Here is a 56,700-nt window from a genome sequence, read left to right on the forward strand (position 1 = left end):
CAATTGCAGAGCCAATTGATCGGTCTTGATCCGTTCAACCTCAATCAGTTGCGCGCGATCGTGCAGGCCACCGTGGCGGCGAATAAACCCGCCAGCGTCGCTGGCGCCGAACTGGCCCCCGGTTCCCACGCCAGCAAAGCGGTGAGCAATGCCTACTCGGCATTCGAAGTAGCGTTTCTTGATTTGCAGGCGCACTACCTGAACGTGCCGCTGGTGGACCTGCTCGGCGGGGCGATCCGCGATGAAGTGCCGTTCAGCGCTTACCTGTTTTTCAAGTACGCCGAGCATATCGACTCGCCCTACAAGCCGGACAACTGGGGCGAGGCGCTGAGCGAGCAGCAGATCGTCGCGCAGGCAGGACGAATGATCGAAGCGTACGGATTCAAGAGCATCAAGCTCAAGGCCGGCACCTTGCCGCCGGAGCATGAAGTGGCTTGCATCAAGGCACTGAAAAAAGCCTTTCCGGGATTGCCGCTGCGCATCGACCCGAACGGCAACTGGTCGCTGGAGACGGCGATTCGCATGGCCGAACTGCTCGGCGATGACCTGCAGTATTACGAAGACCCAACGCCGGGCCTTGATGGCATGGCTGAACTGCACAAACGCACCGGTCTGCCCTTGGCGACCAATATGGTCGTCACTGATTTCGACGAGTTCCGCCGCAGCGTTGCGTTGAACAGCGTGCAGATCGTCCTCGCCGACCACCATTACTGGGGTGGCCTGCGGGATACGCAGACGCTGGCGAAAATGTGCGACGTGTTCGGCCTCGGCGTGTCGATGCATTCCAACTCGCACCTGGGCATCAGCCTGATGGCCATGGCGCACGTTGCGGCGGCAGTGCCGAATCTGGATTACGCCTGCGACACCCACTACCCGTGGCAGGAGCCGGACGAGGAAGTGATCAAGGGCGGCAAGCTGCCGATTGTCGATGGCTGCGTGAAGATCACCCGTGCGCCGGGGTTGGGTTTGGAACTGGATCACGAGCAACTGGCCAAGCTGCATGACCAGTACCTGACGTGCGGGATTCGCCAGAGGGATGATGTGCGGCAGATGCAGCGGTACAAGGCGGATTGGCGGGCGGTCAAGCCGAGGTTTTAAGGTCGTTGCGACTGGCCTCTTCGCGAGCAGGCTCGCTCCCACACTTGGCATACATTTCCCTGTGGGAGCGAGCCTGCTCGCGAATGGCCGCGACGCGATCCTTCAGAGGGTATCAATCAGCCAATCCCTGAACGCCTTCAACGAAGGCAAATTCTCATTGCGCGGCGGATACACCAGGTAATAGCTGCGTCGGCTGGTAATCGGCTCGCCCAGTTGCAGCAAATCGCCCTTGAGCAATTCCTCCTCGACCAGAATACGCGGCACCAGGCCGACGCCGATATTGGCGCGTACTGCCTGAATCAAGTGCGAGGTCATTTCGAAGCTCGGCCCGATCCGCATGCTGCGATGCGGCAGCTGGTGATGGCTGAACCATTCCGCCCATGCCTGGGCATTGCTGCTGACGTTGAGCAGCAACTGCCCGGCCATGTGCCGCTCGGCCTCGTCGCGTTCATTCGCCGACAGCTGCGCGCTGGCAATCGCCACCAATTCTTCGGTGTGCAGGGGCAGGGCGGTCAGGCCTGACCACTCACCGCCGCCGACGCAGATGGCGGCGTCGATTTCGCTGGTGTCGAAATCGATGGTTTCGATCCGCGAATGCAGGTGCACGGTCATGCCCGGGTGCGCCGTGTAGAAATCCTTCAACCGTGGCAGCAGCCATTTCGAACCGAAGGTTGGCAGCGTCGCCAGGCGCAGGCTATGGATGCCCGAACCAAACGCCATCGCCTGCAAGGTTGCGCTGCGAATCTGTCCGAGGGCTTCGCTGAGCTCGCGCTGATACATGCGCCCGACATCCGTCAGCACCACCTGCCGGCCTTCGCGGCTGAACAAGCGCATGCCCAGCATCTTCTCGAGAATCTGTACCTGGCGACTGACCGCGCTCTGTGTCAGTGACAGCTCATGGGCGGCGCGGGTGTAGCTTTCGTGGCGAGCGGCGGCCTCGAAAGCCAGCAGCAGCGACATGGACGGTGTGAGGGTGCGCGGATTCATTCGTAAAACTCATCGATAGCGGGTCGAAATTACGCTTGTTCCATGGCTGGCAAGCAATGAACATGGGCGCAATCAGATGGCGGATCCTGAAGCAATCATTCATTGCGCACAACTGTTCACCGCCACACAGCCCGATTTGACCGAGATGACCCGACCGATGATTGCCCAGCTGTCGCCTGCCAAAGCCCTGACCGGCGATTACCAACAATTCCTCGTCGCCCTGAAGGACAGCGGCTTTCGCGGTGAAATCAGCGCTGATTACGCCAGCCGCGTGGTGCTCGCGACCGACAACTCGATCTATCAGCGCTTGCCGCAAGCGGCGGTGTTTCCGCTGGACGCCGAAGACGTTGCACGTGTGGCGCGGCTGATTGCCGAACCGGCGTACGAGAAAGTGGTGATCTCCCCGCGTGGCGGTGGCACCGGCACCAACGGTCAATCGCTGACGGACGGCATCGTCGTCGACCTGTCGCGGCACATGAATCGCATTCTGGAAATCAATGTTGAACAACGCTGGGTGCGGGTGCAGGCCGGGGTGGTCAAGGACCAGCTCAACGCCGCGCTGAAATCCGCCGGGCTGTTTTTTGCTCCGGAACTGTCGACCTCGAACCGCGCCACGGTCGGCGGCATGATCAACACCGACGCCAGCGGCCAGGGCAGTTGCACCTACGGCAAAACCCGCGACCATGTGCTGGAACTGGAGATGATCCTGCGCGGCGGCGAGCGTCTGCACGGCCTGCCGCTGGCCGAGGATGAGCTTGCAGCGCAGTGCGCCCGCGATGATCGCGTCGGCGAAGTCTATCGTTGTGCGCGGCAGATCATTGATGAACAGGGCGAGCTGATCAAGGCACGCTTTCCGGATCTCAACCGCTGCCTGACCGGTTATGACCTGGCGCATCTGCGCGAGGCCGATCAGCGCTTCAACCTCAACAGCGTGCTGTGTGGCGCTGAGGGCTCGCTGGGCTTCGTCGTCGAAGCGCGGTTGAACGTGCTGCCGATTCCCAAGCACACCATGCTGGTCAACATCCGCTACGCCGGGTTCATGGATGCCTTGCGCGATGCGCGGGCGTTGATGGCGCTCAAGCCGTTGTCGATCGAAACCGTCGATTCCAAGGTGTTGCTGCTGGCGATGCAGGACATCGTCTGGCACGGCGTTGCCGAATATTTTCCCGAAAACCCTGAGCGACCGACTCTGGGCATCAATCTGGTCGAGTTCTGCGGTGACGATCCCGAAGACCTGCAGCGCCGCGTCGAAGCGTTCCTCGAACATCTGCAAAACGACCGCACGGTGGAGCGCCTGGGGCATACGCTGGCGATCGGTCAGGCAGCGGTGAACAAGGTCTATGGCATGCGCAAACGGGCGGTGGGCCTGCTCGGCAACGTCGCCGGTGAAGCCCGCCCGCAGCCTTTCGTTGAAGACACCGCCGTGCCGCCGCAGCATTTGGCCGAATACATCGCCGAACTGCGCGACCTGCTCGACAGCCACGGTTTGCAGTACGGCATGTTCGGCCATGTCGACGCCGGCGTACTGCACGTGCGGCCGATCCTCGACATGAAAGACCCGCAGCAAGCGGCCCTGGTACGCCCGGTGTCCGATGGCGTAGCGGCGCTGACCCAGCGCTACGGCGGTCTGCTCTGGGGCGAGCATGGCAAGGGCCTGCGTTCGGAGTACGCGCCGGCATTCTTCGGCGAGTTGTACCCGGCGCTGCAAGCCTTGAAAGCCGCGTTCGACCCATTCAACCAGTTCAACCCGGGCAAAATCGCTACGCCGGCCAACAGCGGCGCAGCACTGCTGAAGATCGACGAAGTGACCCTGCGCGGCGAGCTGGATCGGCAGATCGACGAAAAAGTCTGGCAAAGCTACGGCGCCGCCATGCACTGCAATGGCAACGGCGCCTGCTACAACTTCGATCCTGATGACGCCATGTGCCCGTCGTGGAAAGCCACCCGCGAACGCGCGCAATCGCCCAAGGGCCGCGCTTCGCTGATTCGGGAATGGCTGCGGTTGCAGGGCGAGGCGGGCGTCGATGTGCTCTCGGACGCAATCCGTAAACCGGCGTTTTTCAGCACGCTGTGGCGGCGCTGGCGCAACGGTCGCGATCCATCGGCGGATTTTTCCCATGAGGTGTACGACGCCATGGCCGGTTGTCTGGCCTGCAAATCCTGCGCGGGGCAGTGCCCGGTGAAGGTCAACGTGCCGGAATTCCGCTCGCGTTTTCTCGAGCTGTATCACAGTCGTTATCTGCGTCCGGCGCGGGACTATCTGATTGCCTCGCTGGAATACACCATTCCCTACATGGCGCGGATTCCGGCGCTGTACAACGGTTTGATGGGCGCGGGCTGGGTGCGCAGTGCGCTGTCGCGGATCGGTGGCATGGTCGATGTGCCGTTGCTCAGCCGTTTCGATTTCCAAGCGGCGATGCGCCGTTGGCAGGTGCAGCCAGCAACGGTTGCAACGCTGTCGTCACTGACCTCAGAGCAACGCGAACGCAGCGTGGTCATCGTGCAGGACGCCTTCACCCGCTACTTCGAAGCGCCGCTGCTGGCTGATCTGGTCGAGCTGATTTCGCGTCTGGGTTATCAGGTCTATCTCGCGCCGTTCAGCGCCAACGGCAAACCGCTGCATGTGCAGGGCTTTCTCTCGGCGTTCAATCGCGCGGCGTTGCGCAACGCTGGGCAATTGCAGGCGCTGGCGCAGACCGGCGTGCCGTTGCTGGGGCTGGATCCGGCGATGACTCTGGTCTATCGCCAGGAATACCTGAAAGTACCGGGCCTGAATGAATGTCCTGAAGTGGCCCTGGTGCAGGAGTGGTTACTCAAGGTCATGCCGGAGCGGACGCCTGAGGCTCAGCCCAAAGCATTCCGTCTGCTCGCCCATTGCACGGAGAAAACCAACGCGCCGGCCGCGACCCGCCAGTGGGAAGAGGTCTTCGAACGTGCCGGTCTGAAGCTGGCCACGCAGGCTACCGGTTGCTGCGGCATGTCCGGCACCTACGGCCACGAAGCACGCAATCGCCAGACCTCGGCAATCATTTACGAGCAATCGTGGGCGCGTCAGGTGCAGGCTCCGGCGGAGCAGGGCGAGGCGTTGGCGACCGGCTACTCCTGCCGCAGCCAGGTCAAGCGCCAGTCGGATCAGGCGCTGCGCCATCCGTTGCAGGTGCTGCTCCAGACGCTGCGTCGCTGACCGTGTCGCTGGTGTCCCTGTCCCAGATCAGGCGTGGGTCGAAACTCATCGCCGCGAGCATGGTGAACACCACGACCAGGCCGAAGAACAGGATGCCCGGTCGTGGCTCGATATCGCCCAGCGCCTGGAACTTCACCAGCGCCGCGACCAGCGCGACCACCAGCACATCGAGCATCGACCAGTAGCCGATCAGTTCGACGAAGCGGTACAGCTTCGAACGCTCCCTGCGCGCCCAATCGCTGTTGCGCTGCACGGTGACCAGCAGCAAAGTCAGGGCGACGAACTTGACCCCCGGCACCGCGATGCTGGCGATGAAAATGATCAGGGCGATGTCCCACGCTCCGGCCTCCCAGAACTCCAGCACGCCACTCATGATCGTGCTGTCGGCGCCGTTGCCGAGCATCACCGTATTCATCACCGGCAGCAGATTGGCGGGAACATAAAACGCCAGCGCGGCGAGCATGTACGCCCAGGTGCGCGTCAGCGAATTGGTCTTGCGCCGATGCAACGGCGCATCACAGCGCGGGCATTCGTGGGGCTCGTCGGTCATGTCACAGGCCAAACCACAGCTGTGGCACAGGCACAGGTTGAGTTCGCTGGCGGTCGGTGGACGCTTCATAAAATGTCCCAGAGTTCACGGATGTCACGGCCGGCAATGCGGATCATCATCAGGCTCAGCACCGCCAGGGCGAACAGGCCGATCCCCGGCAGCACATCGAGCAAGCCGGCGAGTTTGAACACCGCGACCATCGCCCCCAGCAGACACACCTCGAGCATGCTCCACGGGCGCAGGGTTTCCAGCCAGCGCATGCACAGATTGAACCCCGGTGCGCGACGCAGGCCGAGGGCAAAACTCAACACCCAGACCAGCAACACCAACTGAAATGCCGGGGCGATGATGATTGCGATCGCCGCGACCATGGCGATAAAGGTGATCGGCCCCTGGCTCAGCGCGAGCACCGAATCCCATAGGGTTGCGCTGTTTTTCATGCCTTTGAGGCTGATGCTCATCACCGGATAGAAATTGGCGAACAGCCACAGCATCGCGGCCGTGAACGTCAGGGCCAGACGCTGCTCGATGGTCAGGCCATTGAAGCGCTGCAGCACGCCACCGCAGCGCACGCACAGGGTTTTCTGGTGTTTGGCGAGCACGACTTTCTCGTACACGCAATCACAGTGCTCGCAGATGATCAGGTGTTCGGTGTTGACCATGGACAGCGCTCAAGGACAGGGCAGACCTGTTCACTATAGAAGGCTGGCGCTGAGGGGCAACCTCGATGGTGGATGTTTGGGTTTTGTTTTTTTGATGTTATAAGGTAACGCAAAATTCGAGGGCGGCGTTGTGGCTGTCCGGTGTTATTCCTCTCGATTGCGAAAGCCCCATGACTCCTGTGCTTCCCCGTTCTGCCCCATTGACGACTGGCCGGCTGCTATCCATTGATGCGCTCAGAGGCCTGGTGATCCTGTTCATGCTGCTCGATCACGTACGTGAAACCTTCCTGTTGCACCGACAGGTCTCCGATCCGATGGACATCGCCAGCACCGAGCCGGCGCTGTTTTTCAGCCGCACATTGGCGCATTTATGTGCGCCGGTATTTGTCTTGCTGACCGGCCTGTCGGCATGGCTGTACGGCGAAAAATACGCCGGCAAAGCCGATGTCAGCGCGTTTCTGTTCAAGCGCGGATTGTTCCTGGTGGCGCTGGAATTCACTTTGGTCAACTTCGCCTGGACCTTCCAGTTGCCGCCGAGCGTGATTTACCTGCAAGTGATCTGGGCGATCGGCCTGAGCATGATCGCTCTGGCATTACTGGTCTGGTTGCCACGTGCGCTGCTGCTGACGCTGAGCGTGGCGATCATCGCCGGGCACAACCTGCTCGACGCGGTGCATTTCCCGGTTGAGTCGGCGATGCATGTGCCTTGGGCGATTCTGCATGATCGAGGCTGGATCGAGATCAGCGAAACCCTGCGCCTGCGCACCTCGTACCCGCTGCTGCCGTGGATTGGTGTAATCGGTCTGGGCTATGCGCTGGGGCCGTGGTTTGCTCGGGGCATGGACGCGGCGGTGCGTCAGCGTCGTTTGCTGATTGCCGGGGTCGCTGGTTTGCTGGGATTTGTGGTGCTGCGCTTGATTAACGGCTACGGCGAAAAACCGTGGGCGATCAGCGATTCGCTGGTACAGACGCTGATGAGTTTTTTCAACATCACCAAATACCCGCCGTCGCTGCTGTTTCTCGCGCTGACTGTGAGTACGGGTCTGTTGCTGTTGCTCGCCTTTGAGCGCGTGCAGAGTCGCCGCTGGATTGGCTGGCTGACGGTGTTCGGCTCGGCACCGATGTTTTTCTATCTGCTGCACTTGTATGTGTTGAAGGTGTTGTACCTGATCGGTGTAGCGCTGTTGGGGCTGAATCAGGGCAACTATTTCGGCTTTTCGACGGTGACGGCGGTGTGGTTGGCAGCGGTGGTTCTTGCCGTGGTGCTGTTCCCGGCGGTGCGCTGGTTTTCTGCATTGAAAGCGCGGCGGCGAGACATCAACTGGCTGAAGTATCTGTAAATCGAAGCAGAGCTTGTGGGAGTCGTGCCCCAAACCATTTGCGCAGCCGTGCCCCTGTGGGAGCGAGCCTGCTCGCGAAGAGGTGTGTCAGTCGATGCATCGGTGACTGACAGGACGCTTTCGCGAGCAGCCTCGCTCCCAGGGGTTTTTAGGCACCCGGCTTATTTACGATCCAGCCACACAGTCTGCGCGTTGCAGAATTCCCGTACGCCAAAGTGCGACAGCTCACGACCGAAGCCGCTCTTCTTCACGCCGCCGAAGGTTACACGAGGATCGCTCGCCGAGTAGCCGTTGATGAACACGCCACCGGTTTCCAGTTCACTGGTCAGTTGCTCAGCCAGCGCCACGTTCGCGGTGTAGATAGTCGCGGTCAGGCCGAAATCGCTGTCGTTGGCCAAGGCTACGGCGTGTGCGCAATCGCGGGCGGTGATGATCGAAGCGACCGGGCCGAACAGCTCTTGCTTGAACGACGTCATGCGGTCGGTGACATCGGCCAGTACCGTCGGCTCATAGTAGTTGCCCGAACCCTCAACCTTGCTGCCGCCGAGCAGCAGCGTCGCGCCTTCCTCCAGCGTGTCACGCACTTGCTGATCAAGTTCATCACGCAGATCGAAGCGCGCCATCGGCCCGACGTAAGTGTCAGCGTTGAGCGGGTCGCCCATCTTCAACTGGCGTGTCGCTTCAACGAACTTGCGGGTGAATTCCTCGACCACACCTTGTTCGATGATCAGACGTTTGGCAGCCGCGCAGACCTGGCCGGAATTCTGATAGCGACCGACCACCGCCGCGTGCACCGCCTCATCCAGATCAGCATCGTTGAGCACGATGAACGGATCGGAACCGCCGAGTTCCAGCACACACTTCTTCAATGCCGCACCGGCCTGAGCACCGATGGCCATGCCGGCGCGGACGCTGCCGGTCAGGGTCACGGCGGCGATGCGCGAATCGGCGATGGCGCTGGAAACGCCTTCCGGGGTGACGTTGATCACCTCAAACACGCCATCGGGAAAACCGGCGCGGACGAACGCATCGCGCAGCAGGTAAGCGCTGCCCATCACGTTAGGCGCATGCTTGAGCACGTAAGTGTTGCCAGCGATCAGCGTCGGCACTGCGCCGCGCAGCACTTGCCAGATCGGGAAGTTCCACGGCATCACCGCCAGAATCGGCCCCAACGGACGATACTCGATACGCGCCTTGCCGCCTTCAACCTGGGTGGCTTCGGCGTCGAGCATGGCCGGGCCGTGTTCGGCGTACCACTCGCAGAGCTTGGCGCATTTCTCGATTTCGCCACGGGCCTGGGCGATCGGCTTGCCCATTTCCCGGGTGATCATGGTTGCCATGGCTTCTGAGGTTTCACGCAGCGCGCCGGCGAGTGCGGTCAAAAGACGCGAACGGTCCTGCAGCGGCTTGCGCTTCCACTTGCCGAAAGCGAAGGCAGCGCGAGTCAGTGCCGCATCAAGGGCAGCGGCGGATTCAAACGCGTATTGCCCGATCTGCTCGCCGGTGGCGGGGTTGATCGAGATGGCGTGGGTCTGGCTGGAAATCTGGCTCATTGACGTTGTCCTGTAGGTTCGTCGGATGGGCTTAGAGTAGGGTGGCGTTGGTTTTCTGGAAACTGAATAATAGAGAGCGTTTCTTTCACGATTGGAGAATGACTGTGGATCTGGTGCAACTGGAAATCTTCAAGGCCGTGGCCGAGCACGGCAGCATCAGCGCTGCCGCCACGCAGATTCATCGCGTGCCGTCGAACCTGACTACGCGGATCAAACAGTTGGAGCAGGACCTCGGCGTCGATCTGTTTATCCGTGAGAAAAGCCGTCTGCGCCTGTCGCCGGCCGGGTGGAGTTTTCTCGAGTACACGCGGCGCATTCTCGATCTGGTGCAGGAAGCCCGCGCTACGGTGGCAGGCGAAGAACCCCAGGGCGCGTTCCCCTTGGGCTCGCTGGAAAGTACCGCAGCGGTGCGTATTCCCGAACTCCTGGCGGCGTACAACCAGCAGCACCCGAAGGTCGACCTCGACCTCTCGACCGGGCCATCGGGGACAATGATCGACGGCGTGCTGTCCGGGCGTCTGGCTGCCGCATTCGTCGACGGCACGGTGCTGCATCCGGCCCTGGAAGGTGTGCCGGCGTTCGAGGAGGAAATGGTCATCATCGCGCCGCTCAATCATTCACCGGTCGAACGTGCGGCGGACGTTAACGGCGAGAATATCTATGCCTTCCGTTCCAACTGTTCCTACCGTCACCATTTTGAAAAATGGTTCAGCACCGACGCTGCCGTACCCGGCAAGATCTTCGAAATGGAGTCCTACCACGGCATGCTCGCCTGCGTCAGCGCCGGTGCCGGCCTGGCACTGATGCCGCGAAAAATGCTGCAGAGCATGCCCGGCAGCGCGACGGTCAGCGTCTGGCCGCTGACGGCGGACTTCCGCTATCTGACCACTTGGCTGGTGTGGCGCCGGGGCACGGTGTCGCGCAGTCTGAGCATGTTCGTGCGTTTGCTTGAAGAGCGTGGCGTGGTGCGTGAGCAAGCTTGATCGAACGCATCTTTACGGCGTGCCATTGCGCCCGTACAAACGATAACCGTCGCGCTGATTCAAGCGATCGTAATAGGCGCGCACCGCAGCCAGATTCCCGTGATCGAGCGGCGTTTCAAACCAGCGATTGACCGACAGCCCGATCGGAATGTCCGCCAGGGAAAACTGCTCGCCACTGACGTAAGCGCCAGTCTTCTCCAGTTGGCGGTCGAGGATTTGCATGTTGCGCATCCAGTCCCGGCAGCCGGCGGCCAGGGCATCGCCGTCCTGATAATCCGGCGACTTGCGCACCAGCGCCATCAGCGGGTACGACCACGAGCGATTCAGCTCCGAGGCCTGCCAATCGATCCACTGATCGACCCGCGCGCGGGCGATGGGCTCAACCGGATATAAATGCGCACCGCCGTAACGCGTCGCCAGATAACGAATGATGGTGTTGGATTCCCAGAGAGTGAAATCGCCGTCCTGGATCACCGGCACCATGGCGCAGGGATTGAGCGCGAGAAACTCCGGCGTGTTCGGCGACTGGAAGCCCGAACCCCAGTCTTCGCGCTCGAACGGGATGCCCAGTTCGGCACAGGTCCACAGCACTTTGCGCACGTTGATCGATGAGGCTTTGCCGAGTATTCGCAGCATGGGATTTCCTTTTCCGGGTAGTGGACGCAGAAAAAATACCATAGCGCAAAACACAAGGCCCGCATCGCGCGGGCCTTGGTTCATCAGCATCTGACTACGGCGTGTGCCGGGCGGGATTACCGATTGAGGAACGCCAGCAGATCCTCATTCAACGCCTGCGCGTGGGTCACGGCGAACCCGTGCGGCGCGCCGGCGTAAACCTTCAACTCGGCGCCTTTGATTTGCGCGGCCGCCTGCTTGCCGGTGGTTTCGAAGGGCACGATCTGGTCGCCGTCGCCATGGATCACCAGGGTCGGCACGTCGATCTTGGCCATGTCCGGGCGGAAGTCGGTTTCCGAGAACGCGGTCACGCAGTCGACGGTGCCCTTGAGCGATGCCATCAACGCGATGTTCAGGGTTTGCGTGAGCACGCCGTCAGAGACTTTCTGGCCCTGATTGGTGCCGTAGAACGGGGCGTTGAAGTCGGCGATGAACTGCGCGCGATCTTTCAGCAGGCCAGCCTTGATGCCGTCGAACACCGATTTGTCGACGCCGTCGGCAAAATCGGCTTTCTTGCCGAACAGCGGCGTGACCGCACCGAGCAATACCAGACCGGCAACACGCTCGCTGCCGTGGCGGGCGATGTAGCGGCTGACGTCGCCGCCACCCATCGAGAAGCCGACCAGGGTCACGTCACGCAGGTCCAGATGATTGATCAGGCCGGCGATGTCATCGGCGAAAGTGTCGTAGTCGTAGCCGGTCCATGGTTGATCGGAGCGACCGAAACCACGGCGGTCGAAGGCGATGGTGCGGTAGCCGCGACTGCTCAGGTATTCCATCTGGTATTCCCACATGTCGGCATCCAGCGGCCAGCCGTGGCTGAACAGCACGGGCTTGCCGCTGCCCCAGTCCTTGTAATAGATCTCGGTGCCGTCTTGGGTCTTGAAGGTGCTCATGCAAACTCCTTGTGATCGTGTGTGGCAAGAATAGATGCCGAATGGGCAACGGCCACTATCCGCGCAAAATGCGAAAGGCACTTGTACGCAAGTGCTGGTTTGGTGGGAGGAAAGAGTCGTACGTTGCGCGATGAGTATTTCACTTCGACATTACAGAATTGAAAAAGGGCGAACTCCGGTCGGAGTCGCCCTTTTTTCAATGCTGAGAGATGGACAGGCTCCTAGCGAAACGCCGGCACCACATGCTTGATAAACAACTCCAGCGATTTCTTCTTCTCTTCATGCGGCAGGCTGTTATCACACCAGAAGCTGAACTCATCCACCCCCAGTTCCTGGTAGTACTTGATCCGCGGAATGATTTCTTCCGGCGTACCAATCATCGCCGTCTTGTGCAGACTCTCCAGTTCAAACTCCGGACGTCCGGCAAACTTCTCTTCCGGACTCGGCGCAAGGAAGCCGTTGACTGGTGTTTGCTTGTTGCCAAACCACGCATCGAAAGTGCGGTAGAAACGTGAGATGGCTTTGGCGCCGACTTTCCAGCCGTCCGGGTTATCAGCGGTGTGCACGTGGGTGTGGCGCAGCACCATCAGTTGTGGGCGCGGCATGTCAGGGTTGTTGTCCAGCGCGGTCTGGAATTTGTTTTTCAGGTCGAGGACTTCTTCGTCGCCTTTCATCAGTGGCGTGACCATGACGTTGCAGCCGTTGGCCACGGCGAAGTTGTGCGAGTCGGGGTCGCGGGCGGCGATCCACATGGGTGGGTTCGGCTTCTGGATCGGCTTCGGCACGCTGGTGGAGGTGGGGAATTTCCAGATGTCACCGTCGTGGGCGTAGTCGCCTTGCCACAGGGCGCGGACCACCGGGACCATTTCGCGCAGGGCCTGGCCACCGCTCGAGGCGGGCATGCCGCCGGCCATGCGGTCGAATTCAACTTGATAGGCGCCGCGCGCGAGACCGACTTCCATGCGGCCGTTGCTGATCACGTCGAGCAGGGCGCATTCGCCGGCGACGCGCAGCGGGTGCCAGAACGGCGCGATGATGGTGCCGGCGCCGAGGTGGATGGTCGTGGTTTTCGCTGCGAGGTAGGCCAGCAGCGGCATCGGGCTTGGGGAGATGGTGTATTCCATGGCGTGGTGTTCGCCGATCCACACGGTGCTGAAACCGCCAGCCTCGGCCATCAGGGTCAGTTCGGTCAGGTCTTCGAACAGTTGGCGGTGGCTGACGCTTTCGTCCCAGCGTTCCATGTGTACGAACAGGGAAAATTTCATGACGCTACCTCGAGTCTTTTGTAATTGGCCGGTCGTGTGCGGGCCTGTCGAACTGACGTGAACGCGTTGCGCTCGCGAGTCTTCTCACCATTCAAGCACGCCTTCGAGGACGGCTGTTCGGTTGATTGAATATTGGTATACCATAATACGGAATATCCGCAAAATATTTCTGACCGACACTTCGAACAAGGAAGGCGCAAGCAATGAACATAAAACAAAAACTGACTCTGGCGTTTGCGGTAATCGCCAGCCTGCCGGTGTTACTGGTGGCAGCGCTGATCATCCTCAATGTTCGCGAGGGCGCGCGCGACACCTTTACCGATAGCACCGGGCGCGAAGTGCGTCAGGTGGAAAACGCGATGCAGCTGTTTTTCGAGGGCATCAGCCAGAACGTTGCTTATTTGGCCGAGCATCCGCAACTGCAGAGCATCGACACCAGCCTTAAACGCTACCTGAGCAGCGACGCTGCGCAAGTGCCGATGGGGCCGCAGGATCAACAGCTGTTCAAACTGTTCGACGGTCTGGCTAAGGCGCATCCGGCCTACACCTATCTGTCCGTCGGCACCGAGCAGGGCGGTTACCTGTTCTGGCCGGGCGATGCGAAGTTGGCGAACTACGATCCGCGCACCCGCCCCTGGTACACCACCGCGATGGCCAATCCCGGCAAAACCCTACGCACCGAGGCCTATTATTGGGCGGCGGATGACGTGGTGCTGGTGAGCACTGTGCGCAGTTTCAACAACCAGTTGGGCAGCAATGCTGGCGTGGTCAATATCGATGTGTCGCTCAAGCAATTGACCGATCTGGTCAAGCAGATCCGCCTCGGCGAGAGCGGTTATCTGATGTTGATGGAAGCCAACAACACCGTGCTGGTCGACCCGAGCGATCCGGCGCACAACTTCAAGAAACTCAGCGATCTCGGCGACGGTTATCAGCAACTGGCCGAGGCGGGCAAAGGCCTGGTCGAGGTGCAACTGGCCGGGGAGGATTACATGGCGCTGGTCTGGCCCTCGCAGGCGTTGGGCTGGCGGTTTGTCGGGCTGGTGAAGGCCAGCGAAGTGATGGCCGGGGCGACTCGTTTGACTTGGCTGATCGGCGCGATCGCTGTGGTTTGCGCATTGTTGTTTGCAATGGCCGGCGCGTGGTTTGCCGGGTTGATGGTCAAGCCGATTCGTGGTGTCGCCAGCGGACTCGAAGGCATTGCCCAGGGCGAGGGCGATCTGACTGCGCGACTGGAAGTACGTGGGCAGGATGAAACCGCGCAACTGGCGGGCTGGTTCAACCAGTTTCTTGAAGCGATTCGTACGTTGATTCAGCGCATCGGCCAGGCAGCGGGGCAGATTCACAGCAGCTCTGGCAGCGCCACCGAAGTCTCGGCGGAAATGGCCGACGTCGCTTCGCGTCAGCGTGAGGCGGTGGACATGGTGTCGACCGCATTCCACGAAATGGTCGCCACCTCCAACGAGGTCGCCCGCTCGTGCAGCCAAGCGGCCGACTCAGCAGACAACGGTCAGCGTCAGGCACACACCGGGCAGCAGCAGATCGACGCAGCGGTGAGTAACGTCGGGCGTTTGAGCCAGGAGATCGGCCACAGTGCCGAGTCGATGCAGCAACTGGAGCAGGACAGCAACGACATCCAGTCGATCCTCGGCACCATCCGCTCGATTGCCGAGCAGACCAATCTGCTCGCGCTCAACGCCGCCATCGAAGCCGCGCGCGCCGGTGAACAGGGCAGGGGCTTTGCCGTGGTCGCCGATGAAGTCCGGGCGCTGGCCAAACGCACCTCGGATTCCACCGGTGAGATTGACGCACTGCTCGGCAATCTGGCGCGGCGCACCCACCAGATGGGCAAGCAGATGCACGCCAGCCTTGAGGTATCGCAGGAAACCGTGGTGTCGATCAACGAGGCGCGGGCGAGTTTTGAAATGATCCGTGAATCGGTCGACGTGATCCGCGACATGAACACGCAGATCGCCACAGCGGCGGAAGAACAGCATCAAGTGGCGGAGGACATCAATCGGCACATCAGCCAGATTCATGGCGATGCGCAGTTGGTGGCGAGCCTGGCGGATTCGACTCGGCAGGATGCGCAGAATCTGACGGCGTTGTCGCAGACGTTGAATCAGTTGGTGAGCCGGTTTAGGACCTGACACGGTCGCCCAGGCAACACCAAAACCTGTGGGAGCGAGCCTGCTCGCGAAGGCGTCGGGTCAGTCAAAAATGTAACAACTGACCCATCGCTTTCGCGAGCAGGCTCGCTCCCAAATGGGATATCCGAGATCTGGTGAAATCACGCCACAACCGGTAACGCACCCATCTTGCCGTGGCAATACACCAGCGGTCCGGCGACTTGCTCGGGGACGATCAGGTTCTTCACCGCGCCGACCATGATCGCGTGGTCGCCACCTTCGTATTCACGCCACAACTCGCACTCGATCACCGCCGTGGCATTGGCGAGGATTGGGTTGCCCAGTTCGCTCAATGTCCACTCGATGCCCTGCGCCTTGTCCTTGCCTTTGCGGGCGAAGGCATAGGCTTCGCTTTGCTGCACGCTGGACAACAGATGAATCGCAAAGCGTTTGTTCTTGATCAGCACTGGGTAAGAGTCGGAGCTGTAATTGGGGCAGAACAGCACCAGCGCCGGATCCATCGACAGCGAGCTGAACGCGCTGGCGGTCAGGCCGACGATCTGACCGTCGTCGTCCAGCGTGGTGATGACGGTGACGCCGGACGGGAACGAGCCCATGACTTGTTTGTAAATGGCAGCATCGATCATTGGGTGGTCCTCGGGTGGTGTGACGCGGTTTTTATGATTTGTAGGTCTGATGGTATACCGTAATACATATCTTGCAAGAGCTTTTCTGGTGAACCGATAAACGTGCCACTTTCGTCGGAAAGGCAATGTTTACGGGGCGTTCAGCTAGCCGTGCAGGGGTGGGATCAGCGAGGATAGCGGATCAGACAGCGACAGAATCAGCGGATCAGGCTTGTGCAAAGTTTGGAATACCATAATATGGTCTGCATCTGAGGGGCGACCCAAGAGTCCTCCCGGTTTGGCTTCATACAAAGATAAAAACAGACAAACTCGAGTTCATGCATATGTCCCAGATGTCCCGGCAAGATCCGTTGATCGAGAATCATACGGTCGATTACGTCCCACTCGCGGAACGCCACGGGAAGGCCCGCGATCTGTTCACTCTTTGGTTCAGCACCAACATCGCGCCACTGCCCATCGTCACCGGCGCCATGGTGGTCCAAGTGTTCCATCTGAATCTGTTCTGGGGGCTGCTGGCGATTGCGCTGGGGCACATGATCGGCGGCGTGGTGATCGCGCTGGCCTCGGCGCAGGGTCCGCGCATGGGCATTCCGCAAATGGTCCAGAGTCGCGGTCAGTTCGGTCGTTATGGAGCTCTGCTGATCGTGTTCTTCGCGGCGCTCATCTACATCGGTTTCTTCATTTCCAACATCGTGCTGGCCGGCAAATCCATCGTCGGCATTGCGCCGTCTGTGCCAGCGCCGCTGAGCATTCTGATCGGCGCGCTGGCTGCTACGGCGATCGGTGTGATCGGCTACAACTTCATCCACACCCTCAACCGCATCGGCACCTGGGTGATGGGCGGCGCATTGCTCACAGGCTTCATCTACATCTTCGCCCATGACTTGCCAGCGGACTTCCTGACGCGCGGCAGTTTCAATCTCTCCGGCTGGCTGGCGACGGTGTCGCTGGGGATCATCTGGCAGATCAGCTTCTCGCCGTACGTCTCCGACTATTCGCGTTATCTGCCAGCAGACATCGGTATCGCCAAACCCTTCTGGGCGACGTATTTGGGCGCGACGCTGGGCACGATTCTCTCGTTCAGTTTTGGCGCGGTGGCGGTACTGGCGACGCCGGAAGGCACTGAAGCGATGGCTGCGGTCAAGCAGTCCACCGGTTGGCTGGGGCCGATTCTGATGGTGCTGTTTCTGCTCAACATCATCAGCCACAACGCGCTCAATCTGTATGGCGCGGTGTTGTCGATCATCACCTCGATCCAGACTTTCGCCAGCCAATGGACGCCGAGCATCAAAGTGCGCGTGGTGCTGTCGAGCGTGATCCTGGCCGGATGCTGCGTGGTCGCCCTCGGTGCTTCGGCGGATTTCATTTCCGAATTCATCGGCCTGATTCTGGCGCTGTTGCTGGTGCTGGTGCCGTGGGCGTCGATCAACCTGATCGACTTCTACCTGATCAAGCGCGGCAACTACGACATCGTCTCGATCTTCCGCGCCGACGGTGGCATCTACGGGCGCTTCAACCTGCACGCGATCATTGCCTACTTCATCGGCATCATCGTGCAGCTGCCGTTTGCCAACACCTCGCTGTACGTCGGGCCATACGCCAATCTGGTGGAAGGTGCCGACCTGTCGTGGCTGGTTGGCCTGGTGGTAACGGTGCCGCTGTATTACTGCCTCGCGACTCGCGGGCAGGCGCAGCAGAGCAGGGCGGCGAGACTCGGCTATACCGACTGATCCCAACGGCAACACAGCAATGCCCGGCCCAGCGCCGGGCATTTTTGTTTGCGCATTTCAGCGGTCAAGCAAATTGGCCATATCGATCCCCTTTTGGCCTGCCGCCTACTGTCATCGCGCTACGCTGTCAGCAAGAATCGAAACCATAACAACAGGCTCGACCTTTTTTGCCCTTGGCTATCGTTACAGCCACTGCCGTGTACAGAACATAAAAACCATCGATCTCACGTCGCATTCGGGGAAACAACCATGGTCACGATCAAACGCATTCTGGGCGCCACCGTGTGTGGCCTGACGCTGCTGGCCAGCGCCGTCCAGGCCGAGCAGCGCGAACTGCGGGTGTACAACTGGGCGGATTACATTCTGCCGTCAGTGCCCAAGGACTTCGCCGAGCAAAGCAAGATCAAAGTGACCTGGGACACCTTCGACACCAACGAATCCCTGGAAGCGAAACTGCTCACCGGCAACTCCGGTTACGACCTGGTGGTGCCGTCCAATCAGTTCATCGAAACCCAGATCAAGGCCGGCGTGTTCCAGAAACTCGACAAGTCAAAATTGCCGAACTGGCAGCACCAGGATCCGGCCCTGCTCAAATTGCTCGACGCCAACGACCCCGGCAACCAGTACGGCGTGCCGTACATGTACGGCACCGTGCTGATCGGCTTCAACCCGGCCAAGGTCAAGGCCGCCCTGGGCGAAAATGCGCCGGTGGACAGTTGGGATCTGGTGTTCAAGCCCGAGAACATGGAAAAGCTCAAGGCCTGCGGCGTGGCGATGCTCGATTCGCCGTCGGAAATCCTGCCGCTTGCCCTGCATTACCTCGGCCTCGACCCGAACAGCCAGAACCCGGCGGACTATGAAAAGGCCAAGGCCTTGATGATGAAGATTCGCCCGTACGTGACCTATTTCAACTCGGCCAAATACATGACCGACATCGCCAACGGCGACATCTGCGTGGCGATCGGTTATTCCGGCAGCTTCTACCAGTTCGGCAATCGCGCCAAAGAGGCGGGCAACGGTGTGGTGGTCGACTGGCGTTTGCCGAAGGAGGGCGCGCCGATCTGGTTCGACACCTTCGCTATTCCAAAAAGCGCGAAGAATGTCGCCGAGGCCCACGAATTCCTCAACCACTTGCTTGATCCGAAAGTGATCGCACCGATCAGTGATTTCCTCGGTTACCCGAATGCCAACAAGGACTCGATGCCGCTGGTCAACAAGGACATCACCGACAACCCCAACTTGACCCCGACCAGCGAAGCGCTGAAAACCCTGTATGTGGTACAGCCGTTGCCGCAGAAAATGGAACGGGTGCGGACGCGGGTGTGGACCAGTATCAAATCCGATAAATAAGAGCACCGCACTTCAAATGTGGGAGCGAGCCCGCTCGCGAAAGCGGGGTGTCATTCAACTCCTATGTTGAATGATCCGGCGTATTCGCGAGCAGGCTCGCTCCCACAGGTGGGGGTGGGTTGTGTCATTCGGTGCGGCGTTCTGCCTCGCGGCTAGTCACCAGGCTCAACAGCACCGACCCGAGAATCACCGTCCCGACGATTGCCAGCGACCATTCCACCGGCATGTGGAACCACGGCATCAGCACCATCTTGCCGCCGATGAACACCAGTACGATCGCCAGCCCGTATTTGAGCAGGTGAAAGCGGTCAGCCATGTCCGCCAGCAGGAAGTACAGCGCGCGCAGGCCCATGATTGCGAAGATGTTCGAGGTGAAGACAATGAACGGGTCGGTGGTCACGGCGAAGATCGCCGGAATGCTGTCGACGGCGAACATCAGGTCGCTGGCCTCGATCAGCACCAGCACCAGAAACATCGGTGTCGCCCAGCGCACGCCGTTCTGCAGGATGAAAAACTTCTCGCCATGAAAGCCACTGGTGATGCGCATATGCCCGCGCACCCAGCGCAATAACGGATTCTTTTCCAGATCCGGTTGATGATCAGCGAACACCAGCATCTTGATCCCGGTGATGATCAGGAATACACCGAAGGCATACAGCAGCCATTCGAACTGCGACACCAGCCACACCCCGGCAAAAATCATGATCGCGCGCATGACGATCGCGCCGAGCACGCCGTACAGCAGCACTCGTCGTTGCAATTCCGGTGGCACGGCGAAGTAGCTGAAGATCATCACGAAGACGAACATGTTGTCGATCGACAGCGACTGCTCGATCAGATAGCCGGTGAGGAATTCCAGGGTTTTCTGCCGGGCGATTTCACCGCCGAATTCACCGTGCAGATACCACCAGAGCAACCCGGCGAAGCTCAGCGCCAACAGGCACCAGGCAATCACCCAGGCCGACGCTTCCCGCACCGACACCCGGTGCGCCTTGCGCCCGCCGAAGACAAACAGGTCCAGGGCCAGCATGGCCAGAACGAAGATGATGAAGGCACCCCACATCCAGGGTTCGCCGATATTGATGTTCGTGGCAGGCATGGCACGCTCCCTGTCTTTTTATTTGCAGCAAGCGCATCCCCTGTGGGAGCGAGCCTGCTCGCGAATGCGATGGAACAGTGAAGTTGAGGTTGCTGACCCACCGCGTTCGCGAGCAGGCTCGCTCCCACAGGGATCATCTTCTCTTCTCGATCAAAGTCAGACGGGGCCATGCTAGCGACGGATCTGGGGCAAAGAAAAATCGTTTATTTCTGACTGACAGTTCGGCAAAAACGAAGTGTCAGCGGAAAAACTCTCCCGGCGTTTCGCCGAACTGCTGACGAAACGCGGCAATGAACGCCGAGGTCGAGTCGTATCCGCAGGCCAGCGCAACATCCGTCACACGCTCACCTTTCTCAAGCGGCGTCAGTGCCCCGAGCAGGCGCAGGCGTTGACGCCAGGCGCGGAAGGTCAGGCCGGTGTCGCGCAAAAACAGGCGGGTCAGAGTCTTTTCGGTGACACCGAATTTTTCGCTCCAGTGGCTCAGGGTGGTCTGCTGTTCCGGGTGTTGCTCCAGGCTCTGGTAGATCTGCTTCAGGCGCGGGTCTTGCGGCAGCGGCAGCATCAAGTCGATGGTCGGCGCGTCGGCCAATTGATCAAGGATCACCTGGGCCAAGCGTCCGTCAGGGCCGCTTTCGTCGTATTCCACTGGCACCTGACTGAAGGCGCGAATCAACTCCCTGAGCAAATCGCTGACGCCGAGCACATGGCAATGTTCAGCCGCCCAACCGGTGACGCTGCTATCGATGTACAGGCTGCGCATTTCCGTATGCGGTGCGCTGAACACCCGGTGCGGCACGCCCGCCGGAATCCACACCGCACGCTCCGGCGGCGCGACGAATCGGCCGGCGCTGGTCTGCACTTCGAGCACACCCTGAATCGCGTAGGACAACTGCACCCACGGATGACTGTGGCGGCGGGTGAGGGCGCGATTGGGCAGCGATTCGGTGCGTCCATACACCGGGCGCGGCAGGCTGGGCAGCCCGGGAACACTGCGGCGAACGCTTTTGCTATGTCCTTTAGGCGGCATCTTGCGGCTCTTCGGCGTTAGTCGGTAATTGCCAGTCACGTTAGAGTCGTCGGTACGCACTGGCAACCCCCGGATGAATCTCATGACGCGCCCACGTTTTCTGCCCGATAACTTCACGCTGACCTTGATCGGCGTCGTCCTGCTGGCCAGCTTCCTGCCGGCCAGCGGCCAGGTCGCGGTCGGCTTCGGCTGGCTGACCAACATCGCCATCGCCCTGCTGTTTTTCCTGCACGGCGCCAAGCTGTCGCGCGAATCGATCATCGCCGGCGCCGGCCACTGGCGTCTGCATCTGCTGGTGTTCGGCCTGACCTTCGTACTGTTCCCGATCCTCGGCCTGGCGCTGAAACCGCTGTTGTCACCACTGATCGGTGATCAGCTGTACATGGGCATGCTCTACCTCTGCGCGTTGCCCGCCACCGTGCAGTCGGCGATCGCGTTCACTTCGCTGGCGCGAGGCAATATTCCGGCGGCGATCTGCAGTGCGGCGGCGTCCAGCCTGTTCGGGATTTTCCTTACACCGCTGCTGGTGACGCTGCTGCTCAACGTGCACGGGGACGGCGGTTCGACCCTCGATGCGATCGTCAAAATCAGTGTGCAATTGCTCCTGCCATTCATTGCCGGGCAGATCGCCCGCCGCTGGATCGGCGCGTGGGTCGGGCGCAACAAGAACTGGCTGAAATTCGTTGATCAGGGCTCGATTCTGCTGGTGGTGTACGGCGCATTCAGCGAAGCCGTAAACGAAGGCATCTGGCAGCAGATTCCGTTGTTCGAATTGCTCGGCCTGGTGGTGGTCTGCTGCATTCTGCTGGCGCTGGTTTTACTGGCCTCGACCTTTTTGGGCAAAGCCTTCGGCTTCAATCAGGAAGACCGCATCACCATCCTGTTCTGCGGTTCGAAAAAGAGCCTGGCCACCGGCGTGCCGATGGCGCAGGTACTGTTTGCCGGCAGCACCATCGGCGTGCTGATTCTGCCGCTGATGTTGTTCCATCAGATTCAGCTGATGGTCTGCGCGGTATTGGCTCAGCGGTACGCGAAACGGCCGGAGTCGGTGCCGGATCTGATGGCGCAGGTTGACCCGTAAAAACGCTTCACAGCCCCGAGTACTTGACCGCCGCTGCTGCCCGCGTAGGAACGTCCAGCGTGCGCAGCAACGAAGACACATGGATGCGCACCGTGAACGGTGAAATATCCAGTTCACGGGCGATTTCCTTGTTGGTCTTGCCTTGCGCGATCAACCGCAGCACGTCCTGCTGACGCGGGGTCAGCGTCGTCGCGGTTTCCAGCGGCAAGAGGCCGGACGGCGCCGACTTCACCAACACCTCGCCTTCACGGATCGCCAGAATCGCCTGGCCGATTTCATCCGGCGCAATGTTCTTGCCGATAAAACCGTCAATGCCCGCCGCCATGACTTCACTGATCAGCGCTTGATCGTCGACCATCGACACCACAATCAGCGTGGTGCGTGGCAACTGTCGGCGCAAGTCGGCGAGTTGAGTGATGCAGGTCAGTCCGGGAAAGCGCAGATCGAGCATCAGCGTGTCGGGCTCGTTGCCCTCTGACAGTAGCTTGAGCACAGCGTCGAAGTCGCCGGCCTCGCAGGTATCCGCATCGGGCAGCAAGCGCTGCACGGTGCGCAGCATTGCCTCGCGAAACAGTGGGTGATCGTCGGCTATGATGATCCGGCACGTCATGATGCGACCCTCCCTGGGTCAGGCGTGATTCAAGGCCTGCACCTTAACACTGGACGCGAAGGTTGCCTGTAGGCTGCTTCCGAAACTGCAATCGCTGCACAAGGACGTTTCCCATGAAGTTCGAGAAAAACACCGAACTCGACCAAGCCAATCTGCGCATCATCATCGCCGCCATCGCGGTGGTTTACATGGTCGTACTGGTCTTTTTGCCGGGCCATCGCTTCGAGACCTACCTGCCGGTCATCACCTACATCAGCCTGTTCCTGCTGGCGTCGATCGTATTTCGCCAGGCCATTGCGCGTTGGCCGGGGCATTATCCAGCCCGGCGGATTTTTGCCATGGCCCACGATTACACCGGCACCTGTTTCGGGCTGGTGATCGGCGGCGAAGCGGCGTTGCCACTGTACGCGGTGATGGTCTGGGTCAATCTCGGCAATGGTATGCGCTACGGCTCGCGCTACTTGGCGATTGCCACCGGGCTGGCGCTGGTGGCGCTGCTGGTGGTCTATCGTCTGACCCCGTATTGGCAGGCGCAGCCGTTCATGGTGTTGATGCTGCTGATCACCAGCACGGTGATTCCGTTCTATGCACACTTGCTGTTGGAGCGCACACGCAAGGCGTCGGAAGAAGCGGTGGCGGCGAATCTGGAGAAATCGCGGTTTCTGGCGCAGGCCAGTCACGACTTGCGTCAGCCAATTCACTCCATCGGACTGTTTACCGCGTGCCTGCGGGAGTCGCGCTTGGGTGATGAGGAGCGGCGGTTGGTCGACAACATCGACCGCTCACTGCTCAACGTCTCGCAGTTGTTCCGCTCGATCCTCGACCTGTACACCCTCGATAACGGCCGGGTCGAAGCAAAAATGCAGACGCTGAACCTCGGAGAATGGCTCGCGGAACTGGTCCGCCAACACCAGGAGGCAGCCCGTTGGGCGGGTGTCGAGCTGCGGCTGCGACCGCGCAACCACTGGGTCAGAACCGACCCGGCGCTGCTGGCGACGATGGTGCAGAACGTGCTCTCCAATTGCTTCAAATACGGCGCGCAGCGGCCCGTGCTGATCGGCGTGCGTAAACGTGAGGCAGGGGTGGCCATCGTCATCTACGACTGCGGCAACGGCATTGCCGAAGAGCATTTGCACAAGGTCTTCGAGGAGTTTTATCGCGTGCGGCAAGTGCGCGACAAAGACGTCGAAGGCGTGGGGCTGGGCCTGTCGATCATCAAGCGTCTTGGTGAACTGATCGATGTGCACGTTGCTCTGCGTTCACAGTTGGGGCGCGGCACAGCTGTGACGCTTGCGGGGTTGCCGATCGTGGCGGCGCCGCAGTCACCGGTGGTTCGCAGTGAAGCGCGGCAGGTGGGTTTGTTGACCGGGCTGAAGGTGTGTCTGGTCGAGGATGACCGCAACGTGCTGCTGGCGACTTCGGCGTTGCTTGAACGCTGGGGCTGCGTGGTGCAGGGCGAGTGGTCGGCTGAAGATCTGGTCACCGACTGCGACATCATCGTCGCCGACTATGACCTCGGCACCCATGCCACGGGTATCGAATGCATTGATGAAGTGCGCAGGCGGCGCGGTTGGGCGGTGCCGGCAATGATCATCACCGGGCACGACGTCGAGAAGATTCAGGCTGCCTTGCACGATCGACAGATTGCGATTCTGTCGAAGCCTGTGCGGCCGGCCGAGTTACGCGCGACGTTGCGCACCCTGCGTGATCGACAAGGCGAAGCGGTTGAACAGATGCTGTAAAAGCCGATGTAAACGGGCGGCTCAGGAGCTCGCCCGTTATTTCGAGGCGATTATTGTGGGCTGTTGAACTGGTCGGAATAGCTGCCGGTCATCAGCGCCGATGCCACGCGATCAGAACCGACTCCGACCCGGGAGTAGGCCACTCGGTTGACGCCGGTGCGGTCGGCCCCATCCGCTGCCAATGCTCCGGCACCGACACGATCAGCTCCATCGGCAGCCACCGCGCCAGCACCGACACGATCAGCGCCATCTGCAGCCACCGCACCGGCACCGACACGATCAGCGCCATCGGCAGCCACAGCGCCTGCACCGACGCGATCAGCACCATCGGCAGCCACCGCGCCGGCACCGACGCGATCAGCACCATCGGCAGCCACCGCGCCGGCACCGACGCGATCAGCGCCATCGGCAGCCACCGCGCCGGCACCGACACGATCAGCGCCATCGGCAGCCACCGCGCCGGCACCGACACGATCAGCACCATCGGCAGCCACTGCCCCAGCACCAACACGATCACCCCCATCCGAAGCCAACGCCTGCGGTTCCGCCGCCAAGACATTCGGCACCACAGCGCTGGCCGCTACCGCAAGAAGCACGCCTGACAACAACTTGTATTTCATGGTTTTCTCCACGACCCAGCAGCCAGAATGCGATGAGATGTCGTCCGTTGCGTATGCCCGGCGCAGTTACTCATTGGCTTGGGTTTTACCTGGTTGGCGAAAGGCACGGGCACACCGAGCGGCGTGCGGGTGTCGAGATAATCCTGATCGAGCCGATTGAGTATAGGATCGGCCTCGGGAACTGCCACGGCGGGGAGATCGACGGACAAAAAAAGACGAAGCCCGCATTGCGCGGGCTTCTTGGTGTGGAGCTGTTTACATTCTTGCCAGTGCCTGAGCCAGATCGGCACGCAAGTCTTCAACGTCCTCAACCCCAACTGACAACCGCACTGATCAGAGCCTTCAGCCACGACGTAGTTGAGCAATTCGCCAATCAACCACAGGCGTTCGACTCACTGGCTCGGCTCAAGCTAATTGGTGAGCGCAGGCCGAAGGCCGGAAACGTTTGGGATTGAAGCCCGAAAGGGTGAAACGGGCCGGCTGTTTGGCCTGGCTCAACGCGCACCGCGAAAGTCCGGCCCGCAGGGAACGTCAGATGGCAGGATCGGCAGTAAGCCATCACTGATCGCATGCGACCATTGCAACGATGGCCTCAGCGACTTGAAGCACGAAGCTTGACACCTGTTTCCGGTCCCGCTGGCCGCTGAGATTAAACGCCTTCAATCCGGTGAGTGACCTTCCATTTTTCGGCAAAAGCTTTGCCTTGCTCGATTTGTTCGGGTGTCATTTTTTTAGAATATTCTTCTAATCTTTCCCGATTATACTCTTTATCAGACTCATCATTATCTAAGCCTGCTAAAAGCAACGTAAGGCCATAAGCCTTCACCATATCAAATGGAAAGCCATAGTAATTTGGATTACTTGCATACTCTCGAGCAAGCAAACCGACGCCGTTGCTGTCACCCGCCTTCGCAGACTCCTCTAGCCAATACCGGGAAATTGATAGGTCTCCGTTATCTTCATAAATGGAGGCTGCATAGGCAATCATTGCTTTTGGATAGCCATTTTCAGCCGCTCGCTTATACCACTTGTTGATTTCCTTGCGGCGCTGCCCAAACCACCAAAAAAATCCATCACCAGCTGAATAACTCTCGGCAAGCTGATATTGTGCGAATGAGTACCCTCCCTCTGCTGATTTAATCAGCATATTAAAGTCAGAATTGCCTACGTATAACAAATAGGCAGCTTCCATGTCACCGGAAGCAATTTTTTCTCGCGCAATCTTCTCAAATTCTGATTTCCACTCGCGCTGAGTTTTATCTCCCTTCGGGCAGTTCTCAACGATCGTGCATAATTTATCTCCATCATCAAGAGCCAGACGAAGTAGGGAGTTAAAATTTCCTTGATTAGCAGAATGTACTAGCCATTCGCGAGTATCTTCCACCCTGTGGTTTTTTGCATAACGAAGCTCATCCTGTAGATGAAACCACTCTCCTACAACATCCGACTTAGCTACCCAATCATTTAGTTCGCCTAGTTGTTGCAAATCATTTGAAGCAAATTTCTCCATTAAAGTTTTTCTGTACTCTTGATCCCATTCACCTCGGCTTTTTTCCCCTTTGGGACAAAATGAAGCAATAACACACAGCTTGACGTTGTGAGATAACTGATATAGGGAGAATAAATTGCCTTGATTGGCAGAGGCCACGAACCACTTTACAGATTCTTTCGAGTCTAGCGCTTTACTAAGTTCCATTTGGCGAAGTTGTTGCGCCAAATAAAATTGTGCTTCTGCATCGCCAGCCTCGGCGGCAATGCGCAATTCACGCTCTGCATTTTTCTCTTGTTTATATAGTGAAATGCCGCGTTCCTTGGCTGCCTGCTGCTCCTGTGAAAACACTGCCGATGCGGTGACTGAGTTAAATAAAAAAAGTAAACTTAAAATCGATTTAATTAGATTTTTATAATGATTCATTTTCTTCCCTGTGTAATTAACAAGCGAGCGCCGTATTCCATATGCTGTATGACACCAAGCTGCGAAATGAGGTGGGCGAATGTTGCGACACTTGTGTTGTCGAGTTTGCGCAGCAGCACGGAGCTCTTCATTCGGCAGACTTGATGCCATTTTCAAGAAGACTTGTATGACAATAAAAACGAAAGATCGAAAGGCCACGGGGGGGGGGCCGTGTGGCGAGGGTATTTATCCCCGTTGGGCTGCGATGCAGCCCCCTTCAAAGAGTCACATTTTAGCCAAAGCCTGCGTCAAATCTTCCCGCAAATCCTCAACATCCTCAACCCCCACCGACAACCGCACCAGCCCATCGCCAATCCCCAGTTTTGCGCGGGTTTCCGGCGGAATCGTCGCGTGGGTCATGATCGCCGGATGTTCGATCAGGCTCTCCACGCCACCCAGACTTTCCGCCAGTGCAAAGATCTGCACGTTCTCGAGAAAGCGCCGTGCGCCGGCCAGATCGCTGTTCAGATCAACAGAAATCATCCCGCCAAAACCGCGCATTTGCCGCTTGGCCAGTTCGTGCTGCGGGTGCGACTCAAGGCCCGGATAGTAGACGCGTTTGACCTGCGGTTGCTTTTCGAGCCACTGCGCCAGGTCCAGGGCGTTGCTGCAGTGACGTTCCATGCGCAGCGCCAAAGTCTTCACCCCGCGCAAGGTGAGGAATGCATCGAACGGCCCGGAAATTGCGCCGACGGCGTTTTGCAGGAAGCCGAGTTTTTCCGCCAGTTCGGCGTTCTGCCCGACCACGGCAATGCCGCCGATCACGTCGGAGTGGCCGTTGAGGTATTTGGTGGTCGAGTGCAGGACGATGTCGAAACCCAACTCCAGTGGGCGCTGGATGTAGGGGCTGGCGAAGGTGTTGTCGGCCACGCAGATGATCCCGCGCGCGCGGCAGATGCGCGCGATCGCGGCCAGATCCGACAGGCTCAGCAGCGGGTTGGTCGGGGTTTCGACCATGACCATGCGCGTGTCGTCCTGTAGCGACGCTTCGAACGCCGACAGGTCGGTCAGGTCGACGAAGCTGAAACGGTGCCCGGCACTGCGCTGGCGGACCTTGTCGAACAGGCGGAATGTGCCGCCGTACAAGTCATTGCCGGAGACGATGTGTGAGCCGGCGTCGAGCAGTTCCAATACCGTGGAAATCGCCGCCAGCCCTGAGGCGAAAGCGAATGCGCGGGTGCCGCCTTCGAGGTCGGCGACGCAGCGCTCCAGGGCGAAGCGCGTCGGGTTGTGCGAGCGGCCGTAGTCGAACCCCTTGTGCACGCCGGGGCTGTCTTGCAGGTAGGTGGAGTTGGCGTAGATCGGCGGCATCAGCGCGCCGGTGGTCGGGTCCGGCTCTTGCCCGGCGTGGATCACCCGGGTGGCGAAGCCTTGGGATTTATCGTCGTGCTGATTCATGCAAGGGATCTCCGTAATTGGTTGAGCATGTCGGTGCGGGTAATCAGGCCATGGAAGCCGGAACCGTCAGCGATGATCGCGACGAGGCCACGGCTGAGCACCGCTTCCAGCTCGGCCAGGCTCGCAGCCGGGGCGAGGGTTTGCAGTTTGTCGGTCATCACACTCGACACCGACTGGCTGAAACGTGCGGCGTCTTCGTGGACGCCGAGGAGGATGTCGGACTCGTCGATCACTCCCACTAGTTGTTTGCCTTCGACCAGCACCGGCAGTTGCGAAACGTCCGCCAGACGCATGCGCTGGAAGGCCGTGAGCAGGGTGTCGTCCGGGCCGACGCTGATCACCCGGCCGTCCTCGAAACGCCGTGCGATCAAATCGCGCAGATCGCCGTAGCCCTTGCGCTGCAACAGGCCCTGATCGGTCATCCACTGGTCGTTGTAGACCTTCGACAGGTAGCGCGTGCCGGTGTCGCAGACGAAACTGACCACGCGTTTCGGCTCGGTCTGCTCGCGGCAATAACGCAGCGCGGCAGCGAACAGGGTGCCGGTCGATGAGCCGCCGAGAATGCCCTCGGCCTTGAGCAACTGGCGGGCATGATCGAAGCTTTCCGCGTCGCTGATCGAGTAGGCGTGGCGCACGCTGGACAGGTCAGTGATCGACGGAATGAAGTCTTCGCCGATACCCTCGACGGCCCACGAACCGGGCGTCGGCAAGGTGCCGTCGCGGCTGTATTGCGCCATCACCGAGCCGACCGGATCGGCGAGGACCATTTCCAGATTCGGCTGCACGCGCTTGAAGAAGCGACTCAATCCGGTCAACGTGCCGGCCGATCCGACGCCGACGACAATGGCATCCAGATCATGTTCGGTCTGCGCCCAGATTTCCGGTGCGGTGCTGCATTCATGGGCCAGCGGGTTGGCGGGATTGTTGAATTGGTCGGCGAAAAACGCGCCGGGAATGTCCTTGGCCAAACGCGCGGCGACGTCCTGGTAATACTCGGGATGGCCCTTGCCGACATCGGAGCGGGTGATGTGCACTTCGGCGCCCATGGCCTTCAAGTGCAGGACTTTCTCGGTGGACATTTTGTCCGGCACCACCAGCACCACACGATAGCCTTTGGCGCGGCCGACCAGCGCCAGACCCAGACCGGTATTGCCGGCAGTGGCCTCGACAATCGTGCCGCCCGGTTGCAGGCGACCGTCACGCTCAGCGGCGTCGATCATCGCCAGACCGATACGGTCCTTGATCGAGCCGCCGGGGTTCTGTGATTCGAGTTTGAGAAACAGCGTGCACGGTCCGGTATCGAAGCGGGTGACCTGAACCAGCGGAGTATTGCCTATCAGCCCAAGCACGGCAGGGCGTGATTCCTTCGACATTTCTTCACCTCTTTATGGTGTTGATCGCGTTCCAATCGCGGGAAAAGACTCGCGTGCAACTTAGGCGCAGACATCCTCTCTCGCAACCTTTAATCCTTGGAAAATCCAGCCATTTGGATCTAACGATAGAACGAAAACTGGCATGTTGCCCTGAGGTGTCTGATCGTTCCCACGCTCCGCGTGGGACTGCAGCCGGGGACGCTCTGCGTCCCTACGGTCTGAAGATCGCAGCCTTCGGCAGCTCCTGCAGGGGGCTTCTGTGCATGAGTAGAACTTGTGATGATCTGGAATTTATTGAGTTTGTTTCATCAAGCACGGTTCCCGACAATACCGCCATCGAATAAGCATCTGGAGTTGTTTGTCATGGCACTGGCCCATTCCCTTGGATTTCCGCGCATCGGTCGCGACCGCGAACTGAAGAAAGCGCAAGAGGCGTTCTGGAAAGGAGAACTGAACGAGGCGGGCCTGCGTGACGTCGGGCGTGAGCTGCGCAAGGTCCATTGGGACTTGCAGAAAAACGCCGGCATCGACTTGCTGCCGGTCGGCGATTTCGCCTGGTACGACCAGGTGCTGAGCCACTCGCTGATGTTCGGCGTGATCCCCGAGCGTTTCCGTCCGCACGACGGCAAAGCCACGCTGCAGACCCTGTTCAGCATGGCCCGAGGCGTCAGCGATACTTGCTGCGGCGAAGGCCACGCTCAGGAAATGACCAAGTGGTTCGACACCAACTATCACTACCTCGTACCGGAATTCAGTGTCGACCAGCACTTCCACCTGGGTTGGGAGCAGCTGTTTGAAGAAACCGAAGAGGCCCGCGCGCTGGGGCACAACGTCAAACCGGTGATCCTCGGCCCGCTGACCTATCTGTGGCTGGGTAAAACCAAAGGCGCCGACTTCGACAAGCTCGATTTGCTTGACCGCCTGCTGCCGCTGTACGGCCAGATCTTCGCGCGGCTGGCGGCGTTGGGTGTGGAGTGGGTGCAGATCGACGAGCCGATTCTGGTGCTCGATTTGCCGCAGGACTGGAAGAATGCCTTCGAGCGCGCCTACAACCAGATCCAGCGCGATCCGCTGAAAAAACTGCTCGCCACGTACTTCGGTGGTCTGGAAGAAAACCTCGGTCTTGCGGCGAACCTGCCGGTCGACGGCCTGCACATCGATCTGGTGCGCGCGCCGGATCAGTACCCGACCATTCTGGATCGTCTGCCGGCCTATAAAGTGCTGTCGCTGGGTGTGGTCAACGGTCGGAACGTCTGGCGCTGCGATCTGCAAAACGCGCTGGCGACGCTGCGTCATGCCCATGAGCGTCTGGGTGATCGCTTGTGGGTGGCGCCGTCCTGTTCATTGCTGCACAGCCCGGTTGATCTGGGCCGGGAAGACCAGCTCGATGCCGAACTGAAAAGCTGGCTGGCGTTTGCCGTGCAGAAGTGCGAAGAGGTCGCCGTGCTCGCCCAAGCGGTCAGCGAGCCGGAAGCGCCGCAGGTGCTGCGCGCACTGGCGCAAAGTCGTTCGGTACAAACCAGCCGCGCCGCCTCGCCGCGCATTCACAAACCTGAGGTGCAAACGCGGGTCGCGGCGATCACTGCCAGGGATGCGCAACGCCAATCGCCGTTTGCTCAGCGTATTGCCAAACAGCGCGGCAAGCTCGGCCTGCCGTTATTCCCGACCACCACCATTGGCTCGTTTCCGCAAACGGCGGCGATCCGTCTGGCGCGTCAGGCTTACAAGCAAGGCAAGCTCAGCGCGGCCGATTACACCGATGCGATGCACACGGAGATTCGCCACGCGGTGGAAATTCAAGAACGCCTCGGCCTGGATGTGCTGGTGCACGGTGAGGCAGAGCGCAACGACATGGTCGAATACTTCGCCGAACAGCTCGACGGCTATGCCTTCACCCGCTTTGGCTGGGTGCAGAGCTACGGTTCGCGCTGCGTCAAGCCAGCGGTGATCTTCGGTGACCTGAGCCGCCCGCAAGCGATGACGGTCGAGTGGATCTGCTACGCCCAGGGCCTCACCGACAAGGTCATGAAAGGCATGCTGACCGGCCCGGTGACCATGCTGATGTGGTCCTTCGCCCGCGAAGACGTCAGCCGCGAGGTACAGGCTCGACAGCTGGCGCTGGCCATTCGTGACGAAGTGAATGATCTGGAAGCGGCAGGAATCAAAATCGTGCAGATCGACGAAGCGGCGTTCCGTGAAGGCTTGCCGTTACGCCGGGCGCAGTGGCCGGCGTATCTGGAATGGGCAAGCGCAGCGTTCCGCCTGTGCGCCTCCGGCGTGCGCGACGAAACCCAGATCCACACGCACATGTGCTACAGCGAATTCAACGATGTGATCGAGTCGATCGCGGCGATGGACGCCGATGTCATCACCATCGAAACCTCACGGTCGGACATGGAACTGCTCGAAGCGTTTGAAGCGTTCGCCTACCCGAATGACATCGGCCCGGGCGTCTACGATATTCACTCGCCACGGATTCCCGATGTGTCGGAAATGGTTGGCTTGCTGCGCAAGGCGGCGCAGCGTATTCCGGTTGAGCGGCTGTGGGTCAATCCGGATTGCGGGCTGAAAACCCGAGGCTGGCCAGAGACCGAAGCGGCGCTGGTGCACATGGTCAGCGCCGCGCGGCAACTGCGCAAAGAGTGGGCCTGACCCATTACCGCCCTGGAATACATAACCCTGTGGGAGCGAGCCTGCTCGCGAAAGCGGTGTGTCAGTCGACACCATGTTGGATGACCTGACGCTTTCGCGAGCAAGCTCGCTCCCACAGAATTCGCGTTCCCCCTGTCATTCACGGCAACACACAAATCCTTTGTGGGAGCGAGCCTGCTCGCGAAAGCGGTGTGTCAGCTACACATGCATCAGGCAAGGAAACGCAATATCGGTGCACCATCGAACGGGTCCGTCAGATAGTGCGCCCTGACGCCGAAAGTCGTCTGTAACCGCTCCGGCGTCAGCACGTGCAGCGGCTCGCCCAATGCCACCAGACGCCCGCGCTCCAACACCGCCAGGCGATCGCACTTGAGCGCCTGATTGAGATCGTGCAGGGCGATCAACGTCGTCACCGGCAGTGCGCGCACCACTTGCAGAATGCTCAACTGATGCTGGATATCGAGGTGGTTGGCCGGCTCGTCGAGCAGCAGGATCTGCGGGCGCTGGGCCAGTGCGCGGGCGATGTGCACGCGCTGGCGTTCGCCACCGGAGAGGCTGCGCCAGAGGCGGTTGCGCAGGTGCACGGCGTCGACGTCGACCAGCGCTTGCTCGACGATGGCGTCATCGGCCGGCGACCACGGTTGCAGCGCCGACAACCACGGCGTGCGCCCCAGCGCCACCGCGTCGAACACGCGAATGCCATCGTCGGTATCGGCCTGTTGCTCAACCACCGCGAGCGTCTGCGCGATGCTGCGCCGCGACATTTTGCCCAGCGCCTGACCGCCGAGCTGCACATGGCCCGCGCTCGGTTCGCGCAGGCCGGCGAGCAGTTTCAGCAGCGTGGATTTCCCCGAACCGTTCGGCCCGACAATGCCCAGGGTCTCGCCGCGCTGAACATCGAGACTGACACCATTGAGCAACTCGGCACCGCGCACTTTGAAGCCCACACCCGCACAACTTAAAACCGTGTTCATCGCGCCGATCTCCGGCCCACCAGAATCAGCGCGAACACCGGTGCGCCGACCAGCGCAGTGATCACGCCGACCGGGATCACCTGACCCTTGATCAGGGTGCGCGACAGCACATCGGCGGCAATCAGAAACACCGCACCGCCCAGCGCACTGGCGGGCAACAGACGCGCATGCCCCGTGCCGAGCAACAACCGCGCGGCATGGGGAATCACCAGACCGACAAAGCCGATCGAGCCGACAATCGACACCATCACCGCCGTCACCAGCGCGGCGCAGCCGATCAGCAGGATCTGCACTCGGCGCACGGCAATGCCGAGGGAGGCTGCCGAGTCCGCGCCAAAGGTGAACGCATCCAGCGCCCGGCGGTGCCACAGACAAACGACCAGCCCGAGCAAGGCCACTGGGACCGCCAGCCACACCGACGGCCAGCGCACGCCGCCGAGATTGCCGAGCAGCCAGAACATGATCCCGCGCGCTTGTTCGGAGCTGGCGGAGCGGGTGATCAGAAAAGCGGTGAGGGCGTTGAACAGTTGCGAGCCGGCAATCCCGGCCAGAATGATCTGCCCGGTGCCGCTGGCCGAGCCGCTGACCCGCGCCAACAGGATCACCAGTACGAACGCCGTCACCGCGCCGGCAAAGGCACCGACCGACAATGAAATCGCCCCGGCGCCGACGCCAAGCAGGGCGACCATCACCGCGCCAGTCGAGGCGCCAGCAGAAATACCCAGCAGATACGGATCGGCCAGCGGATTGCGCAGCAGCGACTGCAGGATTACGCCACAGGTCGCCAGACCGGCGCCGCAGGCCGCCGCGACCAGCGCGCGGGTCAGGCGATAGTTCCAGACGATGCCTTCGTCGATCGGGTCGAGCACATAACCGGCGCCCCACAGCTTGTTGGCCAGCACCTGCAACACTACGCTCGGCTCGATCGAAGTCTCGCCAATGGCCACGCCGCCAATCAGCGCGACCGACAGCGTCAACAGCACCAGCAGCAAACGGATCAGGCGTCTGCTCATGGCGACAGGTCGTAGCCGTTGATGGCGCTGGCCAGTTGTGCGAGGCCGTCGAAGGTGCGCAGGCTGGCCTGCATGGCCATGGCGTCAAGGATGATGATGCGGTTGTGCTTGACCGCGTCCATGTTGCGCGTCACCGGATCACTGCGCAGGAAGGCGAGTTTTTTCTGATAGTCGTCCGCCGGGAAACGTCGACGATCCATGCGCGCGATCACCAGAAATGTCGGGTTGGCCTTGGCGATGGTTTCCCAGCCGACGGTCGGCCATTCTTCATCCGACTCGACCACGTTGCGCACGCCGAGGGTGCTGAGCATGAAATCGGGAACGCCTTTGTGCCCGGCCACGAAAGGCTCGATGTCCATCTCGGCGCTGGAGAACCACACCAGGGCGCTGACGTCTTTGCGCTGCTGCTTTTTCGCCGTGGCGATCGACTGCGCGAGGCTGGCTTTGAGCTGGTCATTGAGCTGCTCGCCACGCGCCTGCACATCGAAAATCGCTGCGAGCTGGCTCACGGCTTTGTAGATGCTGTCGATGCGAAACGGCGCCAGCCGCGTGCCGTCCGAGCCGACGAGGTTGTCCTTGGCTTCGCAGTCGGAGGGCAGCAGATAGGTAGGAATCTTCAGTTCATGAAACTGCTCGCGGGTGCCGACCGCGCCTTGCGGGCCGACCATCCATTCCAGCTCGACGGCTACCAGTTCCGGGCGTTTGGCGATCACCGCTTCGAAACTCGGCTCGTTGTCGGCGAGGCGCTCGATCCTGTCGTTCTGCGCTTTGTATGTGCCCAGCACGTCGTTGAACCACAACGAGGTGCCGACGACTTTGTCGCCCAGGCCCAAGGCATAAAGCATTTCCGTACCGGCCTGGCCGATGGTCACCGTGCGCGCGGGCGCGTGCTGAAAGGTCAGGCTGCTGCCGCAGTTCTCCACGGTCAGCGGATACGCAGTCGGCGTCGCTTGCGCCAGGGCGCAAAGGCTCAAAGCGGTGAGCAGGGTGGCAACGCGGGGCAGCAGCATGGGGCAGTCTCCAGGAGAACCGTACGGGAGCAGGCGGGTACGGTTGGAAACACACCTCGGGCGCGGTCGTGGAAACTGCGCAAGGCCGGCACAGGGAAAATGCGCACGGCACGATGTCCTTCCCGGACACCCCGCCGGTTAGTCAGTCACTGTGCCGGCAGGTCTCCTGACTGATGCGTCATCGCCACGCTCCGGCCTTCCCGGGATTCACCCAGTGGCAGTCGAGGAGCAGGCTCGGCACCTACAGTTGCGGGGGCAGTTCCGATTGATGCTGTGCAAGCATTTCGGATTCCCTATTAATTCCGTGTGGAAACCGGCGGCGGCATGGTAGTCGATTTGCGCGGTGGAGGGGGAGGCGAATCTGCCACAGCGTCGATTTTGTCGTCGCCATTGCAATCGGCCGTATGCACTGATTAATATACGATCCATATACATTTCGTATCGGATACAAATATGGGCATCGTAAAAATTTCAGAGGACATGCACGAGAACCTGCGCATCTCCAGCAACGCCCTCAGCCGCTCGATCAACGCGCAGGCCGAGCACTGGATGCGCATCGGCATGCTCGCCGAGCTGCATCCCAACCTCGACCACAGCGCCATTTGCCGCCTGCTGATCCGCGCCGAACAGAACGGCGGACTGGATCTGCAACAACTGACTCAGGAAGCCGTCAGCGCATGAGAAACCAGATCAAGATCAACACGCCGGCCGACATCGAAAAATCCCGCGCCGCCGGCAAACTCGCCGCTGAAGTGCTGGCAATGCTGGTGCCGCATGTGAAGGCCGGGGTGACCACCGATGAGCTGGACCGGTTGTGCAACGATTACATCGTCAATGTGCAGAAAGCCGTGCCGGCCAACGTCGGTTATCACGGCTTTCCGAAAACCGTCTGCGCGTCGGTCAACGACGTGGTGTGTCACGGGATTCCATCGGGCACGCCATTGAAGGATGGCGACATCGTCAATCTCGACATCGCCGTGATCAAGGATGGCTGGTTCGGTGATACCAGCCGCATGTATGTGGTGGGCGAGGCGACTCCTGAAGCGCAGCACCTGATCAAGACCACTTACGACGCGATGTGCGCGGGCATTCGCGCAGTGAAACCGGGCGCAACGCTGGGCGATATCGGTCATGCGATCCAGAGCCTGGCGGAGGCGGAGGGCTTCAGCGTGGTGCGCGAGTACTGCGGCCATGGCATCGGCAAGGTCTATCACGACGAACCGCAAATCCTGCATTACGGCTTTCCCAATCAAGGGCTGAAGCTCAAGGCCGGGATGATTTTCACCGTGGAACCGATGCTCAATGCCGGCAAACGCCATGTGAAGAACATGCCAGACGGCTGGACCGTGCTGACCAAGGATGGCTCCTTGTCGGCGCAGTGGGAGCATATGGTCGCGGTGACGGAAAACGGGTTTGAAGTGCTGACGGCGTGGCCGGATCAGATTGAAGGGTATTCCCCGATCAATTGAACAATCCCGAACCTGTGGGAGCGAGCCTGCTCGCGAAAAGGTTGTGTCAGTCACCATTAATGTTGAGTGACACAGCGCATTCGCGAGCAGGCTCGCTCCCACAGGGGGATTTCAGTGGATTGGAAATCTAGTGAGCACCGGCAGCCTTGTTCAAATCGCTCTCGGTCCATTCGGTGTAAACACAAGCATCCGCCGTCGCCCAGCGCACCCGGACCGGATCGCCGGCCTTGAGCGGCATGCCTGCCGCCGACAGCGCTTTCACCGTCATCGACGTCCCGCCCGCAGTGACCACGCTGCACGTCTGGCTCTCACCGAGAAACAGCACCTCCACAACATTCGCCGATACCTCATTCCAACCCGCCGCCAGCGGCTCATCCAGCGCCTGCTGCGTGCTCAGCGCCAAGGCCTTTTCCGGACGCACCATCAGCAGCACATCCTGATCAGTGTGCAACCCGGACGTCAGCCGAATCGACAACAACTGCCCCTCGAAACTCGCTGCCGCATTGCCTTGCGCCTTGAGCTTGAGGAAGTTCGAATTGCCCAGAAACGACGCGACAAAGGCATTCGGCGGATTCTGGTAAAGGTCGTAACCACTGCCCAGACCAACGATTTTGCCGTGGCTGAAAATCGCGATGCGTTGCGACAGCCGCATGGCTTCTTCCTGGTCGTGGGTCACGTAAACGATGGTGATACCCAGGCGCCGGTGCAGCTGGCGCAGTTCATCCTGCAAGTCCTCGCGCAGCTTCTTGTCCAGCGCGCCCAGCGGTTCGTCCATCAGCAGGATGCGTGGCTCGTAAACCAGTGCCCTGGCGATGGCGACACGTTGTTGCTGACCGCCGGACAGTTGCGAAGGGCGGCGATGGGCGAACTGTTCGAGCTGCACCAGCTTCAACATCGCATCGACGCGTTTTTCACGCTCGGCGGCAGCCAGTTTACGGATCGCCAAAGGGAAGGCGATGTTGTCGCGCACCGACAGATGCGGGAACAGCGAATAGCGCTGGAAGACCATGCCGATGTCGCGCTTGTGCGGCGGCACGTTGACCAGCGACTGGCCGTTGACGAGGATCTCGCCGCTGCTCGGTGTTTCGAACCCGGCGAGCATCGACAGCGTCGTACTCTTGCCCGAGCCGCTGGAGCCGAGAAAGGTCAGGAATTCGCCGTCCTTGATGTCCAGCGAGATGTTATCGACGGCAGCAAAATCGCCGTAGTGCTTGTTCAGGTTGCGCAGGCTGACCAGGGGTTTGTCGCTCTGCTGGGATGCGTCTTTGATCACGGCACTCATGTCGTACTCCTGGGCGCTCAGGCGCTGATTTCGTTGCGCCGGCGCAGCGCGGCGGCGATCACCATGACCAATACCGACAGGCCGATCAGCAGCGTCGAAGCGACGGCGATCACCGGGGTCAGGTCTTGGCGCAGGGTGGTCCACATTTTCACGGGAAGGGTTTGCAGAGTCGGGCTTGCCATCATCACGCTGAGCACCACTTCGTCCCATGAAACGAGGAAGGCGAAGAGGGCGCCGGCGACCATCCCCGGGCGGATCGCCGGGAATGTCACCTTGAACACCGCTTGCAAGCGCGAGGCACCGCAGATCACCGCCGCGTCTTCAATCGACTGATCGAACAGCTTCAGCGAGTTGATGATCGAGATGATGGTGAACGGCAGCGCGACGATCACATGGCTGACGACGAAGGCGAACATGGTCCCGGTATAGCCGAGCTTGAGAAACAGCGCGTACACCGCCACGGCGATGATCACCAGCGGCACGATCATCGGCAGGGTGAACAGGCCGTAGAGCATCTCGCGGCCGGGAAAGCGCCCTCGCACCAGCGCAAACGCGGTCGGCAAACCGAGGGCCACGGCGCAGATCGTGGTCAGCACGGCAACCTTGAGGCTGGCGGCAGCGGCGTTCATCCAGTCGGGGTTGGAGAAAAACTGGCCGTACCATTTCAGCGTCCAGCCCGGTGGCGGGAACACCAGCCACTGCGAGGAGCCGAACGACAGCAGCACGATGAACACGATCGGCAACAGCAGGAACAGACCGATCAGCCCAGTCGTGGCGTAGAGGCCGAAACGCATGCGCCGGCTCATGGCATTGGGGGTCAGGAGCATGTCGGCTTACCTCGCGTTACTGGCGCCAACCGGGGATTCCGGTTGAAGCTTCAGGTAGAAGTAGAACAGCACCAGGGTGATTGCGATCAGCAACGCGGCGCCGGCACTGGCCAGGCCCCAGTTGAGGAACGATTGCACCTGCTGAATGATGAACTCCGGCAGCATCATGTTCTGTGCCCCGCCCAGCAAAGCGGGGGTGACGTAGTAACCGAGCGACATCACGAACACCATCAAACCGCCGGACGCCAGGCCCGGCCGGCACAGCGGCAGGAACACCCGGAAGAAGTTGGTCCACGGACTGGCGCCGCAGATCGAGCCGGCCTGCAGGATCATCGGGTCGATGGCCTGCATGGTTGCCTGCAACGGCAGCACGATGAACGGGATCATGATGTAGCTCATGCCGATCACCACGCCCGTGAGGTTGTGCACCATCTCCAGCGGTTGATCGATGATGCCCATCGCCATCAGCGCCTTGTTGATTACCCCCGAGGCTTGCAGCAACACCAGCCACGAATAGGTGCGGGCGAGCAGGCTGGTCCACATCGACAGCAACACGATATTGAGGATCCAGCGCCCCCAACCGCGCGGCACCAGGGTGATCGCCCAGGCCAGCGGAAAGCCCAGCAGCAGGCTGAACAGCGTCACCAGCCCGGCCACCGAAAAGGTGTTGAGCAGCACCCGCGCATAGGCCGAGTTGGCGAACAGTTGTTCGTAGTTGCCGAGACCCGGCACAGGTTCGAGCACGCCGCGCAACAGCAGGCCAATCAACGGCGCCAGAAAGAACAGGCCGAGGAACAGCAGCGCCGGAGCGAGGTTGCCGGCGCCGCGCCAGCGTTGCTTGAAAGCCGAACCGGCAGCGCCGGCGGCGCTCCCGGTGGCAGTGGAAGGACGAGGCGCAGTGGCCGCGATTTTCATTTGACCAGCCATTCGTTCCACCGTGTCGCGATAGCCGGACCGTTCTTGGCCCAGTAAGCGAAATCAAGGGTGATCTGATCCTTGGCGTAAGCCGTCGGCAGGTTGGGGGCCAGCGTCGAATCCAGACGCTCCACACTGTCGAGGTTGACCGGCGCGTAGGCGGTCAGGTTGGAGAAGTCGGCCTGGCCTTTGGCGCTGCTGGCATTGGCGAGGAACTTCATCGCCGCATCTTTGTTTTTCGAGCCTTTGGGGATGACCAGAATGTCGGCCATGACCAGGTTCTGCTTCCAACTCACGCCGACCGGTGCGCCGTCTTCCTGCAAGGCGTGCACACGGCCATTCCAGAACTGGCCCATGCTCGCTTCGCCGGACGCCAGCAGTTGCTGCGACTGCGCGCCGCCGCCCCACCAGACGATGTCTTTCTTGATGGTGTCGAGTTTCTTGAAGGCGCGATCCAGATCCAGCGGGTAGAGCTTGTCAGCCGCAACGCCGTCGGCCAGCAGCGCCAGTTCGAGCACGCCGGGGCTTGGCCATTTGTACAGGGCGCGTTTGCCGGGGTAGGTCTTGGTGTCGAACAGCGCGCTCCAGTCCTGCGGCTTGTTGGCGCCGAGCTTGCCTTCGTTGTAGCCGAGGACAAAGGAGAAGAAGAACGAACCGACGCCGTGATCGCTGACAAAGCGCGGGTCGATCCTGTCGCGCTGGATCACTTTGAAATCGAGGGGTTCGAGCAGGCCTTCGGCAGCGGCGCGCAGAGCGAAGTCGGCTTCGACATCGACTACGTCCCACTGCACGTTGCCGCTCTCGACCATGGCTTTGAGTTTGCCGTAGTCGGTGGGGCCGTCCTGGACGACGGTGATGCCGCTGGCCTTGCTGAACGGATCGGCCCAGGCCTGTTTCTGCGCATCCTGGGTGCTACCGCCCCAGCTGACAAAATTCACGCTTTCGGCAGCCATTGCAGCCTGGCCGGTAACGCTGAGCAGTCCCGCGAAAAAGATCGCGGTTGCAGCTTTGTTCAACACCATGTTCACGCCCTCATTGTTGTGTTTTTGAGCGGGCCTTGCGTTGTTGCCCGCCTGTCGGGAGCAGTAGCTGGACGGTTTTTTGGTTCGTCCGGTCTATGGAATATCATATTATGGTATTCCAAACTTTGTGCAAGCACTTTGCCTTACCGGTTATCTGGCGGATCTGTTTTTCCGGCCTTCATCCAAATGTGTAGCGAATGAAACTGTGGCGAGGGGATTTATCCCCGTTGGGCTGCGGAGCAGCCCTGAAAGCGGGACATGCGATATTTCTGGCGGATCGCGTTGGCAGGAATCGGGGCCGCTTCGCAGCCCGACGGGGATAAATCCCCTCGCCACAGGGGATTATCGATAGCAGGCTTATTCAGTGAACGGAATGCTCTCAACCACCTCAAGGTCATACCCGGTCAACCCCGCATACTTCAGCGGCGGGCCAAGGTGGCGCAGCTTGCCCACCCCGAGGTTCTGCAGAATCTGCGCCCCGGTGCCGACCTCGGAATAGATCCGCGACTGCGAGCGGCTGAACTGCCGTGGCGGCTGAGTCAACTGCGGCACGCGTTCGAGCAACGCCTGCGACGACTCATGATTGGCCAGCACCACCACAACCCCATGACCTTCTGCCGCGACCCGTTGCAGCGCCGCCCACAGCGTCCAGTTCGTTGGCCCGCTGTACTCGGCGCCGACCAGATCGCGTAGCGGATCGATCACGTGCACGCGCACCAGTGTCGGCTCTTCACGACGCAAGTCGCCCATGACCATCGCCATGTGCACGCCGCCTTCGATGCGATCCTCGAAAGTGATCAAACGGAACGTGCCGTGCACCGTCGGCAGTTCACGTTCACCGATGCGTTCGATGGTGTGCTCGGTGCTCAGGCGATAGTGGATCAGGTCGGCGATAGTGCCGATCTTGATTCCGTGCTTGCGCGCGAACTGCTCAAGATCCGGGCGGCGCGCCATGGTGCCGTCGTCGTTCATGACTTCAACGATCACCGAGGCCGGGGTGAAACCGGCCAGACGCGCCAGATCACAACCCGCCTCGGTATGCCCGGCGCGGGTCAGCACGCCACCTTCCTTGGCGCGCAGCGGGAAGATGTGGCCGGGCTGCACCAGGTCTTCGGCGCGGGCATTCGGCGCGACAGCGGCGGCAACGGTGCAGGCCCGGTCTGCAGCGGAAATGCCGGTGGTCACGCCAACCGCCGCTTCGATCGACACGGTAAATGCAGTGCTGAACACACTGCCATTGGCGGGTACCATTTGCTCCAGGCCCAAGCGCTGACAATGTTCGTCGGTCAGGGTCAGGCAGATCAGCCCGCGTGCCTCGCGGGCCATGAAGCTGATAGCCTCCGGTGTGCAACGATCAGCGGCCAGCAGCAGGTCGCCTTCGTTCTCGCGGTCTTCGTCATCGACCAGCAGGACCATTTTGCCGAGGCGATAATCTTCGATGATTTCTTCGATGCTGTTGAAGGCCATGCTGGACTCTCAGGGTTCGTTGGAAATATATTGGTATACCATAATACAAAATCAACAAAGAGGTCACTATGAAGGCGTACTGGATTGCACACGTGGATATAGACGATGCCGAGCATTACAGCCAATACACCCAGCGCACACCGCAGGCGATTGCCGCATTCGGCGGCAAGTTTCTCGCCAGAGGCGGGCGCAGCGAAGCGATGGAAGGGCGGCAGACGCCACAGCGCACGGTGATCATCGAGTTTGAAAGCTACGAAACAGCCGTGGCGTGCTACCGCTCGGCGGCGTATCAGGAGGCGAAAAGTTATCGCGAAGAATGGGCGAGGGCGGAGATCATCATCGTTGAAGGCATCAACCCAATTTAAGCCACACTGATGATCGTTCCCACGCTCCGCGTGGGAATGCAGCCCGGGACGCTCTGCGTCCCATCCAGAGCCGAACGCGGAGCGTCCGTAGAGGCATTCCCACGCGGAGCGTGGGAACGATCAGGGGGAAGGTGATTTTTAGCGCATGAAATGGATCTTGCCGCTGTCATCATTGCCCATGTAAATCCCGTAAACGCCGGCCTGGCGCTCTTCGATATAGCGCTCGAGGATCTGCCGGATCGCCGGGTAGTAGATCTGCTCCCACGGAATCTCTTCCGGGGCGAAGAACTTGTAATCCATGGTCTCCGGCCCGTACTGCCCGGTGATCTCCAGGGCGATGGCGCGGAAGATGATGTACACCTCGCTGATCTTCGGCACGCTGAAAATCGAGTACGGCGAGACGATTTCCGCGCGCACGCCGCTTTCTTCCCAGACTTCGCGCAGCGCCGCCTGCTCGGTGGTTTCGCCGGTTTCCATGAAACCGGCCGGCAGCGTCCAGGTGCCCGGGCGTGGTGGGATCGCCCGTTGGCACAGGAGGTATTTGCCGTCCTGCTCAATGATGCAGCCGGCAATGATCTTCGGATTGACGTAGTGGATATAGCCGCAGCCGCGGCACATCAGGCGCTCGTGCGTATCGCCCGGCGGCGTCTGCTGACCGAGGTCAGGGCCACCGCATTTCGGGCAAAAGCTCGGGCTGAACATGTCATTGACCTATGCGGGGTTCTTTCAGCGCGATCGGCAGGGTGATCGCCGGGGTGCCTTTGACGGCGACGCCGGTTTCTTCCTGTTTGCGCTTGAGGTAATCGAGGGCCACGGCAGCCGCCGCGCGGACGTGATCTACGCACGCCTGATGCGCCGCCAGCGGATCGCCGCTCTTGATCGCCTCGACCATTTTTTCCATCTCGTGATTACTCGCGCCGCGTCGGTTTTCCTGGGAGACCGAGGTCGCGCGCAGATAGCTGATGCGTGCCTGCAACTGACGCAATTGGGTGGCGGCGACATGGTTGCCCGAGCCTTCGAGCAGCACGTCGTAGAAGCCCTGCACCGAGTCGATCACCTGTTGCAGCTCGCCATCCTTCAACGCTTTGCGGTTGTCATCGAGGGCTTTTTCCAGGGCTTTGATGTCCTTGGCTTTGGCGCGCAGGGTGAACAGCTGCACGATCAGGCCTTCGAGCACACAACGCAGTTCGTAGATATCGACGGCGTCGTCGAGGGTGATGATGGCTACGCGCGGGCCTTTGGCATCGGCGAATTCGACGAGACCTTCGGATTCAAGATGACGCAAGGCTTCGCGCACCGAAGTGCGGCTGACGCCGAGACGATCGCAGAGGTCGCGTTCGACCAGGCGATCACCTGGCATGAGCTGGAAATTCATGATCGCGCTACGCAGTTTGTCCAGCACGATTTCGCGCAGGGTAACGGGGTTGCGATTGACCTTGAAGCTGTCGTCGAGTGGCTGGCGTTTCATGGGGTCCGCTCTTGAGCTTGGCTGTCCATGCCAGACGGGCATCAAAACAGCCGAGGGTTAACTGGAGGCCTCGGCGTCGGCTTCGGCAAAGGCTTCACGGGCCAGCCGGAAACTGTCCACGGCCGCCGGAACGCCGCAATAAATGCCGACCTGAAGCAGAATTTCGCGTATTTGCTCACGACTCAGGCCGTTACGCAAGGCGCCACGCACATGCAGCTTGAGTTCATGCGGGCGGTTGAGCGCCGAGATCATCGCCAGGTTGATCATGCTGCGCTCCTTGAGCGACAAACCCTCACGCCCCCAGACATGGCCCCAGCAGTATTCAGTGACCATTTCCTGCAGCGGACGGGTGAAGTCGTCGGCGTTCTCGATCGAGCGCTGAACATAGGCTTCGCCCAATACCTGGGTGCGGATTTGCAGGCCTTTTTCATACTTTTCGTTACTCATCATTCCTCCTCACAACACAGATCCCCTTGTTGGAATGAACCCTGTGGTGAGGGGATTTATCCCCGACGGGGTGCGAAGCACCCCCAATACCTGCAACGGCGATTTGCCAGATATTCCGCGCGCAATGGTTTTACGACTGCTTCGCAGCCGGTCGGGGATAAATCCCCTCACCACAATGGGTCGTCCCACAGTGGGATTTGTGTGGATCCGTCAGGTCAAGGCAGGCAACGCACCCAACTTGCCCTTGTGATAAATCATCGGCGTCACCGGTTGCTCGGGCAGGATCAGGTTCTTCACTGCGCCGACAATGATCGCGTGATCGCCGCCGTCGTATTCACGCCACAACTCGCACTCGATGATCGCCGTGGCCTTGGCCAGAATCGGGTTGCCCAGATCGCTCAGGTGCCACTCGATGCCCTTGGCCTTTTCCTTGCCCTTGCCGGCGAACGCGTAGGCTTCGGCGGTCTGCTCGGCGGAGAGCAAATGGATGGCGAATTTCTTGCTGTCGCGCAGCACCGGGTAGGTGTCGGACGCATAGTTGGGGCAGAACAGCACCAACGCCGGGTCGATCGACAGCGCACTGAACGCGCTGGCGGTGATGCCGACGATGCCGCCGTCCGGGTCGAGGGTGGTGACCACCGTAACGCCGGACGGGAACGAGCTCATGACGTCTTTGTATATGCCGGGTTCGATCATTTCGCAGGACTCCTAGCGCATCACAAACGGATCAGGCATTGGCGCCTGGGAGAGGTTGATCCACACCGTTTTCAGCTCGGTGTAGGCCAGCACCGAGTCGATGCCGCTTTCGCGTCCATAGCCACTGTTCTTGAAGCCGCCGATCGGCGCCATCGCCGACACTGCGCGGTAAGTGTTGACCCAGATGATCCCCGAGCGCACATCCCGCGCCAGACGATGGGCACGACCGAGGTCACGGGTCCAGATGCCGGCAGCGAGGCCGAACTGCGAGTCGTTGGCGATCGCCAGTGCTTCGGCTTCGTCTTTGAAACGAATCACCGAAGCCACCGGGCCGAAGACTTCTTCCTGCATGATCTTCATCGAATTGCGGTCGCACTCGAACAGCGTCGGCTCGTAGAACCAGCCTTCGCCGAGATCCGCCGGACGCTTGCCACCGGTGCGCAAACGCGCGCCTTCGGCGATCGCATCGGCGACCAAACCTTCGACCACCGCCAGTTGCTGCGCGGTGGCCATCGGACCCATTTCACTGTGGTCTTCCTGTGGGTTGCCGATGCGGATGCGCTGGGCGCGCTCGACCAGACGATTGACGAATTCGTCGTAGATTTCGTCCTGCACCAGCAAGCGCGAACCAGACACGCAACTCTGCCCGGACGCCGCGTAGATGCCGGCAATCGCACCGTTAATTGCACTGTCCAGATCGGCGTCGGCGAAGATGATATTCGGCGACTTGCCGCCCAGCTCCAGCGACAGCTTGGCGAAGTTCTCAGCGCTGCTGCGCACCACGTGCCGCGCCGTGGCCGCGCCGCCGGTGAAGGCGATCTTGCGGATCAGCGGATGACGGGTGAGGGCGGCGCCGGTGCTCGGCCCGTAACCGGTGACGACGTTGACCACACCCGGCGGAATTCCGGCTTCGAGGGCCAGGCGTGCCAGCTCGAGAATGGTCGCCGAGGCGTGCTCGGACGGCTTGATCACAATCGTGTTGCCGGCGGCGAGGGCCGGGGCCAGTTTGATTGCGGTCAGGTACAGCGGGCTGTTCCACGGAATGATCGCGGCGACCACACCCATGGCTTCGTGCACGGTGTAGGCAAACAGGTCAGGCTTGTCCAGCGGCAGGGTGCCGCCTTCAAGCTTGTCAGCGAGGCCTGCGGTGTAGTGGAAAAACTCCGGCAGATAGCTGACCTGGCCACGGGTTTCGCGGATCAGCTTGCCGTTGTCGCGGCTTTCCAGCTGCGCCAGGTGTTCCTTGTTTTCTGCGATCAGATCACCGAGACGGCGCAGCAGTTTACCGCGCGCGGTGGCGGTGAGGCCGCGCCACGCCGGGCTGTCGAAGGCCGTTTGCGCCGCTTGCACGGCGCGTTCGACGTCCGCTTCATCGGCGTCGGGCAGTTCCGCCCAGGCTTGCGCGGAGGCCGGGTTGAGGCTTTTGAAGGTCTTGCCGGAGAGGGCGTCGACCCAGTCTCCGCCGATGCACATCTGGAAGCGTGCGAGTGTCATGCAACGATCCCCTTTATATGGTTTTGTCGGGAGTGTGCGAATTGGAGAAATTCCAGCAGCATCTGGTTGACCAGACGCGGCGACTCTACCGGCATCATATGCCGTTGCTCGGGCAGCACGGCAACCTTCGCAGCGGGGATGCGTCGGGCCAGTTGCTCGGCCATTTCCGGGGTCGAGCCGGGGTCGAGTTCGCCGGTGGCGATCAGCGTCGGCGCCTGAATGCTGCTCAGGTCGTCGGCGCGGTACATGTCCTGGGTGGCGAACAATTCGTAGGTGGTCAGATAGCCCTGCGGATCGTTGTTGGCCAGGGTCTGGCGCAATGCAGCGATCTGCGCCGGGTTGGCTGCCTGATATTCACGGCTGAACCAGCGCGACAACGCCGCTTCGGCATTGGCGTCCGGGCCATGTTCGGCAGCCTGCGCAGTGCGGGCAATCACGCCGGCACGCTGTTCTTCGCTGCGGTTGAACACGCTGTTCAGCACCACCAGGCTTTGCAGGCGCTCCGGGTAGTGCAGGGCGAAGGCCCTCGCGACCAGACCGCCCATGGAGAAACCGATCACCGCTGCCTGGGGCAGATTGAGGTGATCGAGCAGCTCGAGCAACTGATCGGCGTAACCGAGCAGGTCGGTGCCGCTGGCCGGGCGCGGGCTGGCGCCGTGGCCGAGCATGTCGTAGGCGATCACCTGGTACTGGCTGGCGAGGCCGACAATCTGCCCGCCCCACATTTCTTTGTTCAGGCCCACGCCGTGGATCAAGACCACGGGCTGGCCTTGGCCGGTCGCCAGGTAACTGGTGCCAGCCGGGGTGAGTTCAGCGGTGAGCCGAATCATGGAGCGCTCCTGCAATGCCTTTTTATTGTGATTACTGGGCTTTTTCGGCAGCCAGTTCTTCCAGATCGATGTAGCGGTTGCCGATGCGCGGGTGCAGGCGGCCACCGTCGGCGCAACCCAGCACGACGACGATTTCGTCAGCACGCGGCGCGTCTTCGATCTGCATTTCCAGGGTGATGTAGTGCGAACGCAGGCCTTCGTCGTCCTTGTGCATCATCGGGATCTGAATCGACGTGCCCGGACCGCCGCGCTTGTTGGTAAAGCTCAGATAGCTCTTGGCTTTTACCGCTTCGCGATAGTGGTTACCGAAGCGCAGGGTGTGGATCACCGCCGACGCGTGTTCGATCTCGCCATCAGCGCCGACGACCGCCGCTTTACCGTAGGCCTCGATCTTCTCGGCACCGCCGATGATGCCGACCAGGCGTTCGACCATCATTGCGCCGAGGTCGGAGCAGTTGGCGCGGATCTGCGGCTTGAGGTCTTCGACAAAACCATTGCCCACCCACGGGTTCTTCATCACCACGGCGAGGCCGACCATGGTCACCGGCTTGTCAGTAGCCTTGCCGCCTTCAATGAAGGTTTCTTCGACATAGCTGACGATCTTGCGAATTTCGAAACTCATGAGCTGCTCCGTTGGGGGATTGAGAGTGTCTGTGCGTCTGATGGTATACCATAATACCGATCCTGCAAGTCCCTCTGATGAGATTTGCCTCATCACCCCGGCGAATGGTCATGTATTCAAATCCCGCACTCACCACCAACCCCTGTGGGAGCGAGCTTGCTCGCGAAGAGGCCCCTCCAGTCGACATCTTCATTGCCAGACCCGGCGCTTTCGCGAGCAAGCTCGCTCCCACAGGGGAATTCCTTGGTTACAGAGGGCCGCTTTCGGTTAACAAAAGATAACGCGGCGCCGATTGTCAGACATTTGCAAAGCCCGATAGGATGAGCCAGCTTCCGAAGGGGCTCTGGATTGCGGGTTTCAGGACTATGCTTCTGATCTGCCACTAGCCGAGCACCCTTGCGGCGCCCTTGAAGGCCCGATGGCCCAACAATAATAAATAGGGGAAGGTCTATGAGTCGTTGCCGCCCGCCGGCGTTACGCAACACCGCGTTGCTGGCCACAGCACTCTCGCTGCTGGGCTTTGCCACGTTATCGGCACCTGTGATTGCCGCCGAGGCCCCGGCTGACGTGGTTTATGCCACCGAATCGGCCAAGGCCGCAAAAAGCCTGATTCTTGATGTCGTCCACGCTGGCGCGCGTCTGGTCGCGGTCGGCGATCGCGGGCACATCGTCTATTCCGATGACCAGGGCAAAACCTGGACCCAGGCCAAGGTGCCGACCCGGCAACTGCTCACTGCCGTGTATTTCGTCGACGACAAAAACGGTTGGGCCGTGGGCCACGACGCGCAGATTCTCGCCAGTGCAGACGGCGGTCTGACCTGGACCAAGCAATTCGAAGACCTCAAACGTGAATCGCCGCTGCTCGACGTCTGGTTCAAGGACGCCAGCAGCGGTTTTGCCGTGGGCGCCTACGGCACGCTGCTGGAAACCACCGACGGCGGCAAAAACTGGGAAGACGTCAGCGACCGCCTCGACAATGAAGACCAGTTCCACCTCAACGCCATCGCCGCCGTGAAAGACGCCGGGCTGTTCATCGTCGGCGAGTCCGGCAGCATGTTTCGCTCCGCCGATGACGGCCAGACCTGGGAAAAACTCGAAGGCCCGTACGAAGGTTCGCTGTTCGGCGTGATCGGCACGGCGCAGCCGCAGACCCTGCTGGCTTACGGCTTGCGCGGCAACCTTTATCGCTCCACTGATTTCGGCAGCAACTGGGAGCAGGTCGAACTCAAAGCCGCTCGCGGTGCGCTGGAGTTCGGTCTGTCCGGCGGCACGCTGCTCGAAGACGGCTCGATCGTCATCGTCGGTAACGGTGGTTCGGTGATCAGCAGCAGTGACAACGGCGAAACCTTCAGCGTGTTCAACCGCCCGGATCGCATTTCGCTGTCGTCGGTCACCGCCGCCGGCAACGGCAACCTGATTCTGACCGGGCAGGGTGGCTTGCACATCACCCAGCCAAACGGTGCCGAGACCAATAACAAGAAGGCGGGGCTATGACTTCCTTGATCACTCCTCAGCAGGAAAAGGCGACGGTTCTCGAGCGCCTGATCTTCAACAACCGTCCGGCCGTGATCCTGATCTGCCTGGTGGTGAGCATTTTCCTGTTCTGGCAGGCTACGCTGATTCGGCCGTCGACCAGTTTTGAAAAAATGATCCCGCTGCAGCATCCCTTCATCGAAAAGATGATGGAGCACCGCAACGATCTGGCGAACCTCGGCAACACCGTGCGTATTTCGGTGGAGGCCACCGACGGCGACATCTTCTCCAAGGAGTACATGGAGACCCTGCGCCAGATCAACGACGAAGTGTTCTACATTTCCGGCGTCGACCGTTCCGGCCTCAAATCGCTGTGGAGCCCGAGCGTACGCTGGACCGAAGTGACCGAAGAGGGTTTCGCCGGCGGTGAAGTGATTCCGCAGAGCTACAATGGCTCGCAGGACAGCCTCGATCTGCTGCGCAACAACGTGCTCAAGTCCGGCCAGGTCGGGCGTCTGGTGGCCAACGACTTCAAGTCGAGCATCGTCGACATCCCGCTGCTGGAGGCCTATCCGGACCCGCAGGATCAGGGCAAGTTGCTGGCGCTGGACTATCGCCAGTTCTCCCATGAGCTCGAAGACAAGATCCGCAACAAGTTCGAAGCGCAGAACCCCAACATCAAGATCCACATCGTCGGTTTCGCCAAGAAAGTCGGTGACCTGATCGACGGTCTGGTGATGGTGGTGCTGTTCTTCGGTGTCGCCTTCGTCATCACCCTGATTCTGCTGCTGTGGTTCACCAACTGCCTGCGCAGCACCATCGCGGTGTTGAGTACGACGCTGGTGGCGGTGGTCTGGCAACTCGGGTTGATGCACTTCTTCGGCTTCGGCCTCGACCCGTATTCGATGCTGGTGCCGTTCCTGATTTTCGCCATCGGCATTTCCCACGGCGTGCAGAAGATCAACGGTATCGCCCTGCAATCCAGCGAGGCAGATAACGCCCTGACCGCTGCACGGCGCACCTTCCGCCAGTTGTTCCTGCCGGGGATGATCGCGATTCTGGCCGATGCGGTGGGCTTCATCACCCTGCTGATCATCGACATCGGGGTGATCCGTGAACTGGCCATCGGCGCGTCCATTGGTGTTGCGGTGATCGTGTTCACCAACCTGATCCTGCTGCCGGTGGCGATTTCCTATGTCGGCATCAGCAAGCGCGCGATTGCCAAGAGCAAGAAAGATGCGAACCGCGAACACCCGTTCTGGCGCCTGCTGTCGAACTTCGCCAGCCCGAAAGTCGCACCGATTTCGGTAGCCTTGGCTCTGATCGCCTTCGGTGGCGGCCTCTGGTACAGCCAGAACCTGAAGATCGGCGACCTCGACCAGGGCGCGCCGGAACTGCGTCCGGACTCGCGCTACAACAAGGACAACAACTTCATTATCAGCAATTACTCGACCAGCTCCGACGTGCTGGTGGTGATGGTCAAGACCAAGGCCGAAGGCTGCTCGCGCTACGAAGCCATGGCGCCGATCGATCAGCTGATGTGGAAGATGCAGAACACCGAGGGCGTGCAGTCGGCGATCTCGCTGGTGACCGTGTCCAAGCAGATGATCAAGGGCATGAACGAGGGCAACCTGAAATGGGAAACCCTGTCGCGCAACCCGGACGTACTGAACAACTCGATCGCCCGCGCCGATGGCCTGTACAACAACAGCTGCTCGCTGGCGCCAGTGCTGGTGTTCCTCAACGATCACAAAGCTGAGACCCTTGATCGTGCGGTGAACGCGGTGCAGGAGTTCGCCAAGGAAAACAACAAGGACGGCCTGGAATTCATCCTCGCCGCCGGTAACGCCGGGATCGAAGCGGCCACCAACGAAGTCATCAAACAGGCCGAGTTGACCATCCTGATTCTGGTGTACATCTGCGTGGCAGTGATGTGCATGATCACCTTCCGCTCATGGGCAGCGACCCTGTGCATCGTCCTGCCGCTGGTGCTCACCTCGGTGCTCGGCAACGCGCTGATGGCGTTCATGGGCATCGGCGTGAAAGTCGCGACGCTGCCAGTGGTGGCGTTGGGCGTGGGGATTGGCGTGGATTACGGCATCTACATCTACAGCCGCCTCGAGAGTTTCCTGCGTGCCGGGCTGCCGTTGCAGGAAGCCTATTACCAGACCCTGAAGTCGACCGGTAAAGCGGTGCTGTTCACCGGCCTGTGCCTGGCGATCGGCGTATGCACCTGGATCTTCTCGGCGATCAAGTTCCAGGCCGACATGGGCCTGATGCTGACCTTCATGCTGCTGTGGAACATGTTCGGTGCGCTGTGGCTGCTGCCAGCGCTGGCGAAGTTCCTGATCAAGCCTGAAAAGCTGGCAGGGCAGAAGGGCAATTCGCTGTTTGCTCACTGATCTGACAGGCTGAAACGACAAAGCCGCAACCTTGAGGGGTTGCGGCTTTTTTTGTGGATCAAGATCAAAAGATCGCAGCCTTCGGCAGCTCCTACAGGGGAACGCATTCCAAGGTAGGAGCTGCCGAAGGCTGCGATCTTTTGACTTTGCTCTAAGTGAGCTCAGCACCCAGCACCACACTCAACGCACTGCGCGCATCATCCAGCTGCACCAGCGTCGCATGCCTTGCACCCAGCGCATCGCGATTTTCAATGGCAGTCAGAATCGCCTTATGCCTCGGCAGCGCCAGTTCATGCAGATTCGGCCGTTGATTGGAATGCTTCAACGCCTCGGCAATCGCTACCGCCAACATGTTGCACAGGTTCGCCAGCAGGTCGTTGTGCGTCGCATCGGCGATGCGGCTGTGGAAGTCCAGGTCCGGCTGCAACAGCGCTTCCGGGGTCGGCGCGGCTTCCATGCGTTGGTAGGCTTCGTTGATCGCGGCGATGTCGGCATCGGTTGCATGCTGAGCGGCGAGGGCGGCGGCTGCCGGCTCGATGATGCTGCGCACGCTGGTCAGCACGTTGAAGAATTCATTCTGCGGGCTGCTTTGCATCAGCCAGTGCAGCACGTCCGGGTCGAGCATGTGCCATTCGCGCCGGGCCTTGACCACGGTGCCGACGCGCGGTTTGGAATACACCAGCCCCTTGGCCACCAGCACTCGAGTCGCTTCGCGCAACACCGGCCGACTGACCGCGTACTCCTCGCAAAGCAGGGCTTCGGCGGGCAGTTTGTCGTCGGGCAAAAAGCGTCCGGAGACGATCTGCATGCCCAGTTCCTGGACGATGCGCGAATGCATGCTTTTACGGTCGGAAGGTTTGCGGTAATCCATGGGGAGTGGCGCGATCCTGAGCGATGGAGATGCCGCGCATCATAGCAGGCACGGCACAATCTTGAGGTAGGCAATGATCGTTCCCACGCTCTGCGTGGGAATGCCTCAAGGGACGCTCCGCGTTCCAGCTCTGAAAGGGACGCGGAGCGTCCCGGGCTGCATTCCCACGCGGAGCGTAGGAACGATCAGTGGGGTGTTAATGGGAGTGACGCGGAACCTCGGCACCTCGGCAGCCCACCAGGAAGTCAAAGTCGCAACCCTGATCCGCCTGCAGCACGTGGTCGATGTACAGCTGACGATAACCGCCCACCAACAACTGCTGCGGCGCTTGCAGATCGGCCATGCGCGCGGCCAGTTCTGCATCCGGAATGTCCAGATGCAGACGGCCGCTGGCGCAATCGAGTTCGATCCAGTCACCTTCCTGCACCGCCGCCAAAGGCCCGCCCGCAGCAGCTTCCGGGGCGACATGCAGAACCACCGTGCCGTATGCCGTGCCGCTCATGCGTGCGTCAGAAATGCGCACCATATCGGTCACGCCTTCTGCCAGCAGCTTGGCCGGCAGGCCCATGTTGCCGACTTCGGCCATGCCCGGATAACCCTTCGGCCCGCAGTTCTTCATGACCAGAATCGAATCCTTATCGACGTCCAGCTCCGGATCGTTGATCCGCGCCTTGTACATGTCGAAATTCTCGAACACCACCGCGCGGCCGCGATGCTGCATCAGTTCAGCAGTGGCGGCGGACGGCTTGAGCACCGCGCCCAACGGCGCCAGATTGCCGCGCAACACACAGATGCCACCGTCAGCGCGAATCGGATTGTCGAGGGTGCGGATCACTTGGTCTTCGCCGTAGATCGGCGCGTCCTTGGTGTTCTCGCCGATGGACTTGCCGTTGACGGTCAGTGCGTTCGGGTTGGGGATCAGATTGGCTTCACCGAGGCGACGCAGTACCGCTGGCAAACCACCGGCGTAGTAGAACTCTTCCATCAGGAAACGCCCGGACGGTTGTAGGTCGACGATGGTCGGCATGCCGCGACCGATGCGCGTCCAGTCGTCCAGGTCGAGCTCGACGCCGATGCGCCCGGCGATGGCTTTCAAGTGGATCACGGCATTGGTCGAACCGCCGATGGCAGCGTTGACACGAATAGCGTTTTCGAAGGCTTCCTTGGTGAGGATCTTCGACAGTTTCAAATCTTCGCGAACCATCTCCACCGCACGCATGCCGGACATGTGCGCCAGCACATAACGCCGTGCATCCACTGCCGGGATCGCCGCGTTGTGCGGCAGCGAAGTGCCCAGCGCTTCAGCCATGCAGGCCATGGTCGACGCGGTGCCCATGGTGTTGCAGGTGCCCGCCGAACGCGACATGCCGCCCTCGGCTGCGAGGAAGTCGTCGATGGTGATGGTGCCGGCCTTGACCTGTTCGCTGAGCTGCCAGACTACGGTGCCGGAACCGATGTCCTTGCCCTTGTGCTTGCCGTTGAGCATCGGGCCGCCGGTGACGACGATGGCCGGCACGTCGCAACTGGCCGCGCCCATCAGCAGTGCTGGAGTGGTTTTGTCGCAACCGGTGAGCAGCACGACGCCGTCGATCGGGTTGCCGCGAATCGCTTCTTCAACGTCCATGCTCGCCAGGTTGCGGGTGAGCATGGCGGTCGGGCGCAGGTTCGATTCGCCGTTGGAGAACACCGGAAACTCCACCGGAAAACCACCGGCCTCGATCACCCCGCGTTTTACGTGCTCCGCGATCTGGCGGAAGTGCGCGTTGCACGGGGTCAGTTCCGACCAGGTATTGCAGATGCCGATGATCGGCTTGCCGTGGAACTGATGGTCGGCGATGCCCTGATTCTTCATCCAGCTGCGGTACATGAAGCCGTTCTTGTCGGCCGTGCCAAACCATTGGGCGGAACGCAGGGTGGGTTTCTTATCAGACATGATCGATTCTCTTATTGTAAGACTATTGTTTGCGAGCTGACGCTTAATCTAAGCTCAAAATCCGCGCTTTGGAAGTGTTGTTGGGTAATTAGTATTACTATATAGTCGTTTTCGACGGAGGGATGGCCCTGGCTGTTTTGGCGAGAGGCGTCCCCCGAGGTTCTATAAAAACAACAATCGGAGACCGATCTCATGAGCCAGGAATTGCGGCTTGTCCGGCGCATCACACTGAAACTGATTCCCTTCCTGATCCTGCTGTACCTGATCGCCTATGTGGATCGCTCCGCCGTCGGCTTTGCCAAGCTGCACATGGGCGCCGACATCGGTATCGGCGATGCCGCCTACGGCCTCGGTGCCGGGCTGTTTTTCATCGGCTACTTTCTTCTAGAGATTCCCAGCAACCTGATGCTCGAACGCTTCGGCGCGCGGCGCTGGTTCGCGCGGATCATGATCACCTGGGGCGCGATCACGATCGGCATGGCCTTCGTGCAAGGACCGCACAGCTTCTATGTGATGCGCTTTCTGCTCGGCGCGGCCGAGGCGGGCTTCTTCCCTGGCGTGCTGTACTACATCACCCAATGGTTCCCGGTGCGCCATCGCGGCAAGATCCTCGGCCTGTTCATCCTCTCGCAACCGATCGCGATGATGATCACCGGTCCCGTGTCCGGTGGCTTACTGGGCATGGACGGCATCCTTGGTCTGCATGGCTGGCAGTGGCTGTTCATCGTCATCGGCACCCCGGCGATCCTGCTGACCTGGCCGGTCCTGCGCTGGCTGCCGGACGGCCCGCAGCAAGTGAAGTGGATGGATCAGGCGGAAAAAGACTGGCTGACCGGCGAACTGAAAAAGGATTTGCAGGAATACGGCCAGACCCGTCACGGCAATCCGCTGCATGCGCTGAAAGACAAACGTGTGTTGCTGCTGGCGCTGTTCTATCTGCCAGTGACCCTGAGCATTTATGGCCTCGGCCTGTGGCTGCCGACACTGATCAAACAGTTCGGCGGCAGCGATCTGGTCACCGGGTTCGTCTCGTCGGTGCCATACATTTTCGGGATCATCGGCCTGCTGATCATTCCGCGCAGCTCCGACCGCTTGAATGATCGCTACGGCCACTTGGCGGTGCTCTATGTGCTCGGTGCGCTGGGCCTGTTCCTCAGTGCCTGGCTGTCGCTGCCGGTGGCGCAACTGGCGGCGCTGTGTCTGGTGGCGTTCGCGTTGTTCTCGTGCACCGCGGTGTTCTGGACCTTGCCAGGGCGCTTCTTTGCCGGCGCGAGCGCCGCGGCGGGGATTGCCTTGATCAACTCGGTCGGCAACCTCGGCGGTTACATCGGGCCGTTCGTGATCGGCGCGTTGAAGGAATACACCGGCAATCTGGCGTCCGGACTCTACTTCCTCTCGGGCGTGATGGTCTTCGGGCTGATTCTGACCGGCATCGTTTATCGCGTGCTGGAGCGCAAGCATGTGCTGCCCGTCGACCAGTTCGCCGCCAGCGCCCGTGGCGCGACCCGAACCTGA

The 56,700-nt window shown here is 60.6% G+C and carries 48 protein-coding genes, 1 pseudogene and 1 riboswitch (1 of these 50 running past the window's edge); of the genes and pseudogenes, 16 read left to right on the forward strand and 33 right to left on the reverse strand.

Annotation, left to right across the window (positions count from 1 at the left end; translation table 11 throughout):
* On the forward strand, nt 1–1,098 hold the 3' portion of the coding sequence (locus tag AC0IXA_RS05785) for a glucarate dehydratase family protein (protein WP_471812141.1). 177 nt of this gene lie to the left of the window's left edge; only the last 1,098 of its 1,275 coding nucleotides appear in the window; its start codon lies off the left edge, out of view; it ends in the stop codon at nt 1,096–1,098.
* Nucleotides 1,099–1,200: 102 nt separating this feature from the next.
* Here the strand turns inward: AC0IXA_RS05785 and AC0IXA_RS05790 are convergent, their stop codons facing one another.
* The gene (locus AC0IXA_RS05790) at nt 1,201–2,085 is read right to left on the reverse strand and encodes a LysR substrate-binding domain-containing protein (protein WP_341637270.1); all 885 of its coding nucleotides are present in this window, start codon (nt 2,083–2,085) and stop codon (nt 1,201–1,203) included.
* Nucleotides 2,086–2,242: 157 nt separating this feature from the next.
* Here AC0IXA_RS05790 and ydiJ point away from each other — a divergent pair, with 157 nt between their 5' ends.
* Nucleotides 2,243–5,269: a D-2-hydroxyglutarate dehydrogenase YdiJ gene (ydiJ, locus tag AC0IXA_RS05795; protein WP_341637537.1), complete on the forward strand. Its 3,027-nt coding sequence runs from the start codon at nt 2,243–2,245 to the stop codon at nt 5,267–5,269.
* Here the strand turns inward: ydiJ and AC0IXA_RS05800 are convergent.
* A complete protein-coding gene (locus AC0IXA_RS05800) occupies nt 5,202–5,888 on the reverse strand; it encodes a paraquat-inducible protein A (RefSeq protein WP_339101435.1) in 687 nt (228 codons plus the stop codon). The genes ydiJ and AC0IXA_RS05800 overlap by 68 nt on opposite strands.
* Nucleotides 5,885–6,481, reverse strand: a complete 597-nt coding sequence (locus AC0IXA_RS05805) for a paraquat-inducible protein A (protein ID WP_016775060.1) — start codon at nt 6,479–6,481, stop codon at nt 5,885–5,887. The genes AC0IXA_RS05800 and AC0IXA_RS05805 overlap by 4 nt, the downstream gene beginning before the upstream one ends.
* Nucleotides 6,482–6,651: 170 nt before the next feature.
* Here AC0IXA_RS05805 and AC0IXA_RS05810 point away from each other — a divergent pair, with 170 nt between their 5' ends.
* Nucleotides 6,652–7,821, forward strand: a complete 1,170-nt coding sequence (locus AC0IXA_RS05810) for an acetyltransferase domain-containing protein (RefSeq protein ID WP_471812143.1) — start codon at nt 6,652–6,654, stop codon at nt 7,819–7,821.
* A 161-nt stretch (nt 7,822–7,982) separates the two neighbouring features.
* On the opposite strand, the gene AC0IXA_RS05815 is transcribed toward AC0IXA_RS05810, so the two are convergent.
* Nucleotides 7,983–9,374, reverse strand: coding sequence for an aldehyde dehydrogenase family protein (locus AC0IXA_RS05815; protein WP_341637272.1), 1,392 nt, complete (start codon nt 9,372–9,374; stop codon nt 7,983–7,985).
* Nucleotides 9,375–9,478: 104 nt separating this feature from the next.
* Here AC0IXA_RS05815 and ptrR point away from each other — a divergent pair, with 104 nt between their 5' ends.
* Complete coding sequence (ptrR, locus tag AC0IXA_RS05820; protein WP_471812195.1) at nt 9,479–10,357, forward strand: putrescine utilization regulator PtrR; 879 nt, start codon at nt 9,479–9,481, stop codon at nt 10,355–10,357.
* A 12-nt stretch (nt 10,358–10,369) separates the two neighbouring features.
* Here ptrR and AC0IXA_RS05825 read toward each other — a convergent pair whose 3' ends face one another.
* The 3 genes from AC0IXA_RS05825 to AC0IXA_RS05835 form a co-directional block, all read right to left on the reverse strand.
* Nucleotides 10,370–10,993, reverse strand: a complete 624-nt coding sequence (locus tag AC0IXA_RS05825) for a glutathione S-transferase family protein (protein ID WP_341637273.1) — start codon at nt 10,991–10,993, stop codon at nt 10,370–10,372.
* A gap of 116 nt (nt 10,994–11,109) precedes the next feature.
* Nucleotides 11,110–11,928 (reverse strand): alpha/beta fold hydrolase, encoded by an 819-nt coding sequence (locus AC0IXA_RS05830; RefSeq protein WP_016775055.1) that lies wholly within the window; start codon nt 11,926–11,928, stop codon nt 11,110–11,112.
* 221 nt (nt 11,929–12,149) lie between these two features.
* On the reverse strand, nt 12,150–13,193 hold the full coding sequence (locus AC0IXA_RS05835; protein WP_471812145.1) for an LLM class flavin-dependent oxidoreductase: 1,044 nt from the start codon (nt 13,191–13,193) through the stop codon (nt 12,150–12,152).
* A gap of 203 nt (nt 13,194–13,396) precedes the next feature.
* On the opposite strand from AC0IXA_RS05835, the gene AC0IXA_RS05840 reads away from it, so the two are divergent.
* A complete protein-coding gene (locus AC0IXA_RS05840; protein ID WP_471812147.1) occupies nt 13,397–15,343 on the forward strand; it encodes a methyl-accepting chemotaxis protein in 1,947 nt (648 codons plus the stop codon).
* Nucleotides 15,344–15,483: 140 nt separating this feature from the next.
* Here AC0IXA_RS05840 and AC0IXA_RS05845 read toward each other — a convergent pair whose 3' ends face one another.
* Nucleotides 15,484–15,969: a flavin reductase family protein gene (locus AC0IXA_RS05845; protein ID WP_016775037.1), complete on the reverse strand. Its 486-nt coding sequence runs from the start codon at nt 15,967–15,969 to the stop codon at nt 15,484–15,486.
* A gap of 323 nt (nt 15,970–16,292) precedes the next feature.
* On the opposite strand from AC0IXA_RS05845, the gene AC0IXA_RS05850 reads away from it, so the two are divergent.
* Together AC0IXA_RS05850 and AC0IXA_RS05855 are read left to right on the forward strand one after the other, a co-directional pair.
* Entirely contained in the window at nt 16,293–17,699 is a 1,407-nt protein-coding gene (locus AC0IXA_RS05850) for a purine-cytosine permease family protein (RefSeq protein ID WP_471812149.1), read from the forward strand.
* Between the two features lie 249 nt (nt 17,700–17,948).
* Nucleotides 17,949–19,049, forward strand: a complete 1,101-nt coding sequence (locus AC0IXA_RS05855) for a polyamine ABC transporter substrate-binding protein (RefSeq protein WP_041480044.1) — start codon at nt 17,949–17,951, stop codon at nt 19,047–19,049.
* Nucleotides 19,050–19,173: 124 nt separating this feature from the next.
* On the opposite strand, the gene AC0IXA_RS05860 is transcribed toward AC0IXA_RS05855, so the two are convergent.
* A complete protein-coding gene (locus AC0IXA_RS05860; RefSeq protein WP_122602397.1) occupies nt 19,174–20,148 on the reverse strand; it encodes a TerC family protein in 975 nt (324 codons plus the stop codon).
* Between the two features lie 238 nt (nt 20,149–20,386).
* Entirely contained in the window at nt 20,387–21,175 is a 789-nt protein-coding gene (locus AC0IXA_RS05865; RefSeq protein WP_071172719.1) for an AraC family transcriptional regulator, read from the reverse strand.
* A gap of 82 nt (nt 21,176–21,257) precedes the next feature.
* On the opposite strand from AC0IXA_RS05865, the gene AC0IXA_RS05870 reads away from it, so the two are divergent.
* A complete protein-coding gene (locus tag AC0IXA_RS05870) occupies nt 21,258–22,256 on the forward strand; it encodes a bile acid:sodium symporter family protein (protein WP_471812152.1) in 999 nt (332 codons plus the stop codon).
* Between the two features lie 7 nt (nt 22,257–22,263).
* Here AC0IXA_RS05870 and AC0IXA_RS05875 read toward each other — a convergent pair whose 3' ends face one another.
* Nucleotides 22,264–22,866 carry a LuxR C-terminal-related transcriptional regulator gene (locus AC0IXA_RS05875; protein ID WP_471812154.1) on the reverse strand — a complete coding sequence of 201 codons (603 nt, stop codon included), beginning with the start codon at nt 22,864–22,866 and terminating at the stop codon, nt 22,264–22,266.
* 113 nt (nt 22,867–22,979) lie between these two features.
* Between AC0IXA_RS05875 and AC0IXA_RS05880 the strand changes: the two genes are divergently transcribed.
* A complete protein-coding gene (locus AC0IXA_RS05880) occupies nt 22,980–24,608 on the forward strand; it encodes an ATP-binding response regulator (protein ID WP_471812156.1) in 1,629 nt (542 codons plus the stop codon).
* 91 nt (nt 24,609–24,699) lie between these two features.
* Here the strand turns inward: AC0IXA_RS05880 and AC0IXA_RS05885 are convergent, their stop codons facing one another.
* The 5 genes from AC0IXA_RS05885 to AC0IXA_RS05905 form a co-directional block, all read right to left on the reverse strand.
* Nucleotides 24,700–25,131 (reverse strand): hypothetical protein, encoded by a 432-nt coding sequence (locus AC0IXA_RS05885; protein WP_471812158.1) that lies wholly within the window; start codon nt 25,129–25,131, stop codon nt 24,700–24,702.
* 93 nt (nt 25,132–25,224) lie between these two features.
* Nucleotides 25,225–25,593 carry a hypothetical protein gene (locus tag AC0IXA_RS05890; protein WP_471812160.1) on the reverse strand — a complete coding sequence of 123 codons (369 nt, stop codon included), beginning with the start codon at nt 25,591–25,593 and terminating at the stop codon, nt 25,225–25,227.
* Between the two features lie 284 nt (nt 25,594–25,877).
* Entirely contained in the window at nt 25,878–27,143 is a 1,266-nt protein-coding gene (locus AC0IXA_RS05895; RefSeq protein ID WP_471812162.1) for a tetratricopeptide repeat protein, read from the reverse strand.
* A gap of 264 nt (nt 27,144–27,407) precedes the next feature.
* Nucleotides 27,408–28,580 carry a cystathionine gamma-synthase gene (locus tag AC0IXA_RS05900; protein WP_471812164.1) on the reverse strand — a complete coding sequence of 391 codons (1,173 nt, stop codon included), beginning with the start codon at nt 28,578–28,580 and terminating at the stop codon, nt 27,408–27,410.
* The gene (locus AC0IXA_RS05905) at nt 28,577–29,953 is read right to left on the reverse strand and encodes a pyridoxal-phosphate dependent enzyme (RefSeq protein WP_341637282.1); all 1,377 of its coding nucleotides are present in this window, start codon (nt 29,951–29,953) and stop codon (nt 28,577–28,579) included. Before AC0IXA_RS05905 ends, AC0IXA_RS05900 begins: the two co-directional genes overlap by 4 nt.
* A 363-nt stretch (nt 29,954–30,316) precedes the next feature.
* Here AC0IXA_RS05905 and metE point away from each other — a divergent pair, with 363 nt between their 5' ends.
* On the forward strand, nt 30,317–32,605 hold the full coding sequence (gene metE / locus AC0IXA_RS05910) for a 5-methyltetrahydropteroyltriglutamate--homocysteine S-methyltransferase (protein WP_471812166.1): 2,289 nt from the start codon (nt 30,317–30,319) through the stop codon (nt 32,603–32,605).
* 209 nt (nt 32,606–32,814) lie between these two features.
* Here the strand turns inward: metE and AC0IXA_RS05915 are convergent.
* The 3 genes and pseudogenes from AC0IXA_RS05915 to AC0IXA_RS05925 all read right to left on the reverse strand — a co-directional run.
* Nucleotides 32,815–33,483 (reverse strand): annotated as a pseudogene (locus AC0IXA_RS05915) (ABC transporter ATP-binding protein); the annotation flags it as partial.
* 92 nt (nt 33,484–33,575) lie between these two features.
* On the reverse strand, nt 33,576–34,592 hold the full coding sequence (locus AC0IXA_RS05920) for a FecCD family ABC transporter permease (protein WP_437180886.1): 1,017 nt from the start codon (nt 34,590–34,592) through the stop codon (nt 33,576–33,578).
* Entirely contained in the window at nt 34,589–35,602 is a 1,014-nt protein-coding gene (locus tag AC0IXA_RS05925) for an ABC transporter substrate-binding protein (RefSeq protein WP_024013196.1), read from the reverse strand. The genes AC0IXA_RS05920 and AC0IXA_RS05925 overlap by 4 nt, the downstream gene beginning before the upstream one ends.
* 139 nt (nt 35,603–35,741) lie before the next feature.
* Nucleotides 35,742–35,935: riboswitch (cobalamin riboswitch) on the reverse strand.
* Between the two features lie 120 nt (nt 35,936–36,055).
* Here AC0IXA_RS05925 and AC0IXA_RS05930 point away from each other — a divergent pair.
* A complete protein-coding gene (locus AC0IXA_RS05930; RefSeq protein WP_007918027.1) occupies nt 36,056–36,283 on the forward strand; it encodes a ParD-like family protein in 228 nt (75 codons plus the stop codon).
* Nucleotides 36,280–37,071 (forward strand): type I methionyl aminopeptidase, encoded by a 792-nt coding sequence (gene map, locus AC0IXA_RS05935; protein WP_341637285.1) that lies wholly within the window; start codon nt 36,280–36,282, stop codon nt 37,069–37,071. Before AC0IXA_RS05930 ends, map begins: the two co-directional genes overlap by 4 nt.
* 127 nt (nt 37,072–37,198) lie before the next feature.
* Here map and AC0IXA_RS05940 read toward each other — a convergent pair whose 3' ends face one another.
* From AC0IXA_RS05940 to ribBA, 5 genes are all read right to left on the reverse strand, one after another.
* Nucleotides 37,199–38,353, reverse strand: a complete 1,155-nt coding sequence (locus AC0IXA_RS05940; protein WP_282386921.1) for an ABC transporter ATP-binding protein — start codon at nt 38,351–38,353, stop codon at nt 37,199–37,201.
* 17 nt (nt 38,354–38,370) lie between these two features.
* Nucleotides 38,371–39,180, reverse strand: coding sequence for an ABC transporter permease (locus AC0IXA_RS05945; protein ID WP_007918021.1), 810 nt, complete (start codon nt 39,178–39,180; stop codon nt 38,371–38,373).
* Nucleotides 39,181–39,186: 6 nt separating this feature from the next.
* Nucleotides 39,187–40,095, reverse strand: coding sequence for an ABC transporter permease (locus AC0IXA_RS05950; RefSeq protein ID WP_341637539.1), 909 nt, complete (start codon nt 40,093–40,095; stop codon nt 39,187–39,189).
* Nucleotides 40,092–41,117, reverse strand: a complete 1,026-nt coding sequence (locus tag AC0IXA_RS05955; protein ID WP_016775018.1) for an ABC transporter substrate-binding protein — start codon at nt 41,115–41,117, stop codon at nt 40,092–40,094. The genes AC0IXA_RS05950 and AC0IXA_RS05955 overlap by 4 nt, the downstream gene beginning before the upstream one ends.
* A gap of 357 nt (nt 41,118–41,474) precedes the next feature.
* On the reverse strand, nt 41,475–42,584 hold the full coding sequence (ribBA, locus tag AC0IXA_RS05960; RefSeq protein WP_016775017.1) for a bifunctional 3,4-dihydroxy-2-butanone-4-phosphate synthase/GTP cyclohydrolase II: 1,110 nt from the start codon (nt 42,582–42,584) through the stop codon (nt 41,475–41,477).
* A gap of 68 nt (nt 42,585–42,652) precedes the next feature.
* Between ribBA and AC0IXA_RS05965 the strand changes: the two genes are divergently transcribed.
* On the forward strand, nt 42,653–42,949 hold the full coding sequence (locus AC0IXA_RS05965) for a DUF1330 domain-containing protein (RefSeq protein ID WP_471812170.1): 297 nt from the start codon (nt 42,653–42,655) through the stop codon (nt 42,947–42,949).
* A gap of 138 nt (nt 42,950–43,087) precedes the next feature.
* Here AC0IXA_RS05965 and AC0IXA_RS05970 read toward each other — a convergent pair whose 3' ends face one another.
* The 7 genes from AC0IXA_RS05970 to AC0IXA_RS06000 all read right to left on the reverse strand — a co-directional run bounded on the left by AC0IXA_RS05970 (nt 43,088) and on the right by AC0IXA_RS06000 (nt 48,506).
* Nucleotides 43,088–43,651, reverse strand: a complete 564-nt coding sequence (locus AC0IXA_RS05970) for an NUDIX hydrolase (RefSeq protein WP_471812172.1) — start codon at nt 43,649–43,651, stop codon at nt 43,088–43,090.
* Nucleotide 43,652: 1 nt separating this feature from the next.
* Entirely contained in the window at nt 43,653–44,417 is a 765-nt protein-coding gene (locus AC0IXA_RS05975) for a GntR family transcriptional regulator (protein ID WP_016775014.1), read from the reverse strand.
* A gap of 57 nt (nt 44,418–44,474) precedes the next feature.
* Entirely contained in the window at nt 44,475–44,864 is a 390-nt protein-coding gene (locus tag AC0IXA_RS05980; RefSeq protein WP_024013190.1) for a carboxymuconolactone decarboxylase family protein, read from the reverse strand.
* Nucleotides 44,865–45,074: 210 nt separating this feature from the next.
* Nucleotides 45,075–45,560 (reverse strand): flavin reductase family protein, encoded by a 486-nt coding sequence (locus tag AC0IXA_RS05985; protein ID WP_016775013.1) that lies wholly within the window; start codon nt 45,558–45,560, stop codon nt 45,075–45,077.
* 12 nt (nt 45,561–45,572) lie between these two features.
* Nucleotides 45,573–47,054 (reverse strand): aldehyde dehydrogenase, encoded by a 1,482-nt coding sequence (locus AC0IXA_RS05990; protein WP_471812175.1) that lies wholly within the window; start codon nt 47,052–47,054, stop codon nt 45,573–45,575.
* The gene (locus AC0IXA_RS05995; RefSeq protein ID WP_130927338.1) at nt 47,051–47,884 is read right to left on the reverse strand and encodes an alpha/beta fold hydrolase; all 834 of its coding nucleotides are present in this window, start codon (nt 47,882–47,884) and stop codon (nt 47,051–47,053) included. Before AC0IXA_RS05995 ends, AC0IXA_RS05990 begins: the two co-directional genes overlap by 4 nt.
* Before the next feature lie 31 nt (nt 47,885–47,915).
* Nucleotides 47,916–48,506 carry an amino acid synthesis family protein gene (locus AC0IXA_RS06000; RefSeq protein WP_007968626.1) on the reverse strand — a complete coding sequence of 197 codons (591 nt, stop codon included), beginning with the start codon at nt 48,504–48,506 and terminating at the stop codon, nt 47,916–47,918.
* 450 nt (nt 48,507–48,956) lie between these two features.
* On the opposite strand from AC0IXA_RS06000, the gene AC0IXA_RS06005 reads away from it, so the two are divergent.
* Both AC0IXA_RS06005 and AC0IXA_RS06010 read left to right on the forward strand, forming a co-directional pair.
* Nucleotides 48,957–50,000 (forward strand): WD40/YVTN/BNR-like repeat-containing protein, encoded by a 1,044-nt coding sequence (locus AC0IXA_RS06005; RefSeq protein ID WP_471812178.1) that lies wholly within the window; start codon nt 48,957–48,959, stop codon nt 49,998–50,000.
* Nucleotides 49,997–52,381 carry an efflux RND transporter permease subunit gene (locus AC0IXA_RS06010; protein ID WP_024013186.1) on the forward strand — a complete coding sequence of 795 codons (2,385 nt, stop codon included), beginning with the start codon at nt 49,997–49,999 and terminating at the stop codon, nt 52,379–52,381. The genes AC0IXA_RS06005 and AC0IXA_RS06010 overlap by 4 nt, the downstream gene beginning before the upstream one ends.
* A gap of 151 nt (nt 52,382–52,532) precedes the next feature.
* Here AC0IXA_RS06010 and AC0IXA_RS06015 read toward each other — a convergent pair whose 3' ends face one another.
* Nucleotides 52,533–53,252, reverse strand: a complete 720-nt coding sequence (locus AC0IXA_RS06015) for a FadR/GntR family transcriptional regulator (protein ID WP_016775009.1) — start codon at nt 53,250–53,252, stop codon at nt 52,533–52,535.
* Between the two features lie 196 nt (nt 53,253–53,448).
* Nucleotides 53,449–55,185: an IlvD/Edd family dehydratase gene (locus tag AC0IXA_RS06020; RefSeq protein ID WP_415762240.1), complete on the reverse strand. Its 1,737-nt coding sequence runs from the start codon at nt 55,183–55,185 to the stop codon at nt 53,449–53,451.
* Nucleotides 55,186–55,377: 192 nt separating this feature from the next.
* Here AC0IXA_RS06020 and AC0IXA_RS06025 point away from each other — a divergent pair, with 192 nt between their 5' ends.
* Nucleotides 55,378–56,700: an MFS transporter gene (locus tag AC0IXA_RS06025; RefSeq protein WP_024013183.1), complete on the forward strand. Its 1,323-nt coding sequence runs from the start codon at nt 55,378–55,380 to the stop codon at nt 56,698–56,700.

Source organism: Pseudomonas sp. AC083, from assembly GCF_979253165.1.

What these genes read in the sequence shown, in the direction of transcription:
- AC0IXA_RS05790 (WP_341637270.1), bottom strand. Translation starts at nt 2,085, where the DNA reads ATGAATCCGCGCACCCTCACACCGTCCATGTCGCTGCTGCTGGCTTTC.
- ydiJ (WP_341637537.1), top strand. Translation starts at nt 2,243, where the DNA reads ATGATTGCCCAGCTGTCGCCTGCCAAAGCCCTGACCGGCGATTACCAA.
- AC0IXA_RS05800 (WP_339101435.1), bottom strand. Translation starts at nt 5,888, where the DNA reads ATGAAGCGTCCACCGACCGCCAGCGAACTCAACCTGTGCCTGTGCCAC.
- AC0IXA_RS05805 (WP_016775060.1), bottom strand. Translation starts at nt 6,481, where the DNA reads ATGGTCAACACCGAACACCTGATCATCTGCGAGCACTGTGATTGCGTG.
- AC0IXA_RS05810 (WP_471812143.1), top strand. Translation starts at nt 6,652, where the DNA reads ATGACTCCTGTGCTTCCCCGTTCTGCCCCATTGACGACTGGCCGGCTG.
- AC0IXA_RS05815 (WP_341637272.1), bottom strand. Translation starts at nt 9,374, where the DNA reads ATGAGCCAGATTTCCAGCCAGACCCACGCCATCTCGATCAACCCCGCC.
- AC0IXA_RS05825 (WP_341637273.1), bottom strand. Translation starts at nt 10,993, where the DNA reads ATGCTGCGAATACTCGGCAAAGCCTCATCGATCAACGTGCGCAAAGTG.
- AC0IXA_RS05830 (WP_016775055.1), bottom strand. Translation starts at nt 11,928, where the DNA reads ATGAGCACCTTCAAGACCCAAGACGGCACCGAGATCTATTACAAGGAC.
- AC0IXA_RS05835 (WP_471812145.1), bottom strand. Translation starts at nt 13,193, where the DNA reads ATGAAATTTTCCCTGTTCGTACACATGGAACGCTGGGACGAAAGCGTC.
- AC0IXA_RS05840 (WP_471812147.1), top strand. Translation starts at nt 13,397, where the DNA reads ATGAACATAAAACAAAAACTGACTCTGGCGTTTGCGGTAATCGCCAGC.
- AC0IXA_RS05845 (WP_016775037.1), bottom strand. Translation starts at nt 15,969, where the DNA reads ATGATCGATGCTGCCATTTACAAACAAGTCATGGGCTCGTTCCCGTCC.
- AC0IXA_RS05850 (WP_471812149.1), top strand. Translation starts at nt 16,293, where the DNA reads ATGTCCCAGATGTCCCGGCAAGATCCGTTGATCGAGAATCATACGGTC.
- AC0IXA_RS05855 (WP_041480044.1), top strand. Translation starts at nt 17,949, where the DNA reads ATGGTCACGATCAAACGCATTCTGGGCGCCACCGTGTGTGGCCTGACG.
- AC0IXA_RS05860 (WP_122602397.1), bottom strand. Translation starts at nt 20,148, where the DNA reads ATGCCTGCCACGAACATCAATATCGGCGAACCCTGGATGTGGGGTGCC.
- AC0IXA_RS05865 (WP_071172719.1), bottom strand. Translation starts at nt 21,175, where the DNA reads ATGCCGCCTAAAGGACATAGCAAAAGCGTTCGCCGCAGTGTTCCCGGG.
- AC0IXA_RS05870 (WP_471812152.1), top strand. Translation starts at nt 21,258, where the DNA reads ATGACGCGCCCACGTTTTCTGCCCGATAACTTCACGCTGACCTTGATC.
- AC0IXA_RS05875 (WP_471812154.1), bottom strand. Translation starts at nt 22,866, where the DNA reads ATGACGTGCCGGATCATCATAGCCGACGATCACCCACTGTTTCGCGAG.
- AC0IXA_RS05880 (WP_471812156.1), top strand. Translation starts at nt 22,980, where the DNA reads ATGAAGTTCGAGAAAAACACCGAACTCGACCAAGCCAATCTGCGCATC.
- AC0IXA_RS05885 (WP_471812158.1), bottom strand. Translation starts at nt 25,131, where the DNA reads ATGGGGGTGATCGTGTTGGTGCTGGGGCAGTGGCTGCCGATGGTGCTG.
- AC0IXA_RS05895 (WP_471812162.1), bottom strand. Translation starts at nt 27,143, where the DNA reads ATGAATCATTATAAAAATCTAATTAAATCGATTTTAAGTTTACTTTTT.
- AC0IXA_RS05900 (WP_471812164.1), bottom strand. Translation starts at nt 28,580, where the DNA reads ATGAATCAGCACGACGATAAATCCCAAGGCTTCGCCACCCGGGTGATC.
- AC0IXA_RS05905 (WP_341637282.1), bottom strand. Translation starts at nt 29,953, where the DNA reads ATGTCGAAGGAATCACGCCCTGCCGTGCTTGGGCTGATAGGCAATACT.
- metE (WP_471812166.1), top strand. Translation starts at nt 30,317, where the DNA reads ATGGCACTGGCCCATTCCCTTGGATTTCCGCGCATCGGTCGCGACCGC.
- AC0IXA_RS05920 (WP_437180886.1), bottom strand. Translation starts at nt 34,592, where the DNA reads ATGAGCAGACGCCTGATCCGTTTGCTGCTGGTGCTGTTGACGCTGTCG.
- AC0IXA_RS05925 (WP_024013196.1), bottom strand. Translation starts at nt 35,602, where the DNA reads ATGCTGCTGCCCCGCGTTGCCACCCTGCTCACCGCTTTGAGCCTTTGC.
- AC0IXA_RS05930 (WP_007918027.1), top strand. Translation starts at nt 36,056, where the DNA reads ATGGGCATCGTAAAAATTTCAGAGGACATGCACGAGAACCTGCGCATC.
- map (WP_341637285.1), top strand. Translation starts at nt 36,280, where the DNA reads ATGAGAAACCAGATCAAGATCAACACGCCGGCCGACATCGAAAAATCC.
- AC0IXA_RS05940 (WP_282386921.1), bottom strand. Translation starts at nt 38,353, where the DNA reads ATGAGTGCCGTGATCAAAGACGCATCCCAGCAGAGCGACAAACCCCTG.
- AC0IXA_RS05945 (WP_007918021.1), bottom strand. Translation starts at nt 39,180, where the DNA reads ATGCTCCTGACCCCCAATGCCATGAGCCGGCGCATGCGTTTCGGCCTC.
- AC0IXA_RS05950 (WP_341637539.1), bottom strand. Translation starts at nt 40,095, where the DNA reads ATGAAAATCGCGGCCACTGCGCCTCGTCCTTCCACTGCCACCGGGAGC.
- AC0IXA_RS05955 (WP_016775018.1), bottom strand. Translation starts at nt 41,117, where the DNA reads ATGGTGTTGAACAAAGCTGCAACCGCGATCTTTTTCGCGGGACTGCTC.
- ribBA (WP_016775017.1), bottom strand. Translation starts at nt 42,584, where the DNA reads ATGGCCTTCAACAGCATCGAAGAAATCATCGAAGATTATCGCCTCGGC.
- AC0IXA_RS05965 (WP_471812170.1), top strand. Translation starts at nt 42,653, where the DNA reads ATGAAGGCGTACTGGATTGCACACGTGGATATAGACGATGCCGAGCAT.
- AC0IXA_RS05970 (WP_471812172.1), bottom strand. Translation starts at nt 43,651, where the DNA reads ATGTTCAGCCCGAGCTTTTGCCCGAAATGCGGTGGCCCTGACCTCGGT.
- AC0IXA_RS05975 (WP_016775014.1), bottom strand. Translation starts at nt 44,417, where the DNA reads ATGAAACGCCAGCCACTCGACGACAGCTTCAAGGTCAATCGCAACCCC.
- AC0IXA_RS05980 (WP_024013190.1), bottom strand. Translation starts at nt 44,864, where the DNA reads ATGAGTAACGAAAAGTATGAAAAAGGCCTGCAAATCCGCACCCAGGTA.
- AC0IXA_RS05985 (WP_016775013.1), bottom strand. Translation starts at nt 45,560, where the DNA reads ATGATCGAACCCGGCATATACAAAGACGTCATGAGCTCGTTCCCGTCC.
- AC0IXA_RS05990 (WP_471812175.1), bottom strand. Translation starts at nt 47,054, where the DNA reads ATGACACTCGCACGCTTCCAGATGTGCATCGGCGGAGACTGGGTCGAC.
- AC0IXA_RS05995 (WP_130927338.1), bottom strand. Translation starts at nt 47,884, where the DNA reads ATGATTCGGCTCACCGCTGAACTCACCCCGGCTGGCACCAGTTACCTG.
- AC0IXA_RS06000 (WP_007968626.1), bottom strand. Translation starts at nt 48,506, where the DNA reads ATGAGTTTCGAAATTCGCAAGATCGTCAGCTATGTCGAAGAAACCTTC.
- AC0IXA_RS06005 (WP_471812178.1), top strand. Translation starts at nt 48,957, where the DNA reads ATGAGTCGTTGCCGCCCGCCGGCGTTACGCAACACCGCGTTGCTGGCC.
- AC0IXA_RS06010 (WP_024013186.1), top strand. Translation starts at nt 49,997, where the DNA reads ATGACTTCCTTGATCACTCCTCAGCAGGAAAAGGCGACGGTTCTCGAG.
- AC0IXA_RS06015 (WP_016775009.1), bottom strand. Translation starts at nt 53,252, where the DNA reads ATGGATTACCGCAAACCTTCCGACCGTAAAAGCATGCATTCGCGCATC.
- AC0IXA_RS06020 (WP_415762240.1), bottom strand. Translation starts at nt 55,185, where the DNA reads ATGTCTGATAAGAAACCCACCCTGCGTTCCGCCCAATGGTTTGGCACG.
- AC0IXA_RS06025 (WP_024013183.1), top strand. Translation starts at nt 55,378, where the DNA reads ATGAGCCAGGAATTGCGGCTTGTCCGGCGCATCACACTGAAACTGATT.